Annotated in this window: 58 protein-coding genes, 1 pseudogene and 1 riboswitch (1 of these 60 only partly in view); of the genes and pseudogenes, 12 read left to right on the forward strand and 47 right to left on the reverse strand. The window is 70.4% G+C overall.

The window, feature by feature from the left end:
* A protein-coding gene (locus WH85_RS18530; RefSeq protein ID WP_045743158.1) for a hypothetical protein crosses the window boundary here: on the forward strand, positions 1–162 show its 3' portion. It extends 144 nt beyond the left edge of the window; the window shows 162 of its 306 coding nt (coding positions 145–306); its start codon lies off the left edge, out of view; the stop codon is at positions 160–162.
* Here the strand turns inward: WH85_RS18530 and WH85_RS18535 are convergent, their stop codons facing one another.
* Positions 163–381 carry a hypothetical protein gene (locus WH85_RS18535; RefSeq protein ID WP_045743159.1) on the reverse strand — a complete coding sequence of 73 codons (219 nt, stop codon included), beginning with the start codon at positions 379–381 and terminating at the stop codon, positions 163–165. It lies immediately after the preceding gene.
* A gap of 73 nt (positions 382–454) precedes the next feature.
* On the opposite strand from WH85_RS18535, the gene WH85_RS18540 reads away from it, so the two are divergent.
* Both WH85_RS18540 and WH85_RS18545 read left to right on the forward strand, forming a co-directional pair.
* Entirely contained in the window at positions 455–892 is a 438-nt protein-coding gene (locus WH85_RS18540) for a MarR family winged helix-turn-helix transcriptional regulator (RefSeq protein WP_045743160.1), read from the forward strand.
* A 24-nt stretch (positions 893–916) separates the two neighbouring features.
* Positions 917–1,534 (forward strand): isochorismatase family protein, encoded by a 618-nt coding sequence (locus tag WH85_RS18545; protein ID WP_045743161.1) that lies wholly within the window; start codon positions 917–919, stop codon positions 1,532–1,534.
* A gap of 89 nt (positions 1,535–1,623) precedes the next feature.
* Here WH85_RS18545 and pheT read toward each other — a convergent pair whose 3' ends face one another.
* The 9 genes from pheT to WH85_RS18590 form a co-directional block, all read right to left on the reverse strand.
* Positions 1,624–4,101, reverse strand: coding sequence for a phenylalanine--tRNA ligase subunit beta (gene pheT, locus WH85_RS18550; protein WP_045743162.1), 2,478 nt, complete (start codon positions 4,099–4,101; stop codon positions 1,624–1,626).
* 4 nt (positions 4,102–4,105) lie between these two features.
* On the reverse strand, positions 4,106–5,167 hold the full coding sequence (locus tag WH85_RS18555) for a phenylalanine--tRNA ligase subunit alpha (RefSeq protein ID WP_045743163.1): 1,062 nt from the start codon (positions 5,165–5,167) through the stop codon (positions 4,106–4,108).
* A gap of 167 nt (positions 5,168–5,334) precedes the next feature.
* Positions 5,335–6,108 (reverse strand): TrmH family RNA methyltransferase, encoded by a 774-nt coding sequence (locus tag WH85_RS18560; protein ID WP_045743164.1) that lies wholly within the window; start codon positions 6,106–6,108, stop codon positions 5,335–5,337.
* Between the two features lie 73 nt (positions 6,109–6,181).
* On the reverse strand, positions 6,182–6,574 hold the full coding sequence (gene rplT, locus WH85_RS18565; RefSeq protein ID WP_045743165.1) for a 50S ribosomal protein L20: 393 nt from the start codon (positions 6,572–6,574) through the stop codon (positions 6,182–6,184).
* 38 nt (positions 6,575–6,612) lie between these two features.
* Positions 6,613–6,807: a 50S ribosomal protein L35 gene (rpmI, locus tag WH85_RS18570; protein WP_014446292.1), complete on the reverse strand. Its 195-nt coding sequence runs from the start codon at positions 6,805–6,807 to the stop codon at positions 6,613–6,615.
* A 55-nt stretch (positions 6,808–6,862) separates the two neighbouring features.
* The gene (gene infC, locus WH85_RS18575; protein WP_045743166.1) at positions 6,863–7,489 is read right to left on the reverse strand and encodes a translation initiation factor IF-3; all 627 of its coding nucleotides are present in this window, start codon (positions 7,487–7,489) and stop codon (positions 6,863–6,865) included.
* Between the two features lie 351 nt (positions 7,490–7,840).
* Positions 7,841–8,287, reverse strand: coding sequence for a PH domain-containing protein (locus WH85_RS18580; protein ID WP_045743167.1), 447 nt, complete (start codon positions 8,285–8,287; stop codon positions 7,841–7,843).
* Positions 8,287–9,129: an ATP phosphoribosyltransferase gene (hisG, locus tag WH85_RS18585; protein WP_045743168.1), complete on the reverse strand. Its 843-nt coding sequence runs from the start codon at positions 9,127–9,129 to the stop codon at positions 8,287–8,289. Before hisG ends, WH85_RS18580 begins: the two co-directional genes overlap by 1 nt.
* Positions 9,130–9,170: 41 nt before the next feature.
* On the reverse strand, positions 9,171–9,434 hold the full coding sequence (locus WH85_RS18590) for a phosphoribosyl-ATP diphosphatase (protein WP_045743169.1): 264 nt from the start codon (positions 9,432–9,434) through the stop codon (positions 9,171–9,173).
* Positions 9,435–9,513: 79 nt separating this feature from the next.
* Here WH85_RS18590 and WH85_RS18595 point away from each other — a divergent pair, with 79 nt between their 5' ends.
* Genes WH85_RS18595 through WH85_RS18605 form a run of 3 tightly spaced genes read left to right on the forward strand, consistent with a single transcriptional unit; the run spans position 9,514 to position 11,965 of the window.
* Positions 9,514–10,389: an ABC transporter substrate-binding protein gene (locus tag WH85_RS18595; RefSeq protein WP_045743170.1), complete on the forward strand. Its 876-nt coding sequence runs from the start codon at positions 9,514–9,516 to the stop codon at positions 10,387–10,389.
* Positions 10,386–11,225 carry an amino acid ABC transporter permease gene (locus WH85_RS18600; protein WP_045743171.1) on the forward strand — a complete coding sequence of 280 codons (840 nt, stop codon included), beginning with the start codon at positions 10,386–10,388 and terminating at the stop codon, positions 11,223–11,225. Before WH85_RS18595 ends, WH85_RS18600 begins: the two co-directional genes overlap by 4 nt.
* A complete protein-coding gene (locus tag WH85_RS18605) occupies positions 11,225–11,965 on the forward strand; it encodes an amino acid ABC transporter ATP-binding protein (RefSeq protein WP_045743172.1) in 741 nt (246 codons plus the stop codon). The genes WH85_RS18600 and WH85_RS18605 overlap by 1 nt, the downstream gene beginning before the upstream one ends.
* A 214-nt stretch (positions 11,966–12,179) precedes the next feature.
* Here the strand turns inward: WH85_RS18605 and ribH are convergent, their stop codons facing one another.
* The 4 genes and pseudogenes from ribH to ribD all read right to left on the reverse strand — a co-directional run bounded on the left by ribH (position 12,180) and on the right by ribD (position 14,979).
* Positions 12,180–12,656 (reverse strand): 6,7-dimethyl-8-ribityllumazine synthase, encoded by a 477-nt coding sequence (gene ribH, locus WH85_RS18610; RefSeq protein WP_045743173.1) that lies wholly within the window; start codon positions 12,654–12,656, stop codon positions 12,180–12,182.
* Between the two features lie 75 nt (positions 12,657–12,731).
* Positions 12,732–13,322: pseudogene (gene ribB, locus WH85_RS18615) on the reverse strand (3,4-dihydroxy-2-butanone-4-phosphate synthase); the annotation flags it as partial.
* Entirely contained in the window at positions 13,315–13,914 is a 600-nt protein-coding gene (locus WH85_RS18620) for a riboflavin synthase (RefSeq protein ID WP_045743174.1), read from the reverse strand. The pseudogene ribB and the gene WH85_RS18620, both read right to left, overlap by 8 nt.
* Positions 13,915–14,979, reverse strand: coding sequence for a bifunctional diaminohydroxyphosphoribosylaminopyrimidine deaminase/5-amino-6-(5-phosphoribosylamino)uracil reductase RibD (ribD, locus tag WH85_RS18625; protein ID WP_045743175.1), 1,065 nt, complete (start codon positions 14,977–14,979; stop codon positions 13,915–13,917). It abuts the gene before it with no gap.
* A 125-nt stretch (positions 14,980–15,104) separates the two neighbouring features.
* Positions 15,105–15,284: riboswitch (FMN riboswitch) on the reverse strand.
* 136 nt (positions 15,285–15,420) lie between these two features.
* Here ribD and WH85_RS18630 point away from each other — a divergent pair.
* Positions 15,421–15,993, forward strand: coding sequence for a TetR/AcrR family transcriptional regulator (locus WH85_RS18630; RefSeq protein WP_045743176.1), 573 nt, complete (start codon positions 15,421–15,423; stop codon positions 15,991–15,993).
* Positions 15,994–16,081: 88 nt separating this feature from the next.
* Positions 16,082–16,774: a lysophospholipid acyltransferase family protein gene (locus WH85_RS18635; RefSeq protein WP_045743177.1), complete on the forward strand. Its 693-nt coding sequence runs from the start codon at positions 16,082–16,084 to the stop codon at positions 16,772–16,774.
* Positions 16,775–17,120: 346 nt separating this feature from the next.
* Here WH85_RS18635 and WH85_RS18640 read toward each other — a convergent pair whose 3' ends face one another.
* Together WH85_RS18640 and rpe are read right to left on the reverse strand one after the other, a co-directional pair.
* A complete protein-coding gene (locus tag WH85_RS18640; RefSeq protein ID WP_045743178.1) occupies positions 17,121–18,137 on the reverse strand; it encodes a GGDEF domain-containing response regulator in 1,017 nt (338 codons plus the stop codon).
* A 72-nt stretch (positions 18,138–18,209) separates the two neighbouring features.
* Entirely contained in the window at positions 18,210–18,887 is a 678-nt protein-coding gene (gene rpe / locus WH85_RS18645) for a ribulose-phosphate 3-epimerase (RefSeq protein ID WP_045743179.1), read from the reverse strand.
* A gap of 7 nt (positions 18,888–18,894) precedes the next feature.
* On the opposite strand from rpe, the gene WH85_RS52985 reads away from it, so the two are divergent.
* Positions 18,895–19,062 carry a hypothetical protein gene (locus tag WH85_RS52985; RefSeq protein ID WP_245673996.1) on the forward strand — a complete coding sequence of 56 codons (168 nt, stop codon included), beginning with the start codon at positions 18,895–18,897 and terminating at the stop codon, positions 19,060–19,062.
* Between the two features lie 41 nt (positions 19,063–19,103).
* On the opposite strand, the gene WH85_RS18650 is transcribed toward WH85_RS52985, so the two are convergent.
* The 4 genes from WH85_RS18650 to WH85_RS18665 all read right to left on the reverse strand — a co-directional run bounded on the left by WH85_RS18650 (position 19,104) and on the right by WH85_RS18665 (position 24,101).
* Positions 19,104–20,573 carry an RsmB/NOP family class I SAM-dependent RNA methyltransferase gene (locus WH85_RS18650; RefSeq protein WP_083449086.1) on the reverse strand — a complete coding sequence of 490 codons (1,470 nt, stop codon included), beginning with the start codon at positions 20,571–20,573 and terminating at the stop codon, positions 19,104–19,106.
* Positions 20,574–20,643: 70 nt separating this feature from the next.
* Positions 20,644–21,570, reverse strand: a complete 927-nt coding sequence (fmt, locus tag WH85_RS18655) for a methionyl-tRNA formyltransferase (protein WP_045743221.1) — start codon at positions 21,568–21,570, stop codon at positions 20,644–20,646.
* Between the two features lie 4 nt (positions 21,571–21,574).
* Positions 21,575–22,132 (reverse strand): peptide deformylase, encoded by a 558-nt coding sequence (gene def / locus WH85_RS18660; protein ID WP_045743180.1) that lies wholly within the window; start codon positions 22,130–22,132, stop codon positions 21,575–21,577.
* Positions 22,133–22,190: 58 nt separating this feature from the next.
* Complete coding sequence (locus WH85_RS18665) at positions 22,191–24,101, reverse strand: primosomal protein N' (protein WP_045743181.1); 1,911 nt, start codon at positions 24,099–24,101, stop codon at positions 22,191–22,193.
* A gap of 185 nt (positions 24,102–24,286) precedes the next feature.
* Between WH85_RS18665 and WH85_RS18670 the strand changes: the two genes are divergently transcribed.
* A complete protein-coding gene (locus WH85_RS18670) occupies positions 24,287–24,751 on the forward strand; it encodes a hypothetical protein (RefSeq protein WP_045743182.1) in 465 nt (154 codons plus the stop codon).
* Here WH85_RS18670 and WH85_RS18675 read toward each other — a convergent pair.
* The 3 genes from WH85_RS18675 to coaBC form a co-directional block, all read right to left on the reverse strand.
* The gene (locus WH85_RS18675; protein ID WP_045743222.1) at positions 24,711–25,277 is read right to left on the reverse strand and encodes a histidine phosphatase family protein; all 567 of its coding nucleotides are present in this window, start codon (positions 25,275–25,277) and stop codon (positions 24,711–24,713) included. The two genes, WH85_RS18670 and WH85_RS18675, sit on opposite strands and share 41 nt — an antisense overlap.
* Before the next feature lie 151 nt (positions 25,278–25,428).
* Entirely contained in the window at positions 25,429–26,619 is a 1,191-nt protein-coding gene (gene metK, locus WH85_RS18680) for a methionine adenosyltransferase (RefSeq protein WP_045743183.1), read from the reverse strand.
* 45 nt (positions 26,620–26,664) lie between these two features.
* Entirely contained in the window at positions 26,665–27,882 is a 1,218-nt protein-coding gene (coaBC, locus tag WH85_RS18685; protein ID WP_045743184.1) for a bifunctional phosphopantothenoylcysteine decarboxylase/phosphopantothenate--cysteine ligase CoaBC, read from the reverse strand.
* A gap of 174 nt (positions 27,883–28,056) precedes the next feature.
* On the opposite strand from coaBC, the gene WH85_RS50475 reads away from it, so the two are divergent.
* Complete coding sequence (locus tag WH85_RS50475) at positions 28,057–28,350, forward strand: hypothetical protein (protein WP_157411076.1); 294 nt, start codon at positions 28,057–28,059, stop codon at positions 28,348–28,350.
* A gap of 44 nt (positions 28,351–28,394) precedes the next feature.
* On the opposite strand, the gene rpoZ is transcribed toward WH85_RS50475, so the two are convergent.
* The 11 genes from rpoZ to pyrR all read right to left on the reverse strand — a co-directional run bounded on the left by rpoZ (position 28,395) and on the right by pyrR (position 40,169).
* A complete protein-coding gene (gene rpoZ / locus WH85_RS18690) occupies positions 28,395–28,658 on the reverse strand; it encodes a DNA-directed RNA polymerase subunit omega (RefSeq protein WP_015623990.1) in 264 nt (87 codons plus the stop codon).
* Between the two features lie 13 nt (positions 28,659–28,671).
* Positions 28,672–29,280: a guanylate kinase gene (gene gmk, locus WH85_RS18695; RefSeq protein WP_045743223.1), complete on the reverse strand. Its 609-nt coding sequence runs from the start codon at positions 29,278–29,280 to the stop codon at positions 28,672–28,674.
* 32 nt (positions 29,281–29,312) lie between these two features.
* On the reverse strand, positions 29,313–29,630 hold the full coding sequence (gene mihF, locus WH85_RS18700; protein ID WP_043528493.1) for an integration host factor, actinobacterial type: 318 nt from the start codon (positions 29,628–29,630) through the stop codon (positions 29,313–29,315).
* Between the two features lie 181 nt (positions 29,631–29,811).
* Positions 29,812–30,642, reverse strand: a complete 831-nt coding sequence (pyrF, locus tag WH85_RS18705) for an orotidine-5'-phosphate decarboxylase (protein ID WP_045743185.1) — start codon at positions 30,640–30,642, stop codon at positions 29,812–29,814.
* A gap of 26 nt (positions 30,643–30,668) precedes the next feature.
* Positions 30,669–31,943 (reverse strand): adenosylmethionine--8-amino-7-oxononanoate transaminase, encoded by a 1,275-nt coding sequence (locus WH85_RS18710; protein ID WP_045743186.1) that lies wholly within the window; start codon positions 31,941–31,943, stop codon positions 30,669–30,671.
* On the reverse strand, positions 31,940–32,977 hold the full coding sequence (locus WH85_RS18715) for a quinone-dependent dihydroorotate dehydrogenase (protein WP_045743187.1): 1,038 nt from the start codon (positions 32,975–32,977) through the stop codon (positions 31,940–31,942). Before WH85_RS18715 ends, WH85_RS18710 begins: the two co-directional genes overlap by 4 nt.
* A 23-nt stretch (positions 32,978–33,000) precedes the next feature.
* Complete coding sequence (carB, locus tag WH85_RS18720; RefSeq protein WP_045743188.1) at positions 33,001–36,315, reverse strand: carbamoyl-phosphate synthase large subunit; 3,315 nt, start codon at positions 36,313–36,315, stop codon at positions 33,001–33,003.
* 5 nt (positions 36,316–36,320) lie between these two features.
* Positions 36,321–37,427 carry a glutamine-hydrolyzing carbamoyl-phosphate synthase small subunit gene (gene carA / locus WH85_RS18725; RefSeq protein WP_045743189.1) on the reverse strand — a complete coding sequence of 369 codons (1,107 nt, stop codon included), beginning with the start codon at positions 37,425–37,427 and terminating at the stop codon, positions 36,321–36,323.
* Positions 37,424–38,692, reverse strand: coding sequence for a dihydroorotase (locus WH85_RS18730; protein WP_045743190.1), 1,269 nt, complete (start codon positions 38,690–38,692; stop codon positions 37,424–37,426). The genes carA and WH85_RS18730 overlap by 4 nt, the downstream gene beginning before the upstream one ends.
* Complete coding sequence (locus WH85_RS18735) at positions 38,689–39,612, reverse strand: aspartate carbamoyltransferase catalytic subunit (RefSeq protein WP_045743191.1); 924 nt, start codon at positions 39,610–39,612, stop codon at positions 38,689–38,691. Before WH85_RS18735 ends, WH85_RS18730 begins: the two co-directional genes overlap by 4 nt.
* Positions 39,609–40,169 (reverse strand): bifunctional pyr operon transcriptional regulator/uracil phosphoribosyltransferase PyrR, encoded by a 561-nt coding sequence (gene pyrR / locus WH85_RS18740; protein ID WP_045743192.1) that lies wholly within the window; start codon positions 40,167–40,169, stop codon positions 39,609–39,611. The genes WH85_RS18735 and pyrR overlap by 4 nt, the downstream gene beginning before the upstream one ends.
* A 312-nt stretch (positions 40,170–40,481) precedes the next feature.
* Between pyrR and bldD the strand changes: the two genes are divergently transcribed.
* Positions 40,482–40,970 (forward strand): transcriptional regulator BldD, encoded by a 489-nt coding sequence (gene bldD, locus WH85_RS18745; RefSeq protein ID WP_014446326.1) that lies wholly within the window; start codon positions 40,482–40,484, stop codon positions 40,968–40,970.
* Between the two features lie 334 nt (positions 40,971–41,304).
* Here bldD and nusB read toward each other — a convergent pair whose 3' ends face one another.
* From nusB to WH85_RS18810, 13 genes are all read right to left on the reverse strand, one after another.
* Complete coding sequence (gene nusB / locus WH85_RS18750; protein ID WP_045743193.1) at positions 41,305–41,739, reverse strand: transcription antitermination factor NusB; 435 nt, start codon at positions 41,737–41,739, stop codon at positions 41,305–41,307.
* Entirely contained in the window at positions 41,739–42,296 is a 558-nt protein-coding gene (efp, locus tag WH85_RS18755; protein ID WP_045743194.1) for an elongation factor P, read from the reverse strand. The genes nusB and efp overlap by 1 nt, the downstream gene beginning before the upstream one ends.
* 75 nt (positions 42,297–42,371) lie before the next feature.
* On the reverse strand, positions 42,372–42,791 hold the full coding sequence (gene aroQ / locus WH85_RS18760; protein WP_045743195.1) for a type II 3-dehydroquinate dehydratase: 420 nt from the start codon (positions 42,789–42,791) through the stop codon (positions 42,372–42,374).
* Between the two features lie 37 nt (positions 42,792–42,828).
* The gene (gene aroB, locus WH85_RS18765) at positions 42,829–43,893 is read right to left on the reverse strand and encodes a 3-dehydroquinate synthase (protein ID WP_045743196.1); all 1,065 of its coding nucleotides are present in this window, start codon (positions 43,891–43,893) and stop codon (positions 42,829–42,831) included.
* Between the two features lie 149 nt (positions 43,894–44,042).
* Entirely contained in the window at positions 44,043–44,546 is a 504-nt protein-coding gene (locus tag WH85_RS18770; protein WP_045743197.1) for a shikimate kinase, read from the reverse strand.
* Complete coding sequence (gene aroC / locus WH85_RS18775; RefSeq protein ID WP_045743198.1) at positions 44,546–45,724, reverse strand: chorismate synthase; 1,179 nt, start codon at positions 45,722–45,724, stop codon at positions 44,546–44,548. Before aroC ends, WH85_RS18770 begins: the two co-directional genes overlap by 1 nt.
* A 201-nt stretch (positions 45,725–45,925) precedes the next feature.
* Positions 45,926–46,831: a shikimate dehydrogenase gene (locus tag WH85_RS18780; protein ID WP_083449087.1), complete on the reverse strand. Its 906-nt coding sequence runs from the start codon at positions 46,829–46,831 to the stop codon at positions 45,926–45,928.
* Positions 46,832–46,872: 41 nt separating this feature from the next.
* Positions 46,873–48,054, reverse strand: a complete 1,182-nt coding sequence (gene mltG / locus WH85_RS18785) for an endolytic transglycosylase MltG (RefSeq protein ID WP_045743200.1) — start codon at positions 48,052–48,054, stop codon at positions 46,873–46,875.
* A gap of 320 nt (positions 48,055–48,374) precedes the next feature.
* Entirely contained in the window at positions 48,375–49,451 is a 1,077-nt protein-coding gene (gene mltG / locus WH85_RS18790; RefSeq protein ID WP_425394652.1) for an endolytic transglycosylase MltG, read from the reverse strand.
* A gap of 105 nt (positions 49,452–49,556) precedes the next feature.
* Positions 49,557–50,018, reverse strand: a complete 462-nt coding sequence (ruvX, locus tag WH85_RS18795; RefSeq protein WP_045743224.1) for a Holliday junction resolvase RuvX — start codon at positions 50,016–50,018, stop codon at positions 49,557–49,559.
* Between the two features lie 88 nt (positions 50,019–50,106).
* Entirely contained in the window at positions 50,107–52,791 is a 2,685-nt protein-coding gene (gene alaS / locus WH85_RS18800; protein ID WP_045743202.1) for an alanine--tRNA ligase, read from the reverse strand.
* Positions 52,788–53,078: a hypothetical protein gene (locus WH85_RS18805; RefSeq protein ID WP_045743203.1), complete on the reverse strand. Its 291-nt coding sequence runs from the start codon at positions 53,076–53,078 to the stop codon at positions 52,788–52,790. The genes alaS and WH85_RS18805 overlap by 4 nt, the downstream gene beginning before the upstream one ends.
* A 17-nt stretch (positions 53,079–53,095) precedes the next feature.
* Positions 53,096–53,545: a DUF948 domain-containing protein gene (locus tag WH85_RS18810; RefSeq protein ID WP_045743204.1), complete on the reverse strand. Its 450-nt coding sequence runs from the start codon at positions 53,543–53,545 to the stop codon at positions 53,096–53,098.
* Positions 53,546–56,372 lie beyond the last annotated feature (2,827 nt).

Here is a 56,372-nt window from a genome sequence, read left to right on the forward strand (position 1 = left end):
TTCGCCGTGGAGCCGCATCGGGTGGAGGGCCTGCGGGAACGGCTCGACGCGGCGATGGCCGGCGGCGCGTGGACGCTGGTCGAGTCGGGGTGCACCCGGGTCACGACCGAGGAACGCCCGGCCGCCCGAGCTCTCCTGGCCGCCAGACCTGACTGTCTCTGATCAGTCCTCGGCGTCGCGCAGGCGTGCGCGGTTGCGGGCGACCCCGATCAGGTAGCCGACGCAGACGACCACCATCACGGCCGCGACCGCCGCCCACGACCAGCGGGTGAAGGCGTCGTCGGCCCGGATCGCGCGGACGACGCTGAGCACGGCGATGACCAGTGGGCCCGCCACCGTCAGATCGTTGATGGTCAGGTCACGCAGAATTCGGCCGAACATGCCCCGACCCTAGCCGACCCTTTCCTTCAGGCTGGACTGTTCAGTTTTACCTGAAGAATCTAAGGTAGGGATCATGACGGAGATCCCCGCGTCGGCGGCGCGTGCCGCCGGTGAGACCCGGGTCGTGTTCAGCCGGATCTGGCGGCGGCTGCGGGAGGCCACCGGCATCGGCAGTTTCACGCCTTCGCAGATGGCGGTGCTCAGCCGCCTCGACCGCGGCGGCCCGGCCACGATGAGTTCGCTGGCCGCGGCCGAACGGGTCCGCCCGCAGTCCATGTCCGCCACCCTCGCGGTGATCGAACAACACGGCCTGATCAAGCGGGAGCCCGACCCGGCCGACGGACGGCGGCAGATCGTCTCGCTCACCGGCACCGGAGAGCAGGCCATCCTCGGGTGGCGGCGGCAGCGGGAGGAGTGGCTGGTCAGCGCGTTGACCGAGCACTACACCGAGGCGGAACGCCAGAAGATCCTCGAGGCGATGGCGCTGCTCGACCGGCTCTCCGATCTCTGAACCGCTCTATCGAAAGGCCGCACCATGCCTGTCTCCACCATCGACCCGAGGACCGCGCTGGTGGTCGTCGACGTTCAGCGCCGGATCCTCGCCGCGCCGCTCGCCCCACACTCCGCGGCCGACGTGGTGGCCCGCAGCATCGCGCTGGCCGAGGCGTTCCGCAGCCGCGGACTTCCGGTGATCCTGCTGCGTGACGTCGCCTCGCCGCAGGACGCCACCTCGACCCGCATCGACGCCCGCCGCCCCGCACCCGCCCCGGCCGACGCCACGACGGCAACACCGGCCCCGGCCCCGGCGAAAGTGTCCCCGGAGGTGAGAGCGGGCGAACTACTCGTCGAAGGCCTGGCCACCGACGACGATCTGGTGATCGACAAGCACACCTGGGGCGGCTTCCACGGCACCGGCCTCGACCTGCGCCTGCGTCGCCGCGGCATCACCCAGGTCGTGCTCACCGGCGTGGCCACCAGCCTCGGCGTGGAGTCGACGGCGCGGGCCGCCCACGAGCACGGCTATCACGTCACGCTCGCCGTCGACGCCCTCACCGACATCGACCCCGAGGCGCACCGCAACAGCGTCGAACGGATCTTCCCGAAGATGGCCGAATCCGCCACCACCGCCGAACTGATCGCCCTGCTTCCCTGACACCAGGACGTACGACGAGACACCAGGGCATACAGACGGAAAGCGCGTGGTGACCCGAGTCGGGTCACCACGCGCTTTCCGTGAAGGGATCAGGCCCCGCGGAGGGTCGCCCCGAATCGGGACGCGGTGACGGCCACAGCCGCGTCACGGGCCGCGATGGTCTCCTCGGACGTGAGGGTCCGGTCCGGCGCGCGGAACGTCAGCTTGTACGCCAGCGACCGCTTGCCCTCGCCGACCTGCGCCGACTCGTACACGTCGAAGAGCGCGACCGACTCCAGCAGCGGTCCCGCACCCTCGGCGAGAGCCGCCTGGACCTCGCCGGCCGGGACCGTCGTGTCCAGGATCAGCGCCACGTCGAGCAGCGCCGGCGGGAATGTGGAGATCGTCGGCGCGTAGACGACCGGGGCGTCCGGGAGGGCGTCCAGGTCGAGTTCGACGGCCGAGGTGCGTTTCGGCAGGTCGAACGCCGCCAGCACGGCCGGGTGAAGCTCACCCGCGTGGCCCACGACCGTGCCGTCGACGGTGATCGCCGCGCACCGGCCGGGGTGCCACGGCGCGTTCTCCGCAGCGCGTACCCCGACGGTGTTCGCGGGAACGCCCGCCGCGGCAAGCGTGATGCGCGCCGCCTCGATCGCGTCGGCCCAGGTGGCCGGGCGTCCGGCACCCCACCAGCCGGCGGGCTCCGCGTCGCCGGCGAGGACCGCGGCGAGGTGCCACGGCTGGGCGGGGACGACCGCGTTCGCGGCCGCCCACTCCTCGTCGGTGGGACGGCGGTCGACACCCAGGAGCGGCGGCGCGGCGGCCGCCGGGCCGGGCTGGAACACCGTGCCGACCTCGTAGAGCGCCACGTCGCGGTGACCGCGGCCGAGGTTGCGCTTGAGGGTGCCGAGCAGCGTGGCGAGCAGGCTCGTCCGGAGCTGAGGCTCCTCCTCGGAGAGCGGGTTGCTGAGCCGCACCGCGTTGCGCCGCGCGTCGTCGGCGGGCAGGCCGAGGGCGTCGGCACTCCCGGCGGCGGCGAACGGGTACGACAGGACCTCGACGTATCCGTTCTCGGCGAGCGCCCGGCCCACCGACCGGCGCCGCTTCTGCGCCGGGGTGAGGCCGCTGCTGCTCCGGGCCCGGGGCAGCTTGCTGGGGATGTCGTTGTATCCGCCGAGACGTGCCACCTCTTCGACCAGGTCGATCGGGGCGAGCAGGTCGGGACGCCAGCTCGGCGGCACGACGGTCAGCGTCTCCTCGCCGGTGACCTCGGCCCCGACCTGGTTCAGCAGCTCGATGACCCGGGTGACCGGGTACACCACTCCGGTGATCTCGGTCGGGAGGGCTGCGGGCAGCGTGATCGGCGTGGGCGGCACGACGTTGTCGATGTCGAGCACACCCGGGTCGACGGTGCCGCCGGCGTGCGTGGTGAGGATCTCGACGGCACGCTCCAGCGCGACCAGCGCCAGCTGCGGGTCGACACCACGTTCCCACCGCTTGGCGGCCTCGCTGAACAGCTTGTGGCGGCGGGCGGTGCGCCCGACCATCACCGCGTCCCAGTGGGCGGCCTCGAGGAGCACGTCGACCGTGCCCTCCTGCCATTCACTGGTCTGGCCGCCCATGACGGCGGCGAGCGAGATCGGACCGGTCTCGTCGCAGATCACCATGTCCTCGGCGTCGAGTACGCGCGCGACGCCGTCCAGGGTGGTCAGTTTCTCGCCGGCCCGGGCCCGCCGGACGACCAGGCCGCCGTTGAGGCGGTCGACGTCGAAGACGTGCATCGGCTGGCCGAGTTCGAGCATCAGGTAGTTGGTGATGTCGACGGGCAGCGAGATGGCCCGGATGCCGGCCGCGATCAGGCGGCGCTGCATCCACGCGGGGGACGTGGCGGACGGGTCGATGCCGCGGACCACGCGGGCGGCGAACCGGTCACAGCCGACGATGTCCTGGATCTCCACGTCGTAAGGCGACTCGCCCCCGGAAGCGGCGGCCCCGAGACCCGGGTCCGTGAACGGGACACCGAAGTACCCGGCCAGCTCCCGCGCGATCCCGCGGACGCTCATCTCGTAACCCCGGTCCGGGGTGATCTCGACCTCGATCAGCACCTCGTCGAGCCCGACGACCGGACGGGCGTCCACACCGGGCACGGTCGCGTCCGACGGCGTCAGCACGATGATGCCGTCGTGGTCGCCGGAGAGACCCAGCTCGGCGGCCGAACAGATCATGCCGTGCGAGTTGCGCCCGTACGTCTTCCGCGCGCCGATCTTGAAACCGCCGGGCAGCTCGCCGCCGGGCAGGATCACCACGACGAGGTCGCCCTCGGCGAAGTTCCGCGCCCCGCAGACGATCTCCTGCGGCTTCTCGTTGCCCACGTCGACCGTGCAGAACCGGATCGGCTTCTTGAAGCCGGTCAGCTCCTCGATCGTCAGCACCCGGCCGACGACCAGGTCACCGGTGACGGTGGCGGCCTGGTCGACGATCCCCTCGACCTCCATGCCGAGCTCGGTCAGCGCGGTGTCGAGCTCCGAAGCGGTGACCCCGGCGGGCAGCTCGACGTACTCGCGCAGCCACGACAGTGACGTCTTCATCGCTTCAGGACTCCATTCCGAAGTTCGTGGTGAACCGCACGTCGCCCTCGACCATGTCGTGCATGTCGGAGACGCCGTTGCGGAACATCAGGGTCCGCTCGACGCCCATGCCGAACGCGAAACCCGAGTAGCGGTCCGGGTCGATGCCGCAGGCGGTCAGCACCCGGGGGTTGACCATGCCGCAGCCGCCCCACTCGACCCAGCGCGGGCCGTCGCGGTGCTCGGCGAACCAGACGTCGAACTCGGCGGACGGCTCGGTGAACGGGAAGTAGTGCGGACGCCAGCGGGTCCGCGCGTCCGGCCCGAACAGCGACCGGGCCAGGTGGTCCAGGGTGCCGCGCAGGTGGGCCATCGTGATGCCCTCGTCGATGACCAGGCCCTCGATCTGGTGGAAGACCGGGCTGTGCGTGGCGTCCAGCTCGTCGGTCCGGTAGACCCGGCCCGGGCTGACCACGTAGATCGGGGGCTGCCGGTCGAGCATGGTGCGCACCTGGCCGGGCGACGTGTGGGTCCGCATCACCAGGCCGGGCAGGTCCACGAAGAACGTGTCGCTGGCGCCGCGCACCGGGTTGTCCGGTCCGATGTTGAGCGCGTCGAAGTTGGCCCACTCCAGCTCCAGCTGGGGACCGTCGATGATGTCGTAGCCCATGCCGACGAAGATGTCGCCCATGTGCTCCATCAGCGTGGTCAGCGGGTGCCGGGCGCCCCGCGGGCGGCGGGTCCACGGCAGGGTGACGTCGACGCGTTCCTCGACCAGCACGCGGGCGGCACGGTCGGCCGTGAGCTCCGCGAGCCGGGCGTCGTAGGCACCCTGAACCGCCTGGCGGGCGATGTTGACGCGCTTGCCGGCGTCGGATTTCGCGGCCGGCGGCAGCGAGCCGATCTCGCGGCGGGCCAGCGACACCGGCGAGCGGTCGCCGAGGTGCGCGGGCTTCAGCGCGGCGAGCGCGTCGAGGTCGGCGGCGGCGGCGAACGCCTTCTCCGCCTCGGCGACAGCGCCCTCCAACGACGAAGGGTCGAGCAGGGCTGCCTGCTTCGGGTCGTACGGATCGTTGCGGTAGGACATGGTAGGGCGAACTCCCTCACACCGGATGAGCCATCGGGCAGTGTACGGAGGCACGGCTGAGCCGCAGCCCGCCGGTCAGGGCAGTCAGCGCAGGAGAGTGTCAGATCCGGCGCCCGCGACCAGCGGGCCACATAAACTTCCGATCCGACATGCGGCCCAGCATACCGTCAGCGTTGGGCGCGGGCCGAGGCATAAAGACAGACAGCAGCCGCCGCCGCGAGATTGAGGCTCTCCGCCTCGCCGTAGATCGGCACCCGGACCCGGCGGTCCGCCGCGGACAGCACCGACGCCGGCAACCCGTGCGCCTCGGACCCGAACAGCCACGCGGTCGGGGACGCCAGCAGCCCGCCGTCGAGCAGCGAGTCCACATCGTCGTCACCGGTGCCGCTGGTGGCCAGCACCTGAAGGCCGGAGTCCTGCAGCAGGTCGAGCACGCTCAACGGGGAACGCACGACGTCCACGTGGAACAACGAGCCGGCGGAGGCGCGTACACACTTGCCGTTGTACGGGTCGACGGCGTCCCCGGCGAAGATCACCGCACCGGCGCCCGCCGCGTCGGCAGTGCGCAGGACGGTGCCGGCGTTGCCCGGGTCACGGATCTCGGCGACCACCGCGACCAGGCGCGGCTTCTTGGCCAGCGCCTCGGCGATCGGCACGTCGACCTGCTCGCAGAGCGCCACCAGGCCCTGCGGCGCGACGGTCTCGGCCAGCGCGGCCAGCGCCTCCTCGGTGACCGGGGAGACCTCCGGGGCCTGCGCGGCCAGCTCGGCGTACCGGTCCAGGGCGGGGCCCGTGCCGAACAGCTCCAGCACGACTCCGGCGGCCAGCGCTTCGCGCACGGCCTGCGGGCCTTCGGCCAGGAAACGGCCGCTCTGGTCACGGTCCCGGCGACGTTGCAGGCGCCGGGCGGAGACGATTCTGGGGGTACGGGGTGTGAACATGCGCTCCGACCTAAAGGCAGGAGGCGCCTCCCGTATCACCGGGAGACGCCTCACAAACGTGCTACGCGATAGTTCAGGCAGCCTGCGCGGCAGCGCCGCCGGTGCCCTCGGCCGCGACGGCCGCACGCGCGATCTCGACGATGCCCGCGAACGCGGTGGCGTCGTTGACCGCCAGGTCAGCCAGGATCTTCCGGTCGACCTCGACGCCCGCCAGCTTCAGACCCTGGATCAGACGGTTGTAGGTCATACCGTTGGCCCGGGAGGCCGCGTTGATACGCGTGATCCACAGCTGGCGGAAGTCGCCCTTGCGGTCACGACGGTCCCGGTACGAGTACTGCATCGAGTGCAGCACCTGCTCCTTGGCCTTGCGGTACAGCCGGGAACGCTGACCGCGGTAACCGCTCGCGGTCTCGAGCAGCGTGCGGCGCTTCTTCTGGGCGTTTACCGCCCGCTTGACGCGTGCCATTTCTAGTTACTCCTTAAGGGGAACGAGTCTGGCGCGCGTCAGCGGCCCAGAAGCTTATTCACTCGCTTGGTGTCGGCCTTGGCCACGGTGACCGTTCCGGTCATCCGGCGGGTAACCCGGGAAGACTTGTGCTCCAGCAGGTGACGCTTGCCGGCCTGCTCGGTGACGAGCTTTCCCTTGCCGGTGACCTTCACCCGCTTACCCATGCCGGTGTGGCTCTTCATCTTCGGCACTTGACGCCTCTTTCTGGTCTTTCCCCGCGACCGGGGGGACGCGGGGAAAAGCTGACTACTCTGCGGTGGTTTCGACGACCTCGGCGGCCGCCGGCTCCGTCTCGACGGCGTCGCCCTCGACATCGCCCTCGCGCGGCTCACGCGGCGGACGTGCGTTGGCGGCGATCGTGGCGGCCGCGGCGGCCTTGGTGGCCCGGTGCGGAGCCAGCACCATGATCATGTTTCGGCCGTCCTGCTTCGGACTGGCCTCGACGAAGCCCAGTTCCGAGATCTCCTCGCTGAGCCGGCGCAGGAGCCGGAAACCCAGCTCCGGGCGGCTCTGCTCACGACCGCGGAACATGATCGTCACCTTGACCTTGTCGCCCGCCTTGAGGAACCGCACCACGTGACCCTTCTTGGTCGCGTAGTCGTGCGGGTCGATCTTCGGCCGCAGCTTCATTTCCTTGATGACGGTCTGCTGCTGGTTGCGCCGAGCTTCGCGGGCCTTGAGTGCGCTCTCGTACTTGAACTTGCCGAAGTCCATGAGCTTGCACACCGGCGGCCGCGCCATCGGAGCAACCTCGACCAGGTCCAGGTCGACGTCCGCAGCCAGTTGGAGAGCGCGCTCGAGCGGCACGATGCCGACCTGCTCACCCTCCGGACCGACCAGGCGGACCTCACGAGCCCGGATCTGTTCGTTCACGCGTGGTTCGACGCTGATGGGGCCTCCTCAGAACGTTGTTCTCCGCCGTCACGAACCGGTCGTGCGGCGGTGCCAATGGCGGTCGGCCCCGAGTGTCCCGCCGAGGCGGGACGCCGGGAAAGCAGAAGGCCCCGCGTGCGGCTGACGGAAATCAGCGCATGCCGGGGCCCGCTCGACCGGTCATCGGCGTCCTGGAGGACGCGCACCCGGACAGGATCATTCCCGTCGGGTTGACCGGACCCGGCCATAGTCAATGACTCGGGTGGGAACCTGCGGGCTCCTCTTTCGCGCCCCCGCTCGGCTCTCGGCGAAGAGAGTAAGCGGGAGACGTGGTCGACTACCGTGAGTCTATCAGGCGGTTGTCGCGTCGGCGTGCAGGGCCCGCAGCGCGCGGACCCCGTCCACCGCGTAGTCCTTGTCGACCGCCTGCAGAGCGTGCACCGGCACCTGATCGTCGTTGAGCAGTTCGAGGTGCGCCCACGCCGAGTTCCGGTCGAACCGGACCGCGGCCACCACGTTCCACGGCAGGTCGTACCCGCCGATCACGTTGCGCACGTGTACGCCCTCGGCGTCCGCGGCCACCCGCGGCCGGCAGAACGCCAGCACACCCAGGCCGATCAGGATCCCGACGCCGATCATCGCGAGCTGGTCGCCGCGCTGGAACGTGGCCTGCGAGTTCTCGAAGCCGGCGTTACCGGTCAGCCCGAAGCTGAGCACGGTGAACAGGATGACCACCGCGGCGGCCATCGGGCCGGCCACCCAGCGGATCTTCTTCGGTCGGTAGATCACAGAGGTCATCACAGCCTGCAGTTCGCGATGTCGGTGACGAGGATGGCACGGGCGCCGAGTTCGTAGAGCTCGTCCATGATGCGGTGTACGTCGGCGCGCTGCACCATGGCCTGCACCGCGACCCAGCCCTCACGGTGCAGCGGGGACACGGTCGGTGACTCGATACCCGGGGTCAGGCCGGTGGCCTGCTCCAGCAGGTCGGCACGGACGTCGTACGCGAGCATCACGAAGCTGCGGGCGACGAGCACCCCCTGCAGCCGGCGCAGCAGCTGCGACGCCCCGGCCGGTGGCTCCGCGTCGCGGCCGATCAGGATCGCCGACGACTGCATGATCGGTTCGCCGAGCGTGACCAGGCCGGCCTGGCGCAGTGTCGCCCCGGTCTCCACCACGTCGGCGATCAGGTCGGCGACGCCCAGGCGGACCGCGTTCTCCACCGCGCCGTCCAGGCGTACCACGTCCGCCTTGAGGTCGTGCTCGGCCAGATAACTCCCGACCACCCCGGGGTACGCCGTGGCGATCCGCTTGCCACCGATCTCGTCCGCGCTGGTGAGCGTGCCCGCGGGCACCGCCCACCGGAACGTCGCCCGGCCGAAGTTCAGGTCGAGCAGCTCGGTGGCCGTGACCCGGGAGTCGACGAGCAGGTCCCGGCCGGTGATGCCGAGATCCAGATCACCCGAGCCGACGTACGTCGCGATGTCCTTCGGCCGCAGGTAGAAGAACTCGACGTTGTTGCCCTCGTCACGGCAGAGCAGATCCTTGGGGTCGGTCCGCTGGCGGTAACCGGCGTCCCGCAACATCTGTGAAGCCGGTGCGGACAGGGTCCCCTTGTTCGGAATGGCGATGCGCAGCATTGACGTGCTCCTTCGAATCTGACGGACGGATCGGGGTCACGTCAGAGATGTCGGTAGACGTCCTTGAGCTCGAGCCCGGTCGCGATCATCAGGACCTGGGCCTGGTAGAGCAGCTGAGAGATCTCCTCGGCGGCGCGTTCGGGGCCTTCGTGCTCGGCCGCCATCCACGACTCGGCCGCCTCTTCGACGACCTTCTTGCCGATGAAGTGGACACCGCGCTGCAGCGCCTCCACGGTGCCCGAACCGGGTGTCTGCTCGGCCGCTTTGCTTTGCAACTCGGCAAACAGTTCTTCGAACGTCTTCACGGGACACGATTCTTGCAGCTCATCACGTCTTGACCACGAACGGCCCCAGCCCGTGGGACAGTCTTCTAAGCTGCCCGGCATGGTCAGCCGATTCACCCCCGTGGCCGTCGGCGGCGCAGCGCTCCTGCTCGCCACCGTCACGGCATGTTCCCCCGTGGAAGAGGAGAGCGCCACCACCAGCGCCTCCGCATCGTCCTCCGCCGCCGCCTGCGCGCCCGGCACGCTCGCCACCCTGACGACGGGCAAGCTCACGATCGGCACCGACACGCCCGCCTACGAGCCATGGTTCAAGAACAACAAACCGGACAGCGGTGAGGGGTTCGAATCCGCCGTGGCCTACCAGATCGCCGAGCGCCTCGGATACGCGAAGACCGACGTGGTGTGGGCGTCGGTGACGTTCACCAACGCCATCGCGCCGGGACCCAAGCCGTTCGACATCGACATCAACCAGGTCTCGATCACCGATGAGCGCCGGAAAGCGGTCGACTTCTCCTCGCCGTACTACCTGGCCCGGCAGACCGTGATCACCGTCAAGGGCTCGAAGATCGAGAACGCGAAGTCGATCGCCGACCTGCAGAAGGCCAAGCTGGGCGCCCAGGTCGGCACCACGAGCTACCAGGCGATCACCGACCTGATCAAGCCGGCCACCGGCGCCTCGGTGTTCAACAACAACGACGACGCCAAGGCCGCCCTGGTCAACGGCACCGTCGACGGCATCGTGGTCGACCTGCCGACGGCGTTCTACATGACCGGCGCCGAGCTCGACAACGGCATCATCATCGGCCAGCTGCCCCAGGTCGGCGTCCCCGAGCAGTTCGGCGTCCTCCTCGACAAGGGCTCCTCGCTGACCGGATGTGTCAGCCAGGCCGTCGACCAGCTGCGCCAGGACGGCACCCTCGCGGTGCTCGAGAAGACCTGGCTGGCCGACAGCGCGGGAGCGCCCGAACTCTCGTGAAGCACAAACCCAGCACCCGGCAACTCGAGCGGATCGCCTACCGGCGACGGCAGGCGATCCGCTCGGTTCTGCTCGCGGCCGTGTCCACCGCGGTCGTCGGCACACTGCTCGCCGTCGGCGTCACCGGCGCACCCGGCTGGGACCGGGTCAAGCAGTCGTTCTTCGATCTCGACGTGGCACAGCGCCACCTCCCGGCGATCCTCGACGGCCTCTGGCTCAACCTGAAGCTGCTGGTCTTCTGCGCGGCGGCGGCGCTCTCCCTGGGCCTGCTGATCGCCGTGCTGCGGACACTGCGCGGGCCGGTGTTCTTCCCCGTCCGCGCCATCGCCACCGGATACACGTACTCGTTCCGCGGTCTGCCGCTGATCATCGTGATCTACCTGTACGCGTTCGGCATCCCCGGGCTGCGCCTGCAGGGCACCCCGGACGTGCTGGTCCTCGGCGGCGCCGCGATCGTCGTCACCTACGGGGCGTACCTCGCCGAGGTGTTCCGGGCCGGCATCGAGTCGGTGCATCCGAGCCAGATCGCCGCCGCCCGGTCCCTGGGCCTGAGCTACCGCCAGGCGATGCGGCACGTGGTCCTGCCCCAGGCGGTCCGCCGGGTCGCCCCGCCGCTGCTCAACGACACCGTGGCGCTGCAGAAGGACGTCGGCCTCATCTCGCTGGCCGGTCCCATCGACGCGATCCGGGCGGCCCAGATCGGTGTCGCCGAGGACGCCAACTTCACCCCGTACATCGTCGCCGGGGTGCTCTTCGTCCTGCTCGCCCTGCCCCTGATCGGCGTCACCGACTGGGTGACACTGCGGGCGGCCCGCCGCCAGAACGCGGGGTCCTGATGCTTCTCTCCTGCACCGACGTCCGGAAGGTGTTCGGCGACCACGTCATCCTCGACGGCCTCAGCCTGGACGTCGCCGAGCACGAGGTGATCGCGCTGATCGGCGCCTCCGGTTCGGGCAAGTCGACGCTGCTGCGCTGCGTCAACCTGCTCACCGACATCGACGACGGCGCGATCCTGCTGGACGGCACCGAGATCACCGACCCGCGGGCCGACCCGGACAAGGTACGCCAGAAGATCGGACTGGTCTTCCAGTCGTACAACCTGTTCCCGCACATGACGGTGCTGGACAACATCACGCTGGCGCCGATCCGGGTGCACAAGCGGCCGGCCGCCGAGGCGAAGGACCAGGCGATGACCTGGCTGGAGCGGGTCGGGCTGGCGGCCAAGGCGGGCGCGTACCCGGACCGGCTCTCCGGCGGCCAGCAGCAGCGGGTCGCGATCGTCCGGGCCCTGGTCAACAACCCGCGGCTGCTGCTGCTCGACGAGGTCACCTCGGCGCTCGACCCGGAGCTGGTCGGCGAGGTGCTGACCATGATCCGTGAGCTCAAGGGCGAGGGCATGACGATGGTGCTGGCCACCCACGAGATGGGGTTCGCCAAGCAGGTCGCCGACCGGGTGGCGTTCCTGGACGCGGGCCGGGTGCTCGAACAGGGACCGCCGGAGCAGGTGCTCGGCGATCCCCTGGAGGCGCGGACCCGTCAGTTCCTGGGCCGGATCATCGAGGCCGGCCGCCTCTAGAAACACCGGTGTGTTGATTTAGGGCGCGCAGCACGCCACAAACCAACACACCCCGCCCGCTGTGTTGATTTCGGGCGCGCAGCACGCCACAAACCAACACACCCCGCCCGCTGTGTTGATTTCGGGCGCGCAGCGCGCCGCAAATCAACACACCCCCGCCCGCGTGTTGATTTAGGGCGCGCAGCACGCCCTAAATCAACACAGCGGTGTGGGGTCACGCCTTCTGCACCTCGCGGATGGCGAGCACCGCGTCGAGCACGGCCACCGTGCACTGCCAGCCCTTGTCCTCGATCGAGTCCTCCAGGCCCGCCCGGTCGCGGGCCTGGCCCAGGCTGTGCACGGTGAGCACGCCGTGGGCCACCGGTTTCTGCTCGTCGAGCGCCACCCGGATCAGGCCCTCGGTGACGGCGTCACACACGTACTCGAAATGCTGTGTCTCGCCCTTGATCACAACGCCGAGCGCAACCACCGCGTCGCACTTCTTGGCGAGCGCCTGCGCGACGATGGGCAGTTCCACCGAGCCGGCCACCCGCACGGTGAGCACGTTCGCGACGCCGCACGCCTTCGCGGCCTCCTCGGCCCGGCTGATCATGTGGTCGACGAGATCGTTGTGCCACCGGGACCCGACGATGCCGAGTTTCAGCCCGGATCCGTCGACGGTCTCCATGTGCGGGTCACCAAAGCCGGCCATATAAGTCCCCCTTCATCATTATCTTCCCGCCTCAACCGGCTGTTTTCCCCACAAAACCCCAAAACGCTCGTGGAGGTAGACGACCAGTTCGGCGATGCTGATCAGCACCAGGCCGTGCTCCGCCGCGAACCGCTCCAGGTCGGGCAGGCGCTGCATGGTGCCGTCGTCGTTGACCATCTCGCAGAGCACCCCCGCCGGCCGGCACCCGGCGAGCACCGCCAGGTCGATCGCCGCCTCGGTGTGCCCGGGCCGGCTCAGCACGCCGCCCTGCTTCGCCCGCAGCGGCACCACGTGCCCCGGACGCGACAGATCGTCCGGGCGGGTGTCCGCCGACGCCAGCAGGCGGATGGTGTGCGCCCGGTCGGCGGCCGAGATGCCGGTGCTCACCCCGGCGGCGGCGTCGACGGTCACCGCGTACGCCGTCCCCCGCTTGTCCTGGTTGGTGCGGAACATCGGGGGCAGGTCCAGCCGGTCCGCCTCGGCCTCCGGCAGCGGCACGCAGATGTAACCCGACGTGTACCGGACCATGAACGCCACCAGCTCCGGCGTGGCGTGCTCGGCCGCGAAGATCAGATCGCCCTCGTTCTCGCGGTCCTCGTCGTCGACCACGATCACCGCCTGACCGTTCCCGATCGCGGCAATCGCGCGTTCCACCCGCTCAGACATCCCGGCTCCCCAGCATCTTCTCGACGTACTTGGCGATCACGTCGACCTCGAGGTTGACCGGATCACCGGCCGATTTGGAACCCAGCACGGTGTGCTTCGACGTGGCCGGGATCAGACCCACCGAGAAGGTGTCGGCGGTGACCGCCATGACCGTCAGCGACACCCCGTCGACGGTGATCGAACCCTTCTCCACGACGTATCTGGCCAGCTCGGCGGGGAGCGAGAAGGTCACCACCTCCCACTTGTCGGCCGGCTCACGGCCGATCACGGTCGCCACCCCGTCGACGTGCCCCTGCACCAGGTGACCGCCGAGACGGCTGCCCAGCGCGGCGGCCCGCTCCAGGTTGACGGTGCCGCCGACGGCCAGCGCGGCCAGCGACGAACGCCGCAGCGTCTCGCCCATCACGTCCGCGGTGAACACGCCGTCCACGTTGTCGATCACGGTCAGACAGACGCCGTTGACGGCGATCGAGTCGCCGTCGCGGGCGTCCGACGTGACCAGCGGACCGCGGACGGCGATGACCGCCGAGTCCTCGCTGCCCTCGGTGAGACGGACGACCTCACCCAGTTCCTCGACGATGCCGGTGAACATTCAGATCTCCCCTTGTCGGAGCTCGTGGCGGAGCGTGGCGGTGAAGCGCAGGTCGCCGCCGATCTGCGCGATGTCGGTGAATTCCAGGACGGCCGCGTCGGCGATGGCACCGATCCCGGCGTCCTGCAGGGCGGCGCGGCCGGCCCCCAGCAGCTTCGGCGCGACATAACCGACCACCCGGTCGATCAGTCCGGCCTCCAGGAAGCCGCCCGCGAGCGTGGGGCCGCCCTCCAGGAGGACGTTGCGCACCCCGCGCGCATACAGCTCGGTGAGCATCACACTCAGATCGACACGACCCTGCGGGCCTGCGCCGGTCGCCTCCGCGGTGACGATCCAGGTGGGTGCCGCGGCATCCCGCACGCGGGCTTTCTCCGGGGTACGCCTCCGTGAGTCCACCACCACGCGCAGAGGCTGTTTGATCGCCAGCGTGCCGTCCCGCAGATCCCGCACGGTCAGCTGCGGATCGTCGGCGAGCACGGTGCCGACCCCGGCGACGATCGCGTCCACGGTGCTGCGCAGCACATGCACGTCGGCGCGCGACGCGGGCGACGAGATCCACTGACTGGAACCGTCCGCGGCGGCCGAACGACCGTCGAGTGTGGCGGCGAACTTCCAGGTCACGTAGGGGCGGCCCCGGCGTACCGCGGTCAGCCAGGCGATGTTGCCGGCCTCCGCGGCGGCCCGGTGCAGACCGGACTCCACCTCGACACCGGCGGACCGCAGCGTGCTCGCGCCGCCCGCGGCCATCGGCGTCGGATCGTCGACGGCGACGACCACCCGGCGGACGCCCGCGGCGATCAGCGCGTGCGAACACGGGCCGGTGCGCCCGGTGTGGTCGCACGGCTCCAGCGTGACGACGCAGGTTCCGCCCCGGGCCCGCTCACCGGCCTGCGCCAGCGCCACGATCTCGGCGTGCGGGCCGCCGGCGTACACATGGAAGCCCTCACCGACCACTTCGCCGCCGGGGTCGAGCAGCAGGCAGCCGACCACGGGGTTGGGACTGGTGGTGCCGAGACCCTTGGCGGCCAGCGCGACAGCGCGGCGCATCGCCTCGTCCTCGGTCATCGTGTTCCTCTCGCGCGGATCGATCACGCGCGAGAGAGCAGGGGAGGGCCGGGAGATCGGACATGAGGGTACGCTTCGCGCACCCCCGGCCGGCGTGGCCCACGAGGGCACGCCGATCCGACTCCGCGCGCTGTCTCCCATCCGGACTGTCTGATCGTGCGGTCATGCCGCTCGATCAACCGTCGGCCCCGGAGTCTCACCAGGTCCACCGGTCCGTCATGGTCGACGTCCGGGTCGCGGGCTTACCAGTGCCGGAGCACCGGATCACCGCCGGTTCGGAATTTCACCGAGTCCCGCCAGCGCGTGGTGGGTCATCCCCGAGTGTTGCACGCCGTCACGGTTTTGCCACCCACCGGGCGAGCTACCTCACAGCGGGCTTGCCGGTGGACACTCACGAGCTCGGGGTAGACAGTGTCAATCGGAGCCTGGTAGACACTGTCTATGGACGTCGACCTGGGACTACGCGACCGACTGGTACGGGCCGGGGTCGAACTGCTTCGATCCGAGGGACCGACCGCCCTCACGCTGCGCGAGATCGCCCGGCGGGCCGGGGTCTCCCACGGCGCGCCACGGCGGCACTTCCCCACCCACCTGTCGCTGCTGTCGGCCATCGCCGCCGCCGGATTCACCTCCCTGGCGCAGCGGTGTGATGCGGCGCTGTCCGGGCCGGAGGCGGACACCCGTCGCCGGCTCGCACTGCTGGCCGGGGTCTACCTGGACTTCGCGGCGTCCGAACGCGGCATGTTCGAGCTGATGTTCCGCCACGACCTGCTGGAGAGCGGGCACCTGGGATTGCGGTACACCAGCCTTCCGCTGTTCCGGCTGCTGACGACCCTGATCGCCGAGACCCGGGCCACCCCGGCGCCGGAGGTGACGGCGGCGGCACTCTGGTCGGCGCTGCACGGGCTGGCGCAGTTGCGGGCATGGGGCAGTCTTCGACTGGTCACCGGATCCGACGACATCGGCCCGACCCTGGACGCCATCCTGACCGCCCATCTCGGACCAGCCACCTGATCCCGCCCGCCTCCGGTGGCGGGACCACCACACCGGCCCAGTCCCCCTCGCACCCCGGCAGCGTCACCGCCCACCCCGGAGTACTCACGTGACCAGCAGCGCAAGCCGGCTCGCTCCCGGCGCCCCGCCCCTCTACGCCCTGACCGACCGCACACTCGGTGCCCTGCTCCGCACGGTCTGGCGTCCCACCGTGACCGGCCTCGAACACCTTCCGGCCGGAGGGGCGATCCTCTGCCCCAACCACCTGTCCGTCGGCGACCAACTGTTCCTCGCCATCTGCATACCGCGACACATCACGTTCTGGGCCAAGGCGGAGTATTTCCGCGCCACCGGCCTGCGGGGCGCCCTCACCCGGCGGGTCGTCACCGGGATGGGCGCGATCCCGGTCGAACGCGGCGGCGGACGGGCGGTGCTGTCGGCGTTCGACGCGGCGGTCCCGCTGCTGCGGGGTGGCAGCCTGGTGGCGGTCTTCCCGGAGGGCACCCGATCCCCGGACGGGCGGCTCTACCGGGGACGGACCGGAGCGGTCCGGCTGGCGGCACAGGCCGGCGTGCCGGTGGTCCCGGTCGGCATCACCGGTACGGGCGACGCCACGGCCCGCGACATCCTCGCCCCGAGCCGCCGGCCCGTCACGATCACTGTCGGTCCGGCGCTGCCGGGGGCGGCTACCGCCGACGATCCGGTCACGGTACGTGCCGTCACTGACGAACTGCTGGCGGCCATCCAGTCGCTGACCCATCAGGAGTACGTTCCGACATATGCGCCGCCTCGCGCCCCCTGAGCCTCGGGGCCGCTTCCGGATATCGCCCGCTCACCGCGCCCGTGCTGACATTCCGGCCGACGGGCGCGGCTGCGGCTGCGGCTGCGGCTGACAGGCGCGGGTGCGGCTGACAGGCGCGGGTGCGGCTGACGGGCGCGGGTGCGGCTGACAGGCGCGGCTGCGGCTGACAGGCGCGGCTGCGGCTGACAGGCGCGGGCGCGGCTGCGGCTGACGGGCGCGGTGACGTTCGGATGTGCGGGTTCGGGTCGGGTGGTTCGGCACAGAATCTGGAGTTTTACTGCCTAACGACGGCAAACGGGCGTTTCAGGCGTACAAGAAGAAGGAAGAGGGAGGGAGACGACCGCCCTCACCCGAACGGGGTCTCCTCCGCCTCGCTGCGCCTCCGGTCGATGGCGACGTAGGACCCGGGCTGGGATTTCGCCACCTTCTTCATCTCGGAGGCGACGCCGATCACCACACGGGGATCGGCGAAACGGCGGCCGTCGGCGGTCGCCTGGGCGACGCCGATCGAGAGGGTGACCAGGGCGGCCTTCTGCTTGTTGCCGCGGCGGTCGGGCACCTCGATGTAGCCGCGCTGGGCGTCCCGCGGCTCGTAGAGACGGTCCGCCGCCAGCTCGTAGTCGGTGACCATCCGCTTGGTCAGCGGCAGCACCTGGTCGGGCTGGCAGATGAAGACGAAGTCGTCGCCGCCGATGTGGCCGAGGAAGATCGACGGTTTGCCGGTCTGCTGGGCGGCCCGTTGCAGGCTGCGGGCGAGGGCGATGATGAAGTCGTCGCCGCGGTCGAAGCCGTAGACGTCGTTGACGCTCTTGAAGCGGTCGATGTCGATGTAGCCGACCGAGAAGTCGGAGCCGTTCCGGATCCGGTCGCCGATCTCGCGGCGCACCCGGGCGTTGCCGGGCAGGCCGGTCAGCGGCGACACCTCACGGGTCTCCTTGTTGCGGCGCAGCGTGGTGGTGACCCGGGCCATCAGTTCGGCGGTGTCGAACGGTTTGACCAGGTAGTCGTCGGCGCCCGTGGTGAGGCCGTAGACCTTGTCCACGGTGAGACTCTTCGCCGTCAGCATGATCACCGGGGTGGTGGAGGTGAGCGGCTCCGCGCGCATCCGGCTGATCAACTCGACGCCGTCCATGCGCGGCATCATCCAGTCGATGATGGCCAGGTCGGGCCGTTGCGTCTCCATGATGTCGAGCGCCTCGACGCCGTCCCGGGCGCGGACCACCGCGAAGCCCAGCACCTTCAGGTTGAACTCCACGAAGGCGGCGATGTCCTGATCGTCGTCGACCACCAGGATGAGCGAGGGGCCCTCCTCGGGATCGAGCTCCGCATCGATGGTCTCGGGTCGCGACTCAGCCGTGCTCATCGCACCTTCCTGCTCGTCCGGTTCGTGCTCGTCCGGGGTATTGAGCCTAGATAATGGTCCCCCGGACGGCTGTCACGCCAGTCCCATCTTGGCGGCCGCGAGTCCCCGCAGCTTACGGATGGCCTCGGCGGGGTCGGCGGCGCCGTAGACCGCGGTGCCGGCCACGAACGCGTCGGCGCCCGCCTCGGCGGCCTGCTCGATGGTATTGGCCGCGATGCCGCCGTCCACCTCGATGCGGACCTCGAGCTCGTTGACGTCGACGCGGCGGCGCACGTCACGCACCTTCTGCAGCATCTCCGGGAGGAACGACTGACCGCCGAAACCCGCCTTGATCGTCATGATCAGGACGGTGTCCAGATAGGGCAGCAACTCCAGGTACGGCTCGACGGGGGTGTCCCGGTCGATCGCCAGACCGGCCTTAGCACCCGCCGCCCGCAGGTCCTTGGCCAGGGCCACCGGGTCGTCGCAGGCCTCCGCGTGGAAGGTCACGTTGTATGCCCCGGCCTCGGCGTAGCCCGGCGCCCACCGCTGCGGATCGTTGATCATCAGGTGGACGTCGAACGGGATCGTGGTCGCCTTGCGCAGACTCTGCACGATCGGCAGGCCCAGCGTCAGGTTGGGCACGAAGTGGTTGTCCATGACGTCGACGTGCACCCAGTCGGCAGAGCCCTCGATGGCGTGCACCTCCTCCGCGAGGCGGGAGAAGTCCGAGGCGAGGATGCTGGGCGCGATGATCGGCGACGGTTTCACGCCTGCAGTGTATGACCTGCTGGTCAAGCCGCCGCCCGCGGTCACGGCGACCGAGGCCCGGTGCGGCCGGCCGGGCACCCCGGTGGTGGCGGTCCGGGGCGAACCCGGGCAGGGCCGGATCAGCTCCTCACCGGCGGCCGGCATGGTGGGGCGGGTCACCGCCAGGTCACCATGAAGGGGGCCGGTTCGCCCCGGCCCCCTCGTCCTGATCGCCGATCAGCTGGTGCGGCGCAGCACCGCCAGGAACATCGCGTCCGTGCCGTGCTTGTGCGGCCAGAGCTGCACCGTCGGGCCCGGGCCCAGGTGCGGCATGCCCGGCGGCAGCAGCGGGCGGGCGTCCACGAAGTCGACCTCGACGCCGCTGCGCCGGGCGCCCTCGCTGACCGTGACCTGCGTCTCCACCATGTGCGGGGAGCAGGTCACGTAGGCCACCACGCCACCTGGTCGTACCGCCCGCAGCGCCGCGACCAGCAGCTCACGCTGCAGTTTCGTCAGCGGCGGCAGGTCGGCGGGCTGGCGGCGCCAGCGCGACTCCGGACGGCGCCGCAACGAACCCAGACCGGTGCACGGGGCGTCCACCAGCACCCGGTCGAACCCCTCCTCGGGCAGGTCCGGGTCCCGGCCGACGGACCGGCCGTCCATCGGCAGCACGGTCACCGGCATGCCCTCGGTGGCCTGGTCGACCAGGCGGGCCCGGTGCTCGGCCACCTCGACCGCGGTCACCTCGGCGCCCCGGCCGGCCGCGATCGCACCGATCAGACCGGTCTTGCCGCCCGGCCCGGCGCACAGGTCGAGCCAGCGGTTGTCCTGCCCCTCCACCGGCGCGGCCAGCAGCGCGGCGGCGACCAGCTGGGAACCCTCGTCCTGGACGTGCGCCTGACCGTTCCGGATGGCCGCCAGGTTTCGCGGCGCACCACCGTTGAGGTAGACCGCGTACGGCGAGAACGCGCCCGGGACGCCGCCCGCCTCGTCGGCCAGCTCGATCGCGTCGGACCGGCCGGGACGCGCGCACAGGTGCACGGCCGGCGGCTGGTTGTCCTCGATCAGCAGCCGGGCGGTGTCCTCCAGGTCGCCACCGAGCGCCTCGGCGAACGACCGGACGATCCACTGCGGGTGATTGTGGATCACCGCGAGGTTCGCGATCGGGTCGGCCTGGTAGTCCGGGGCGATCCGTTCCAGCCACGCCTCATGGGTGGTCTCGGAGATCGTGCGCATCACCGCGTTGGCGAACCCGGCCGCGCCCGGCGCCACCGAGCGGACCAGGTCCACGGTCTGGTTGACGGCGGCGTGCACCGGCACCCGGGTGTGCAGCAGTTGGTACGCCCCGAGGCGCAGCGCGTCCCGGGCCGGCGGGTCGATCCGGGCGACGTCCCGCCCGGCCGCCTCGGCGATGATCAGGTCCAGCGTGCCGACGGCCCGCAGGGTCCCGTAGGTCAGCTCGGTCGCGAACGCCGCGTCCCGCCCGTGCAGACCCAGACCGTCCAGGATCTCGGAGAGGACCAGGTTCGCGTACGCGTCGTCGCGGTTCACCGCCGCGATCGCCTCGTACGCGGCCTGCCGTGCCGGATCGGACGGCGGCCGCCCGCTGCGGGGTGCCCGGCCGCTGCGGTCGTCGCGGGAGTGTCCCGGACCCGCGGGCCGGCTCGGCCGCCCGCCGTGCGGCCGTGAGGCCCTGTGCTCGGTCACGACGACTTCTCCCCAGTTTCGATGCGCACGCCGAACGGCGTCACGACGGTGTCTCCCCAGTTCGGCACGCTCACGACAGTCGCTCCCCGGCCTCGATGCGCATGCCGCGCGCCCAGTCCGTGGCCGACATCGGCTTCTTGCCGGCGGCCCGGACCTCGCCCAGGCTCACCGGCGTGGTGGCCGTGCCCACCAGCACCTGCTTGCGCTCCACCAGCAGCTCACCCGGCTGCAGGTGCGGCGCGTTGGCGATCGGGCGCACCGGCCCGAGCTTGAGACGCTCGTCGCGCAGGGTGGTCCACGCCCCGGGCGCCGGCGTGCAGGCCCGGATCCGGCGGTCCACCGCGAACGCCGGGTCGTCCCAGCGGATTCGGGCGTCCTCGACGGTCAGCTTCGGCGCGAAGGTGACGCCGTCGGCCGGCTGCGTGTGCGCCCGGGCGGTGCCCGCCTCGATCGCGTCGAGGACCGCGACGAGCAGTCCGGCCCCCTCGACGGCGAGACGCTCCAGCAGGTTGCCGGACGTGTCGGTGAACCGGATCTGGTCGGTCAGGGTGCCGTAGACCGGTCCGGTGTCCAGGCCCGCCTCCAGCTCGAAGACGCTGGCGCCGGTCACCTCGTCACCGTGCAGGACGGCGTGCTGGACCGGAGCCGCGCCACGCCACGCGGGCAGCAGCGAGAAGTGCAGGTTCACCCAGCCGTGCTTGGGGATCTCCAGCGCGGTGGGCGGGACGAGAGCGCCGTACGCCACCACCGGCACGCAGTCCGGCGCGAGCTCGCGCAGGCGTTCCTGGAAGGCGGGGTCCCGCGGTTTCTCCGGGGTGAGCACCTCGATGCCGCGCTCGTCGGCCCACGCCCCGGCGGGCGAGCGGACCAGGCGGCGGCCGCGGCCGGCGGGGGCGTCCGGGCGGGTGACGACGGCGAGCAGTTCGTGCCCGGAGGCGGCGATGGCGTCCAGGCTGGGAATGGCGACGGCCGGTGTGCCGGCGAAGATCAGGCGCATCGGGTCACCGCCCCACACCGAAGATGCCGCGCCCGTGCGGGCTCTCCTTGATAGTGGGCGGTCGGCCCGCGTCGTACCAGTCTGCGGAGCGGATCTGCTTCATCGCGTCCTTGCGTGCGGCGGCGTCCAGCCGGTCCAGGAAGAGCACCCCGTCGAGGTGATCGGTCTCGTGCTGCACACAGCGGGCCATCAGGCCGGTGCCGACCAACTGGATCGGGTCGCCGTGCTCGGTGAAGCCGTTGGCCACCACGTTCTGCCGGCGCTTGGTGTCGATGTAGATCCCGGGGATGGAGAGACAGCCCTCGGGACCGTCCTGCTCCTCCTCGTCGGGGAAGGAGAGCACCGGGTTGACGATGTGACCGACCACGTCGTCGACGTCGAACGTGAACACGCGCAGACCGACGCCGAGCTGGGGTGCGGCCAGGCCGGCACCGCCCTCGTCGAGCATCGTCTCGGTCAGGTCCTTGACCAGATTGCGCAGTTCCTTGTCGAAATCGACCACGGTGTCGGCCGGCGAGCGCAGCACCGGGTCGCCGAAGAGGCGGATGGACTGGACGGTCACGCGGAGAGACTCCTCAATCTGATGGGCAGCACCCGCCCAGTCTACGGACCGGCTCAGCTCAGAAGAGGTCGGCCGGATCGACCTGAACACGCACCGTCACAGCGGCCTTCCGGGCGCTGCGCATCGCGGCGGCCTCGTGCAGCGCGTGTGCCAGGCCGGCGGCCCGGGACCGGGACACCCGCAGCAGCATGCGCTCCTGGTCCTTGTCGGCCGGCACCGGGCCCAGCACCTCGACGTCGTCGTCCAGGCGGGCCTGGGCCAGCAGCTCGGCCACCGCCGTCGCGGGCCCGGTCACGCTGGCCATCCGGGCCGCCGGCGGGAAGCCCAGCTCGCGGCGTTCGGCCAGCTCGCGGGCGGCGAACCAGCCCGGATCCCAGCGCAGCAGCGCCTGGACCGGCACCAGCGAACCGTCCGCGACCACCACCACCCGCCCGCCCGCCGGGGCGGACCGGGCCAGCGCCGACGCGTTCAGCCAGCGGCGCATCGCCTCCTCGGCGGCCCGCAGGTCGGACCGGCTCAGCAGTGCCCAGGTGTCGAGCAGCAGCACCGCGCCGTAGCCGCCACCCTCGGCAACCGGCTCGGCACCGGGAGTGGCGACCACCACAGTCGCCTCGGCCGGCACCGTGTCCAAGATCTCGTCGCGGCCGGAGGTGCGCACCGGCACTCCCGGGAACGCCCGGCCGAGTTCCTCCGCCGTGCGCCGGGCGCCGGTCACCGAGGCGCGCAACCGTCGTTCGCCACAGGCCGGACAGGAGTACGCCGCGGCGGCCCGCCCGCACCAGTGGCAGGTCGGCACGTCCCGGGCGCCCTGCAGGCCGAGCGACCCGGAACAGTGCGGACAGCGGGCCGGCGTGCGGCACTCGGCGCACGCCACCGCGGGCAGGTATCCCCGGCGCGGCACCTGCACCAGCACCGGGGTGCCGGCCGCCAGCGCCTGCCGTGCGGTCTCCCAGCACAGACTGGGCAGCCGGGCGATCGCCGCCCCGGGGTCGCGGGCCAGCTGCGGGTCGTCGCCGGTCGGTGCGATCATCGGCGACCGGCGCCGCAGCGTCACCCGGTCGGCGACGATCTCCTTGGCCCACCCGGTCTCCAGCAGCAGCTGGCCCTCGCCGGTCCGGGCGAACCCGCCCACCAGCGCGGCGCACCCGGCCAGCTGGGCCCGGGTGAGCAGCACGTCACGGGCGTGCGGGTAGGGCGATCGGGGCTCGGCGTGCACGTCGTCGCCGTCGTCCCAGATCACCACCAGGCCGACGTCGGCGACCGGCGCGAACATGGCCGCCCGGGTGCCCGCCACGACCGGCACCCGGTGCCGGCCGGCGGCCAGGAACCGCCGGTAACGCTCGGCGGGCCCGAGAGCCGCGTTCAGCGCGACGTGCCGGCCGGCACCGAGGACGGCGAGCAGCGCACGGTCCACCCGGTCCAGGTCCCGGGCGTCGGCGACGACGATCACCACGCCCCGCCCGCCCCGGACGGTGGCGGCGGCGGCCTCGGCGATCCGGGCCGGCCAGTCCTCCCCCGGCGTCGCGCTCCAGACCGCCCGGGCCGGGCGCCCCTCGTGCAGGGCTCGTAGATAGGCGGCGCCGGTCGGATAGCCGCTCCACCCGCTGTCCGACGGCTCCGGCATCTCCGGAACGTCGATGTCGGAAACCGGCTGCGCCTCGGCCCGGGCGTGCCGCGGTGGCACCGCCAGGCGCAACACGTCGGACAGGTTGCCGGCATAACGGTCGGCCACCGCCCGAGCCAGCCGGACGATCTCCGGGTCGAGCACCCGCTCGGCGGAGACCACCTTCTCCAGGAAGGCCAGCTTGCCCTCGTGCTCGGACCGCTCCACCCGCTCCAGCAGGAACCCGTTCACCAACTGGCCGGCGAACCGCACCTTGACCCGGACGCCGGGCTGCGCGGCCTCGTCGTCCCCCGAGGCGACCCGATAGTCGAAAAGCCGGTCGAGGTGGGCCAGCGACACGTCCACACACACCCGTGCGACGGGTAACCGATCCGCCGGTTCCCGTTCCGCCCGTGCACCCTTGCCCGCCATCGCCGACCATTCTGCCGGTATCCCCGACAACGCCGACAAGATCATCCACAGGACGGTGGCCCGGCCGCTCCGCAACCCTGTAATCCTGGACGCATGCTGGTCGAGGACACGTGATCGGGGTGACCCGGCGACTCACCCCGATCAAGGAGCTGCCCGAGGCCGCGCGCCCGCTGGCCGGGGCCGATCACGCGGTGACGTCGGCGCTGGCGTACACGGATCCGGATGAACTTCGAAAGATCGCCCTGTGGGCCGCCGACCTGGCGCTGACGCTCTCCGGCACCCGCAGCCTGCCCTGGGTGGACACCACGATGACCGCCCTGTACCGGGGCCACCCGGCGCCCACCGGCCAGGATCCGCGCGCCGGGCGGTTCCTCACCACACCGGAACAGTTCTGGGCGGCCCGGGTCCTGGAGGGCGCGGCGGACCCGGACCCGCTCACCGCCGCCTACCTCACCCTCGGGCACGCCGGCCACGCGCCCGGCGCGGACCTGGAATGGGTGATGGGCCTCGCACCCGGGCTCTTCCCCACCCTGGCGGCGTCGGTCAGTGGACCAGGCAGCTCACCGTCTCGGTCCGCAGGTTGATCTCGATGATGTCCGGGAAGCGCAGACCCTCCCAGAAACTCGCCGGGTCCGGATCCAGCTGATAGCGGCTGGCCATCCACACCGTGGGCGCCAGGCCGTGCGTCCCGATCACCAGCGTCCGCCCCTGCGCCGCGGCGGCCTCCGCGTGCCGCAGCACCGCCGCGTCGAACCGGGCGATCACCTCGTCCCGCGGCTCCCAGCCGTCGGGGCTCTGCCCGGCCGCATAGGCGCGGGCCGCCGCGTGGTACTCCTGCTCGTCGGCGAACCACACGTCCGGCCGGTGCACCTCGGCCAGCCCCGCGTCGGTGGCCACCCGCTGCGCCCCGGCGATCTCCTGCATCGTCTGGGCGGCCTTCGGCTCGGTGCTCGCCACGTAGTAGGCGGGATGACTGACGTGCAGCCTCAGCAACCGGGCCGCCACCCGGCTGTCCCACGCCAGCGACCAGCGGTCCGCCGGCACACCCGGATCGATCGCCGGCATCGCGTGCCGGACCAGGATCAGCCGTTCACCTTGGACAGCCGTCATCGCGACAGAGTAACCGCCCACACCACCGAAGACGCTCATGCGAACAATCACGCATCAGGAACGCTCCCGGATCACTGAAGATCAAGAAACCCCGATGGGCGACGAAAAGCCGGCGCCGCGCTTGCGCGTGACGCCGGCTGTGAAGCGAGGGTCAGGAAGCGGCGCTCTTCAGGTCCGCGGCCCGGTCGGTGCTCTCCCAGCGCAGGTCCGGCAGCTCCCGGCCGAAGTGACCGTAGGCCGCCGTCTGCTGGTAGATCGGGCGCAGCAGGTCCAGGTCCCGGATGATCGCGGCGGGCCGCAGGTCGAAGACCTCCTTGATGGCCTTCTCGATCCGCTCGACCGGCACGTTCTCGGTGCCGAAGGTTTCCACGAACAGCGACACCGGGTGCGCCTTGCCGATCGCGTAGGCGACCTGCGTCTCACACCGCTCGGCCAGGCCGGCCGCCACCACGTTCTTGGCGACCCAGCGCATCGCGTACGCCGCCGAACGGTCGACCTTGGACGGGTCCTTGCCGGAGAACGCGCCGCCACCGTGCCGGGCGTACCCGCCGTACGTGTCGACGATGATCTTGCGACCGGTCAGGCCGGCGTCGCCCATCGGGCCACCGATCTCGAAACGACCGGTCGGGTTCACCAGCAGGCGGTAGCCCTCGGTGTCCAGGCCGAGGCCCTCCAGCTCCGGCGCGATCACGTGCTCGCGGATGTCCGGGGTGAGCAGCGACTCCAGCGAGATGTCCGCGGCGTGCTGCGACGACACCACGACGGTGTCGAGGCGGACGGGACGCAGTCCGTCGTACTCGATGGTGACCTGGGTCTTGCCGTCCGGGCGCAGGTAGGGGATCGTGCCGTCCTTGCGGGCGGTGGACAGCCGGCGGGCCAGGCGGTGCGCGAGAGCGATCGGCAGCGGCATCAGCTCGGGCGTCTCCGAGCAGGCGAAGCCGAACATCATGCCCTGGTCGCCGGCGCCCTGCTGGTCCAGGATGTGCTCCGAGTCACCCTCACGCAGCTCGAGGGCGCTGTCGACGCCCTGCGCGATGTCCGGCGACTGCGAGCCGATCGAGACGCTGACGCCGCAGGAGAGGCCGTCGAAGCCCTTCTTGGACGAGTCGTACCCGATGCCCAGGATCGTGTCGCGCACGATCTTGGGGATGTCGGCGTAGGCCTGCGTGGTGACCTCACCCGCCACGTGCACCTGGCCGGTGGTGATCAGGGTCTCCACCGCGACGCGGCTGCGCGGGTCCTGCGCGAGCAGGGCGTCGAGAATCCCGTCGCTGATCTGGTCAGCGATCTTGTCCGGGTGGCCTTCCGTGACCGACTCGGAGGTGAACAGGCGGCGTGCCACGGTGCTCCTCAGATTTGTCGAATACAACGTAACGCGGAAGTGTAGTCAGCTCCGCGGGGCTGGACGGACCTGGGCCTCCAGGCGTACCGCGACGTGGTCAAAAATCCTATCCGCCACATCATCTTTAGGGAGTTCGCCGAATTTCGACGTACTCCCGTCGTCGCCCAGCAGGGTGACGGTGTTGCGATCCTGACCGAATACCAGATCCGGACCCACCTCGTTAACGACGATCAGGTCCGCACGTTTCTTCACCAGCTTGGCACGCGCGTGCTCAAGGGCGTCCTGAGTCTCGGCAGCGAACGCCACCAGCACCTGCCCAGGACGCTTCGAAGCACCCAGTTCCGCCGCGATGTCCGGGTTGGTGACCAGGGCGATCGGCTCCGGCAGCCCACCCTCGGTCTTCTTGATCTTCTGCTCGGCGACGTAGGCCGGCCGGAAGTCGGCGGGAGCGGCAGCCATCACCACCACGTCCGCCGAGGCCGCCGCCCCGACCGTGGCCACCCGCAGCTCCTCGGTCGTGCCGACGCGCACCAGGTCGGCGCCGGCCGGGTCGGGAAGCGACACGTTCGCCGCGATCAACGTCACCCTCGCGCCGCGGGCGAGCGCCGCACGGGCCAGGGCGTACCCCTGCTTCCCGGACGAACGGTTCCCCAGGAAACGCACCGGATCGAGCGGTTCCCGGGTGCCACCGGCGGTCACCACGACATGCCGGCCCGCCAGATCAAGATCAAGACCGTTGCGGAGTACGCGCAGCGCGTACCCGAAGATGGCCTGCGGGTCCGGAAGCCGGCCCTTGCCGGTGTCCTTACCGGTGAGACGGCCGACCGCGGGCTCGATGACGTGCATGCCGCGCTCGCGCAGAATCGCCACGTTGGCCCGGGTGGCGGGGTTCTCCCACATCTCGGTATGCATCGCCGGCGCGAACACCACCGGGCAGGTCGCCGTCAGCAGCGTGTTGGTGAGCAGATCGTCGGCGAGCCCGTGCGCCGCCCGGGCCAGCACGTCGGCCGTCGCCGGCGCCACCACGACCAGCTCCGCCTCACGGCCGATCCGCACGTGCGGCACCTCGTGCACGTCCTGGAACACCTCGGTGGCGACCGGCCGCCCGCTGAGCGCCGCCCAGGTCGGCTCCCCCACGAACCTCAGCGCCGACGCCGTGGGCACCACCCGGACGCCGTGCCCCGACTCGGTGAACAACCGCAGCAGCTCACACGCCTTGTAGGCGGCGATGCCCCCGCAGACTCCCAGCACGATCTCGCTCACGTCACCGCTCCACAGTCCGCGTCACCATCGAAGTATCCCGCCCTGCCCGGCGCCCCGCCCACCGTCGTCCAACCGTCCGCCCGCACACACACGTCGGGTGCTAGCTGACCCAACCCAGCTAGCACCCGACGCAGCTCCCACCCGCGTGTAGCACCCGACGCAGCTTCCACCCGTGTGTTGATTTTTGGCGCGCTGCGCGCCCAAAAACAACACACCCCCGGCACCGTGGTGACTTCGGGCGCGCAGCGCGCCCAAAAACAACACACCCCCCGCACCGTGATGACTTTCGGCGCGCTGCGCGCCCAAAAACAACACACCCCCCGCACCGTGATGACTTCGGGCGCGCTGCGCGCCCAAAAACAACACACCCCCCGCACCGTGATGACTTTCGGCGCGCAGCGCGCCCAAAAAAAACACACCGTGGGGGCAGGGGCGGACATGCGAAGTGCCTCCGTTCACGAAGCGTGAAACGGAGGCACTCGACAAGCTTCAGGCACGAACGGCCCCGTCGATCACGGGTTGTCGGTGGCCTCGGCGGTCAGCAGGCCGGCGTTGATCTCGCGCATGGCGATCGAGAGCGGCTTCTCCTGCGGCGTCGTCTCGACGAGCGGGCCGACGTATTCCAGGAGGCCCTCACCGAGCTGGCTGTAGTAAGCGTTCACCTGGCGGGCGCGCTTGGCCGCGAAGATCACCAGCGAGTACTTCGACGAGGTCTTGTCGAGCAGCTCGTCGATCGGCGGATTGGTGATGCCTTCGGGGTTCGCGATGGTTCCCACTGTGTCTGGATCCTTAATGCTCGTGAGCCGACTGCGCTTGGGCAAGATCTAAGTCTGATGAACCGAGCAAGCCTACCAGCTCATCGGCGGCCCGTTCGACGAAGTCGTTCACGACGGTGACGTCGAACTCCGCCTCGGCGGCCAGTTCCTCGTCCGCGTGTGCCAGGCGGCGGGCGATCGTCTCCTCGTCGTCGGTGCCCCGGCCGATCAGTCGGCGCTTGAGCTCCTCGACGCTAGGTGGGGCCAGGAAGACCAGTTGGGCTCCCGGCATCGCCGCGCGGACCTGCCGCGCGCCCTGCAAGTCGATCTTCAGTAGGACGGGGCGGCCCTGATAGAGCCATCCCTCGACCTGTGCCCGGGGCGTCCCGTAGAGGTTGCCCGCGAACTCGGCCCATTCCAGCAACTGGTCACCGTCGATCAGGCGCTGGAACTCGGACCGGGTGACGAAGTGGTAGTGCTCTCCGTCGGTCTCGTAGTCCCGCATCTTGCGCGTCGTCACCGACACGGACAGCCTGATCCAAGGCGAGCGCGCCCGGATCAGCTCGATCACGCTGTCCTTTCCGACCCCGGAGGGGCCGGAAAGGACGGTGAGGCGGGCTGCCGGGCGCGCGTCGTCATCCATGCTCACGGCTCATTCCTACACGAGCCGGTGAGTCAGTTCGCAGCGAACTCCCCCAGGAGGGCCTTGCGCTGCTGGTCGCCGAGACCCCGGAGCCGGCGGCTCTCGGCGATCTTCAGCTTCTCCATGATCTGCGTCGCGCGGATCTTGCCGATGCCCGGCAGCGCCTGAAGCACGGCCGAGACCTTCAGCTTGCCGACGACCTCGTCGCCCTCCGCGCGCTCCAGCACGGCGGCGAGGGTGGTCTTGCCGGACTTGAGCTGTTCCTTCAGCTCAGCCCGAGCCTTGCGAACTTCCGCGGCCTTCTCCAGCGCAGCTTGGCGCTGTTCGGGGCTCAGTGACGGGAGCGGCACCAGTTCTCCTCAGGTCCCTTACGCGGCGGTAGCAATACCGGCGCTTTGTGAAACGTGGTGTGCCAGGGAACCAAAGGGGCATGTGGTTCCCGGCGCCGGGAAAACTAGCGGTCAACGGCGCATTCGGCAACGTGGGGGTACCCCTGCACGGCCCACCTCAGACGCTGGTAAGCAGGCTGTTTCATCCGAGAGCAGCGCGACAGTCGTCGAGAACGCGGCTCGTCGCGGCCCGAAGTTCGGTGATCGACGGGCCGGCGGAGAGAACTTCGCGTGAGTACGACGGCAACACGTTGTGCAGGCTCTCGCCGAAGACCGCGCGCAGGTCGGCAGGGGTCGCGCCCTGTGCGCCGAGTCCCGGCGCAAGCAACGGGCCGTTAACATTCGCGAGATCATGTCCGGTCTCCCCGATCGTCGCTCCGACGACGAGCCCGAGACTTCCGAGCGGCGTCGCACCCGCGTTGACCTGCGCAATCTCGTCGATCACCGTTTGCGCGACGGTCGCGCCGGACGGCGTGACGGCGTGCTGGACGGCCGGCCCCTCGGGGTTGGAGGTCAACGCCAGGACGAAGACTCCGGCCCCGTTGGCGGCCGCGAGATCGAAGGCCGGCCGCAGAGAACCGACTCCGAGATAAGGACTCACAGTAATCGCGTCAGAGCACAGCGTGCTTGCCGGATCGAGATACGCGGAGGCGTACGCGGCCATCGTCGAGCCGATGTCGCCCCGCTTCACGTCGAGAAGGACAAGAGCTCCGGCTTCTCGGGACTGTCGGATAGTTGACTCAAGAACAGCGATGCCACGTGACCCAAATCTCTCAAAAAACGCGGACTGCGGCTTCAGAACAGCCACCCGATCGGCCAGCGCCTCGACCACCGTTAGGGCGAAGCGTTCCAGGCCGGCGATGTCGTCCGAGAGGCCCCAGCGCGCCAGCAGAGAAGCGTGCGGATCGATGCCCACACAGAGCGGTCCACGCTTCGCCACGGCCGCGTGGAGGCGTTCCCCAAAGGTCTCCATGGTTCTGTCCCCCCAATGGGTAGATGTCAGGCCGCCACCGCCACCGCGGCACGGATGCCGGCGGTGATCCGGGCGATGTCGTCGTCGGCCGCCACGTACGGCGGCATGGTGTAGATCAGGTTCCGGAACGGGCGCAGCCAGACGCCCTCGGCCACGGCCGCCGCGGTGGCCCGCGGAAGATCCACGTCGTGGTCCATCTGGATCACGCCGATCGCGCCCAGGACGCGGACGTCGGCGACTCCTCGCGCCCCGCGCAGCGGCTCCAGGCCGTCCCGCAACGAGCCTTCGATGCGGGGTACGTCCGAACGCCACCCCCCGTCCGCCAGGAGGCCGAGCGAGGCGTTCGCCACCGCACAGGCCAACGGGTTGCCCATGAAGGTCGGCCCGTGCGCCAGGCCGCCCCCCTCGCCCGCGGAGACCGCCTCGGCGACCTCGGTGGTGCACAGGGTGGCCGCCAGGGTCAGGTATCCCCCGGTGAGCGCCTTCCCGAGGCACATGATGTCCGGGCTGACACCGGCGTGCTCCGCCGCGAAGAGCTCCCCGGTCCGGCCGAACCCCGTGGCGATCTCGTCGAAGATCAGGAAGATGCCGTGGGCGGCGGTCGCCTCCCGCAGCACCCGCAGGTACTCCGGATCGTGGAAGCGCATCCCGCCGGCACCCTGCACCACCGGTTCGACGATCACCGCGGCCAGTTCGTCCGCGTGCTCCTCGATCATGGCGGTCAGGGCGGCGGCGTACTCCGGCTCGTACCCCGCAGGAGGCGGAGCCGCGAAGACCTGGACCGGAAGAACCCCGGTCCAGAGGGCATGCATGCCGCCCTCGGGGTCGCAGACACTCATCGGGTGGAAGGTGTCGCCGTGGTAGCCGCCGCGCCAGGTGGCGAGCCGCCGCCGGCCGGGCAGGCCCCGCGCCCGCTGGGCCTGCAGCGCCATCTTGACCGCCACCTCCACGCCGACCGAGCCGGAGTCGCAGAGGAACACGTGCGCAAGTCCCGGCGGCGTGATCTCCACCAGGGTGCGGGCCAGCGTGATCGCCGGTTCGTGGGTGAGCCCGCCGAACATCACGTGGCTCATCCGTCCCGCCTGATCGGTCAGCGCCGCGTCCAGCACCGGGTGGCGGTACCCGTGGATCGCCGCCCACCAGGACGACATCCCGTCGACCACCTCCCGGCCGCCGGACAGCCGCAGGCGCACCCCCTCGGCACTCTCCACCAGGTAGGGCTCGCTGCGCCCCGGCATCGGCCCGTACGGGTGCCAGACGTGGGCGCGGTCGAGCGCGAGCAGATCGCGCCCGGCGGTCATCGGTTCCGGGGAGCCCGGTGCGACCGGATCGGGCGGGCGCCGCGGGCGACCGCCCGGACCAGGTCCGGCCCGCGGTAGATGAACCCGCTGTAGAGCTGCACCAGCGAGGCTCCGGCGTCGAGCATCCGGGCCGCGTCGTCGACCGCCATGATCCCGCCGACCCCGATGATCGGCAGCTTGCCGCCGGTCTCGTCGTGCACGAACTTGACCACCTCGCGGGCCCGCTCGGTCAGCGGCTTGCCGGACAGGCCACCGGCCTCACCGGCCAGCTCCTGGTCCGTCTCGGCCAGACCGTCACGGCCCAGCGTGGTGTTGGTGGCGATCAGGCCGGCCGCGCCGTGCGACAGGCAGACCTCCAGCAGCTCGGCGATGGCCGGCTCGGTCAGGTCCGGGGCGATCTTCACCAGCACCGGCACCGGGCCGGTCAGCGCCTTCAGCAGCCCCGCCAGCGCGTCCTTGTCCTGCAGGGTGCGCAGGCCGGGCGTGTTGGGCGAGGAGACGTTCACCGCGATGTAGTCGGCGTACGGGTGCAGCAGCCGGTAGGACGTCAGGTAGTCCTCGACGGCGTCCTCCAGCGGCGTCACCTTGGACTTGCCGAGCGAGACACCCAGCGGCACCGGCAGCGGCCCCACCTCGGCCAGCCGCTCGGCCAGTGCCGCCGCGCCCTCGTTGTTGAAGCCCATCCGGTTGATGATCGCTTCGCTCTCCCGGAGCCGGAACAGCCGCGGGCGCTCGTTGCCCGGCTGCGGCTTCGCGGTGACCGTGCCGACCTCGACGAACCCGAAGCCGAGCGCCGGCCAGGCCGAGAGCGCGATCCCGTTCTTGTCCATCCCGGCGGCCAGGCCGACCCGGTTCGGGAAGCGGACGCCGAAGACGTCCACCGGGGCGGAGAACGCGTACCGGCTGCGCATCGCGGCCAGCGCCGGCGCGGGCAGCGCGGCGAGGCGCTTCAGCGTCCACTCGTGGGCGTGCTCGGCGTCCCCGCCGCCCAGCCGGAACAGGACCGGCCGGGCGACGTTCGCGAAGAGATTCAAGGGAGTGGGCCTTTCCGTTGGTGCTAGTTGGTGCCCCGGAGGGTCGCGTGCAGCTCCTGCAACGGGCGGACACTCATGTCGCCGTTGCGGAGGGCCTCGATGCCCATCACCGCGGCGGACGCGCCGGGCACGGTGGTGACGCTCGGGACGTCCGCGGTGACGGCGGCGCTGCGGATCTCGTACCCGTCGAGACGGGCGCTGGCACCGGAGCCCTGCGGGGTGTTGATGATCAGCGAGATCTCGCCGGCCAGGATCAGCTCGACGGCGTTGCGCTGTCCCGGGTTCTCGTAGTGCTTCGGGACGATCTCGCACTCGATGCCGTACCGGCGCAGGACCTCGCCGGTGCCGGCCGTGGTGACGATGGTGAAGCCCAGGTCGGCGAGCCGCTTCACCGGGAAGACCATCGCGCGCTTGTCCCGGTTGGCCACCGAGACGAAGACCTTGCCGCTGGTGGGCAGCGAGCCGTACGCCGCCGCCTGCGACTTGGCGAACGCCTGACCGAAGCCGGCGTCGATGCCCATCACCTCGCCGGTCGACTTCATCTCCGGGCTGAGCAGGTTGTCCACGCTCTTGCCGGCCGGGGTGCGGAACCGCTTGAACGGCAGCACCGCCTCCTTGACCGCGATCGGCGCGCCCTCGGGCACCACGCCGCCGTCACCGGTGGGCAGCAGGAGGCCCTCGGCGCGCAGGTCGGCGATGGTCGCCCCGAGCATGATCCGGGCGGCCGCCTTGGCGAGCGGGACGGCCGTGGCCTTGGAGACGAACGGGACCGTCCGCGAGGCGCGCGGGTTGGCCTCCAGCACGTAGAGCGTCTCGTCCTTGAGCGCGTACTGGACGTTCATCAGGCCGCGCACGCCGATGCCCCGGGCCAGCGCCTCGGTGTACCGGCGGACCTCGGCGATGTGGGATGCGGCCAGGGTGATCGGCGGCAGCGTGCAGGCCGAGTCGCCGGAGTGGATGCCGGCCTCCTCGATGTGTTCCATCACGCCGCCGAGGTAGACCTCGCCGTCGGCGTCGCAGAGCGCGTCCACGTCGATCTCGATGGCGTCGTCCAGGAACCGGTCGACGAGCACCGGGTGGTCCGGGGAGATCTCGGTGGCCCGGTCGATGTAGTCCCGCAGCGTCGGCTCGTCGTAGACGATCTCCATGCCGCGGCCGCCGAGCACGTACGACGGGCGGACCAGCACCGGGTAGCCGATGTTGTCGGCGATCGCCTTGGCCTCGGCGAACGAGACGGCGGTGCCGTGGTCCGGCGAGCGCAGGCCGTTCTCGTTCAGCAGGGCGCCGAACAGTCCGCGGTCCTCGGCCAGGTCGATCGACTCGGGCGAGGTGCCGACGATCGGCACACCCGCGGCCTTGAGCCGGTTCGCCAGGCCCAGCGGGGTCTGGCCGCCGAGCTGCACGATCACGCCGATCACGCCGGGGCCGCCGGCCGCCTTGCCGGAGCTGTCCTCGGCGTGGAACACCTCGAGGACGTCCTCGAAGGTGAGCGGTTCGAAGTAGAGCCGGTCCGCGGTGTCGTAGTCGGTGGAGACCGTCTCCGGGTTGCAGTTGATCATCACGGTCTCGTAGTCGGCGCCGCGGAGTGCCATCACCGCGTGCACGCACGAGTAGTCGAACTCGATGCCCTGCCCGATCCGGTTCGGCCCGGAGCCCAGGATGAGCACCTTCGGCCGGTCGCTCGGCGCCACCTCGGTCTCCTCGTCGTACGACGAGTAGTGGTACGGGGTGTCCGCCTGGAACTCGGCCGCGCAGGTGTCCACGGTCTTGTAGACCGGGCGGACCCCGAGGCGGTGGCGCAGCGCGCGGATGCCGTCCTCGCCGGCCAGCTCGGGCCGCAGCGTCGCGAGCTGGCGGTCGGACAGGCCGGACCGCTTCGCCCGGCGCAGCAGCTCCTCGTCCAGGACCGGCGCGGCCAGGATCTCGGCGCGCAGGTCGATCAGCGCCTGGATCTCGTCCAGGAACCACGGGTCGATCCGGCCGCTGGCCTCGTGCACCTGCTCGACGGTCGCGCCGAGCCGCAGCGCCGCCTCGACCGTGTAGAGCCGGCCGTCGTGCGGGGTCCGCAGCGCCTCGAGCGCCTCGTCGACGTCGGTGAAGGTCGGTGCGGTCCAGAAACCGGCGGCCTTGGTCTCCATCGAGCGCATCGCCTTGTTCAGCGCCTCGGCGAAGTTGCGGCCCAGGCTCATCGCCTCGCCGACCGACTTCATCGTGGTGGTGAGTTCCTTGTCCGCGCCGGGGAACTTCTCGAACGCGAACCGCGGGATCTTGACGACCACGTAGTCGAGGGCCGGCTCGAAGGCGGCCGGGGTCTTCAGCGTGATGTCGTTGGGGATCTCGTCCAGGGTGTAGCCGATGGCCAGCTTCGCGGCGATCTTCGCGATCGGGAAGCCGGTGGCCTTCGACGCCAGCGCCGAGGAGCGGGAGACCCGCGGGTTCATCTCGATCACGATCATCCGGCCGTCGTCCGGGTTGATCGCGAACTGGATGTTGCAGCCGCCGGTGTCCACGCCGACCTCGCGGAGCACCGCGATGCCCAGGTCACGCAGCTTTTGATACTCCCGGTCGGTGAGCGTCATGGCCGGGGCCACGGTCACGCTGTCACCGGTGTGCACGCCCATCGGGTCGATGTTCTCGATCGAGCAGACGACCACGACGTTGTCGTGCTTGTCGCGCATCAGCTCGAGCTCGTACTCCTTCCAGCCGAGCACGCTCTCCTCGATGAGCACCTCGGTCACCGGGGAGGCGGCGAGGCCGGAGCCGGCGATGCGCTCCAGGTCCTCGTCGGTGTGCGCCATGCCGGAGCCCAGGCCGCCCATGGTGAACGACGGGCGGACGACGACCGGCAGGCCGATCTCGGCGACGGTCGCGCGGACCTCGTCCATCGAGTGGCAGACCCGCGAGCGCGGCGTCTCACCGCCCGCGAGGGCCACGATGTCCTTGAAGAGCTGACGGTCCTCGCCCTTGCGGATCGCGTCGACGTTCGCGCCGATCAGCTCGACGCCGTACTTCTCCAGGACACCGTTCTCGTGCAGGGCGATCGCGGTGTTCAGCGCGGTCTGGCCACCCAGGGTCGGCAGGATCGCGTCCGGGCGTTCCTTGGCGATGACCAGCTCGACGAACTCCGGGGTGATCGGCTCGACGTAGGTGGCGTCGGCGAACTCCGGGTCGGTCATGATCGTGGCCGGGTTGGAGTTGACCAGCGACACCCGGATGCCCTCGGCCCGCAGGACCTGGCAGGCCTGGGTGCCGGAGTAGTCGAACTCGCAGGCCTGGCCGATGACGATCGGACCGGAACCGATCACCATGATGTGCTTGAGATCTTCACGCTTCGGCATGAGCGTCAGCCCTTCTTTTCCACGAGCTCGACGAACCTGTCGAACAGGTAGTCGGCGTCGTGCGGGCCGGCGGCGGCCTCGGGGTGGTACTGGACGGTGAAGGCGGGCACCTCGATGCCGCGCAGGCCCTCGACCACGTCGTCGTTGAGGCAGACGTGCGAGACCTCGACACCGCCGAAGTCGGTGTCGATCACGGTGTTCAGCGGCGCGTCGACCGCGAAACCGTGGTTGTGGCTGGTCACCTCGACCTTGCCGGTGGTCTTGTCGAGCACCGGCTGGTTGATGCCGCGGTGGCCGTACCCCAGCTTGTAGGTGCCGAAGCCGAGCGCGCGGCCGAGGATCTGGCTGCCGAAGCAGATGCCGAACAGCGGCACCTCACGGCGCATCACCTCACGGGCCAGCGCGACCGGGCCGTCGGCGGTCGCCGGGTCACCCGGGCCGGGCGAGAAGAACACCGCGTCCGGGCTGACCGCGAGCAGGTCCTCGATCGACGAGGAGGCCGGGAAGATGTGCGTGGTGACGCCGCGGGCGGCGAGCCGGCGCGACACGTTGCGCTTGATGCCCAGGTCCAGCGCGGCGACCGTGTACCGGTGCTCGCCCTCGGCCTCGACGGTGTACCGCGACGCGGTGGTGACCTGTGCGGACAGGTCCGCGCCGAGCATCTCCGGCTGGTTTCGCACCTTCGCCAGCAGCGACTGCGGGTCCAGGTCGACCGACGAGACGCCGACCCGCTGAGCGCCGCGTTCGCGCAGGTGGCGGGTGAGCGCGCGGGTGTCGACACCGCTGATCCCGACGATGCCCTCGGTCGCCAGACGCTCGCCCAGGTCGCCCCGCGAACGCCAGTTGGAGGGCCGGCGGGCCGGGTCGCGGACGACGTAGCCGGCGACCCAGATCCGGTCCGACTCGTCGTCCTCGTCGTTGACGCCGGTGTTGCCGATCTGCGGCGCGGTCTGCACCACGACCTGCTTGTGGAACGACGGGTCGGTCAGTGTCTCCTGGTATCCGGTCATGCCGGTGGTGAACACCGCCTCGCCGAACGTCTCCCCGACAGCGCCGTAGGCGGAACCGTGAAATGTGCGCCCGTCTTCGAGCACCAGAATCGCCTTGGTCACTTGACTGCCTTTCCGTCCAGAACCGTGGCCTCGCCCCGCAGGAAGGTCGCGACGATGCGACCCGGCAGCGTGGTGCCGGCATACGGCGTGTTGCGGCTGCGGCTCGCCAGTCCGGCCGGGTCGACGACCCAGCTCACCGACGGGTCCACCAGCGTCAGGTTGGCCGGGGTGCCGGCCTTCGTCAGGTCACCGCCGTGCCCGTCCAGCCCGGCGATGCGGGCCGGCGCGACGGACATCCGGTCGGCGATCAGGTCCCAGTCCTCCCCGAACACACTGAGCACGATCGGCAGCGCGGTCTCCAGGCCCAGCATGCCGGGCCGGGCGTACGCCCACTCGCATTCCTTGTCCTGGACCGCGTGCGGCGCGTGGTCGGTGGCCACCACGTCGATGACCCCGTCCCGCAGTGCCTGGCGGAGGGCTTCGACGTCCTTGCGCGTACGCAACGGCGGGTTGACCTTGAAGACCGGGTCGTAGCCGGCCGCGAGCTCGTCGGTGAGCAGGAGGTGGTGGGGGGTGACCTCGGCGGTCACGCGTACGCCACGCGCCTTGGCCTGGCGCAGCACCTCGACCGAACCGGCGGTGGACACGTGGCAGACGTGCAGGCGGCTGCCGACGTGCTCGGCCAGCAGCACGTCCCGGGCGATGATCGCCTCCTCGGCGACCGCGGGCCAGCCGGTCAGGCCGAGGCGGGTGCTGACCTCGCCCTCGTGCATCTGCGCGCCCTCGGTGAGCCGGGGCTCCTCGGCGTGCTGGGCGATGACACCGTCGAACGCCTTCACGTATTCGAGCGCGCGGCGCATCAGTTTCGGGTCGGCGACGCAGAAGCCGTCGTCGGAGAAGATCCGCACGTTCGCCGCGGAGCTGGCCATCGCGCCGAGCTCGGCCATCTGCTTGCCGGCCAGCCCGACGGTGACCGCGCCGATCGGCTGCACGTCGACCAGTCCGGCCTCGCGGCCGAGTCGCCAGACCTGCTCGACCACGCCGGCGGTGTCGGCGACCGGCGAGGTGTTCGCCATCGCGCAGACCGCGGTGTATCCGCCGAGGGCGGCGGCCCGGGAGCCGGTCTCCACCGTCTCGGCGTCCTCGCGGCCGGGTTCGCGCAGGTGGGTGTGCACGTCGACCAGGCCGGGCAGCGCCACGAGACCGGTCGCGTCGATCACTTCGGCGCCTTCGACCGGTTTGTCGGAGATGACGCCTTCATGAATAAAAAGATCAGCCGGCGCGGCGCCGAGAATCGAGACGCCCTTGAGCAGGTACGCCATCACTTGCCTCCCAGGAGCAGGTAGAGGACGGCCATCCGGACGCTGACGCCGTTGGCGACCTGTTCGACGATCGTGGAACGGGGCGAGTCGGCCACCTCGGGCGCGATCTCCATCCCGCGGTTCATGGGCCCGGGGTGCATGACGATCGCGTGTTCCGGCATCTTGCGGAGCCGAGCGACGTCGAGGCCGTAGCGACGGCTGTACTCACGGGCCGACGGGAAGTACGAGTCCTGCATCCGCTCGGACTGCACGCGCAGCATCATCACCACGTCGCTGTCCGGAACGACCGCGTCCAGGTCGTAGCTGACCTGCGTCTTCTCCGACAGGGCGGCGGCCACGTCCAGGGGGATCAGCGTCGGCGGGCCGACCAGGGTGACCTGCGCGCCGAGCGTGGTGAGCAGCAGGACGTTCGAGCGGGCGACCCGGCTGTGCAGCACGTCCCCGACGATGGCGACCCGCAGGCCGTCGAGACGGCCCATCCGCGAGCGCATCGTGTACGCGTCGAGCAGCGCCTGCGTCGGGTGCTCGTGGGTGCCGTCGCCGGCGTTGACCACCGAGCCGTCCACCCATTCGGCCAGCCGGTGCGGGGCGCCACTGGCCGGGTGCCGGATCACCACGGCGTCGGCGCCCATGGCCTGCAGCGTCAGCGCGGTGTCCTTGAGGCTCTCACCTTTTGAGACACTCGACCCTTTAGCGGAGAAATTGATCACATCCGCGGAGAGGCGCTTGGCGGCCGCCTCGAACGAGATGCGGGTACGCGTGGAGTCCTCGTAGAAGAGGTTCACCACTGTCCGGCCGCGCAGGGCCGGGAGCTTCTTGACCTCGCGGCCACCGGTCAGCGATGCCATCTCACCGGCCGTGTCCAGGATCAACGTGGCGTCGGCGGCATCCAGATCGGCGGCCGAGCGCAGGTGCCGGATCACGAGAGGCCCCCGATCAGCCGGACCTCGTCGCTGCCGTCGACCTCGGTGAGGGTGACCTTGACGCTCTCGGCGAGTGCCGTCGGAATGTTCTTACCGACGTAGTCGGCCCGGATCGGCAGCTGCCGGTGTCCGCGATCGACCAGCACCGCGAGCTGCACCGAACTCGGCCGGCCGATGTCGTTGAGTGCGTCCAGGGCGGCCCGCACGGAGCGTCCGGAGAACAGCACGTCGTCGACCAGGATGACCCGCAGCCCGTCGATGCCCCCGGGCGGCAGCTCGGTCTTGCCGAGCGCGCGGGTGGCACGCATCCGCAGGTCGTCGCGGTACAGCGTGATGTCCAGCGATCCCACCGGCACGTCGACGCCCTCGAAGGCGTGAATCCGGGCGGCGAGCCGGTGCGCGAGCGGGACACCGCGGGTGGGGATGCCGAGAAGCACGGTGCCGGTGGCGCCGGAGGTCTTCTCGAGGATCTGATGAGCGATGCGATCGACGACCCTGTGCAGGTCGGACCCCTCTAAAATGATCTTGCTAGGCGCGTCTGCGCGTGGCTGTGCCACGGCGGACCTCCTTCCCCGCCTCACGGGACGGGTCGTTAAAGGACGTCTGGTCGGGCCCACCCCGGAAACGGGCGACCCGATGGCTGACGCTACGTTACCAGTGGACGCAGCGTTGATTATGGTGACGTGCCTGACTGGAGCAGTCCGGACAATTCCTCGCGACTAGGGATACAGCCGGTTACTTTGGTGCGGCCCGTGCGACTCATCGGTAACCAACACTTGACCGGCGGTCGCAAACTCCGTACCGTCACGCAGCGTAGCGATCCGTGAGGAAAGAACCCTCCGGGCCAGCACAGCACTGGGAGTGTCCGTATGCCGTCTGAGTACGCCAAGTCGCTGGGCGCTCGCCTGCGCTCCATCCGCCAGCAGCAGGGCCTGTCCCTGCAGGGCGTCGAAGAGAAGTCCAACGGCCGCTGGAAAGCAGTGGTCGTGGGCTCGTACGAGCGCGGCGACCGTGCCGTGACCGTCTCGCGCCTGGCCGAGCTGGCCGACTTCTACCGCGTCCCCGTCTCCGAGCTGCTGCCCGACGGCAGTGGCATCCGCCTGGAGGCGACCAACAAGATCGTCCTGGATCTCGAGAAGCTCTACGACACCACCGGCGAGGACCTCGCATACGTGGCTCGTTACGCGCGAGCCATCCAGCAGCAGCGCGGTGACTACAACGGCCGGGTCCTCTCGATCCGCGCCGACGATCTGCGCGCGCTCGCCATCGTGTACGACATCTCGCCGTCCGGCCTCATCGAGCGCCTGACCGAGCAGGGCGTCCTGGTGGCCGACCCCCGGGCGTTCTTCGCCAGCTGAGCACCGTCACCCGAGCCCGCGTCGCGCTGCGACGCGGGCTTTCGTGTGTCCATCAGCCGGTAACCACTTCGATAAGTTACTGACCGGTTTTCTTTGATCGTGTGGACTTCCGACGCCGGACCACCACGAAACTCACAACAACGCGCAGGATCGGCAATCATCGTCGTCTTATCGGCCTCAGACGGCCGTGTGCCGCTTTTCGGCCCCCGACGGTAACCTCGGTCACCCTCCGCGCACCCGCTTCTCCAGGAGCCCTCCTGCGAGCGATCTTGGAAAAGGCCAGACATCAAGAACGGCCCGGACTCCAAGAGTCCGGGCCGTCGTGAAGCACTTGTCACCGCGTGGCGAACGCCGCGATCCGGTCCAGCAGACCGTTCAGGAAACGCGGACTGTCATCCGTCGACATCTCCTTCGCCAGCTCGACCGCCTCGGTGATCGCCACCGGGTCGTCGACCTCCGGCACGAACAACAGTTCGTAGACCGCGATCCGGGCGAGGTTCCGATCCACCGCCGGCATCCGGTCGATCGTCCAGCCCTCCGCGTAACTCGCGATCAGCTCATCGATCCGGTTCAGATGCTGAGCGACCCCCTCGATCAGGGTGATCGCATAAGCGAGATGCTCGGGGTGCGGCTTCGCAATCCGATCCAGGTAGGTGACCAGAACCTGACTCGGCGGCAGATCACGCAGGTCGGCCTCGAAGAGGACGTCGAGTGCTCGCTTACGCGCCTTGCGACGCGCGAGCCGTTCCTTCTTGGGACCTTCCGCCATCAGCTGCGGCCGAGGTAGCGGCCGTCGCGGGTGTCGACCTTGATCTTCTCGCCGGTGGTGATGAAGAGCGGGACCTGAACGGTCGCGCCGGTCTCGATGGTCGCCGGCTTGGTGCCGCCGGTCGAACGGTCACCCTGCAGACCCGGCTCGGTGTAGGTGACCTCGAGGAACACGCTGGTCGGCAGCTCGATGTAGAGCGGCACACCCTCGTGCGTGGCGACCGTGGCCTCCGCCTCGGGCAGCAGGTAGTTGGCGTTCTCCCCGACGGTGCCGCCGGAGACCGGAATCTGGTCGAACGTGTCCAGATCCATGAAGATGAAGTCTTCGCCGTCTTTGTACAGGTATTGCATCGTGCGCTTGTCCACGGTCGCCGTCTCGACCTTGGTGCCGGCGTTGAACGTCTTGTCGACGACCTTGCCGGACAGGACATGCTTCAGCGTCGTGCGCACGAAGGCCGGACCCTTACCGGGCTTGACGTGCTGGAACTCCACGACGGTCCACAGCTCTCCGTCGAGATTGAGAACCAGGCCGTTCTTCAGGTCGTTGGTGGAAGCCATGTCCTGCCTTGGTTTTGATGCGTATCGGTGACCGAACGAGTCTACCGGCGTGAACCCCTCCGGAGCGAACCGGGTCTACCTGGCGATGTGCTCCAGCGCCAACCGGTAACCGTCGAAGCCCAGGCCGGCGATCACGCCGGTGGCCACCGCGGAGATCACCGATCGATGCCGGAACTCCTCCCGGGCGTGCACGTTCGAGATGTGCACCTCCACCAGTTTGCCCCGCAACATCGCGCAGGCATCCCGAACCGCATAGTTGTAGTGCGTCCAGGCGCCCGGATTGAGCACCACGTCGGCGCCCTCGTCGGCGGCCTGGTAGAGCCACTCGAGCATCTCGTGCTCGGCGTTCGTCTGCCGCACCTCGACCGTGACACCCAGGTCGTCGGCGACGGTCTGGCACAGGTCGGCGAGGTCCTGGTACGTCGCCGAGCCGTACACCCCCGGCTCCCGCAGGCCCAGCCGGCCCAGGTTCGGCCCGTTCAGCACGTAGATCATCGCGCCACCGCCGTTTCCGGCCCACTCGCCACACGGGTCATCGCGCCACCGCCGCGTACGCCCGCTTCAACAGCTCCTCGTCCGGCCCGGCCAGGATGCCCGGCTTCGCCAGGCCGTCCAGGACCACGAACCGCAAGGTCGCCGCCCGCGCCTTCTTGTCGACGCGCATCGCGGGCAGGAGATCGGTCCAGGCTTCTTCCGGGTACGCCGTGGGCAGCCCCAACGACTCCAGCACCGTCCGATGCCGGTCCGCCGTGGCGTCGTCCAGCCGTCCGGTGAGCCGGCCCAGCTCCGCGGCGAAGATCAACCCGACCGCGATCGCGTTGCCGTGCCGCCACGTGTACTTCTCGCGGCGCTCGATCGCGTGACCCAGCGTGTGCCCGTAGTTCAGGATCTCCCGCAGCCCGGACTCCTCGAGGTCGACACCGACCACGTCCGCCTTCACCTGGATCTTGCGGACGACCAGCTCACGCAGCACGTCCGACCGTGGGTCCAGGGCCTGCGCGGGATCCGCCTCGATCAGCTCCAGGATCCGCGGGTCGGCGATGAACCCGCCCTTGGCCACCTCGGCCATTCCCGCCGCGATGTCCTGCGCCGGCAGCGTGTCCAGGGCGTCCAGGTCGCAGATCACCCCGGCCGGCGGGTGGAACGCACCGACCAGGTTCTTGCCCGCGCCGATGTTCACCGCGGTCTTGCCGCCGACCGCGGCGTCGACCATGCCCGCCACCGACGTCGACACCGGCACCCAGCGCACCCCGCGCAGCCAGGCCGCCGCGACGTAACCGGCCAGGTCGGTGGTGGCCCCACCGCCGACACCGACCACCACATCGGTACGCGTGAAACCGGCCTCGCCCAGCGCATCCCAGCAGCGGGCCGCCACCTCGACGGTCTTGCCCGCCTCGGCGTCCGGCACCTCGATCGGCACCACCGTCGCCACCCCGGCCGCGTCGGCGACGGCTCGCGCCCGATCCCGCAGCGTCGGCGGATGGATCACCGCCACCCGGGCCGCGCCGTCGATCATCTCGGGCAGTTCGCCCGCCAGCCCACGCCCGACGACCACCTCGTAAGGCCGGTCGCCCGTCACCGGAATCCGCGTCACCACGGCCGTACCCTATCCGCGCCTTTCCGTCCCCGGTGTCCCACCCGCCGCGGGTTCCACCTCGTGGATCGCTTGAAAAGGGTCCGTCAGGCCGTGAGGAGGCCCGGCGGCCGTCCCCACACGGATGCGACCGACTCCTCGTCCTGCGGCAATCAGGAGCGGAGCAGGGCTGCCACCTCGGGAGCGATCTCCTCGGGAGCCCGGCCGTCGGTCGGGATCACGTGGGTCGCCACCTCCAGGTACAGCGGGCGCCTCTGCTCCAGCAGGTGCTTGAGTGTCGCCCGCGGGTTCAGGGCCAGCAACGGACGGCCCGCTCCCAGCCCCACCCGCTTGAGCGCGTCCGTCAGCTCCACCGACAGGTAGACGACCGTCTGGTCGGCGAGGAGTTTGCGCGTACCCTCGTCGAGGATCGCTCCGCCGCCCAGCGCGAGCACGCCCTCGAAGGTCTCCAGGCAGCTTGCCACGGTGGTCCGCTCGCGGGCGCGGAACGCCGCCTCGCCGTCCTCGACGAAGATCTCCGGGATGGGCTTGCCCACCTCGGCCTCGATGATCAGGTCGGTGTCGGCGAAGGGGACGCCGAGGATCTGGGCCACCGACTGGCCGACGGTCGTCTTGCCGGCGCCCATCACGCCGACCAGGACGGCGACCGGGGCCATCAGCGGAAGACCAGGTTCGACAGGTAGGAGTCGAGGTTGCGGCGGATCTCGGCGACCGAGTCGCCGCCGAACTTCTCGGTGGCGGCTTCGGCGAGGACCAGGGCGACCATCGCCTCGGCGACGACGGCGCCGGCCGGGACCGCGCAGACGTCGGAACGCTGGTTGATCGCGGTGGTGGCCTCACCGGTGGTGATGTCGACGGTCTGCAGGGCCCGGTTCAGCGAGGAGATCGGCTTGAGGGCGGCGCGGACGCGCAGCGGCTCGCCGTTGGTGATGCCGCCTTCCAGGCCGCCGGCCCGGTCGGTGATGCGCTTGACGCCGTCGGGGCCGGGGACGATCTCGTCGTGGGCGACCGAGCCGCGCGAGCGGGCCTGGGTGAAGCCGTCGCCGATCTCGACGCCCTTGACCGACTGGATGGACATCAGGGCGGTCGCCAGGCGGGCGTCGAGCTTGCGGTCCCACTGGACGTGCGAGCCGAGGCCGGGCGGGACCTGGTAGGCGAGGACCTCGACGATGCCGCCGAGGGTGTCGGCGTCCTTCTTCGCGGCGTCGACCTCGGCGACCATGCGGGCGCTGGCCTCCGGGTCGAGGCAGCGCAGCGGGTCGGCGTCGATGCGGTCGAAGTCGTCGGGTGTGGGGACCAGGCCGGTCTTGGCGGCCACCGAACCGAGTTCGATGACGTGCGAGACGATCTCGATGCCGAGTGCCTGGCGGATCAGCTGTTTGGCGACGACGCCGACGGCGACGCGGGCCGCGGTCTCCCGGGCACTGGCGCGCTCCAGGATCGGGCGGGCGTCGGTGTGGCCGTATTTCTGCATGCCGGCCAGATCGGCGTGACCGGGGCGGGGCCGGGTCAGCGGCGCGTTGCGCGACTGGGCGGCGAGGAGTTCCGGGTCGACCGGGTCGGCGGCCATCACCGTCTGCCACTTGGGCCATTCGGTGTTGCCGACGCGGATGGCGACCGGGCTGCCGAGGGTGCGGCCGTGCCGGACGCCACCGATGATCTCGATTTCGTCCTGCTCGAACTTCATCCGGGCGCCACGACCGTAGCCGAGACGACGGCGCACGAGATCACGGGTGATGTCCTCGCTCGTCACCTCGATCCCGGCGGGAACGCCTTCCATCAGCGCGACGAGCGCCGGTCCGTGAGATTCACCTGCGGTTAGCCAGCGCAACACGCGCCCAGTCTCCCACGCCCCGCCGGCCTCCCGGCATACGGTCACCCTCGTCCCGCCCAGCGGACCATTCATCGGGTACGAGCTACCGGCGTCCCGGAGCTACCAGCGCGGCCTCTCACCGCGGTGCGAGGCCGTGACGCGGCTCCGGCAGCGTGGTGACTTCAGCAGCGGCACGCCGGAAGTCACCACGCCCGGGGTTCCTCAGTCGATGAACTGGGTGCGCTTGCGGACGGCCTCGTCGAGGGCGGTCCGCATCGCCTCCTGCGGCGCCGAGCGTACCCCGGTGAACTGCTCGAACTGGCTGAGCGCCTGGGCGATCAACAGGTCGAGCCCGGACACGACCGACACGCCCGACTTCATCGCCGACGCCGCCAGTGCGGTCGGCCACGGGTCGTAGAGCGCGTCGAACAGCACCGACCCCGGCCGCCACTTGATCTTGTCGGCGAGTTCGTCGGAGGCACCCTTGGGCACGGTGGCCACGACCGCGTCGGCGTCGAAGGCCGGCACGGCGTCGGCCCAGTTCACGCCCTCGAAGCCGAGGTTCAGCGTGGCGGCGACCTTGGCCAGTTCCAGGCGGGCGTCGGGCCGCCGGGTCACCACGGTCACGCTCTCCGCGCCGAGGTCGGCCGCGGCCGCGATGGCTGCCCGGGCGGTGCCGCCGCCGCCCAGAATGGTGATCTTCGGGGGTTCCTCGGTGGACGCCTTGGCGGCGTGCCGGCCGACGCTGATGCCCAGGCCGGCCTCCCGCAGCACGTGCACCATGCCCGGGATGTCGGTGTTGTCGGCGTGCCATGTCCCGTCGGGCTGGCGGACCAGCGTGTTGGCGACACCGGCGGCGACCGCGGCGGGCGTCGCCTGGGTGGCCACTCGCAGGGCCACTTCCTTGAGCGGCATGGTGAGCGACAAACCGGCCCATTCCGGTCCGAGACCCGCCACCAGGTCGGGAAGCTCGGACTCGGCGCACTCGATCGCCTCGTACGTCCATCCGGAGAGCCCGCTCGCGGCGAACCCGGCTTGGTGGATCACCGGGGACAGCGAGTGGGCGATCGGCTTACCGCACACCGCGGCCTTACGGCCGGAAGTCGGATTCTCGTCTTGGCTCTGCACGCGCTCACTCTACGGAATGGGAAATCGGGACCAACCGACTGTCACTCGTTGCAGAGAGGTACGCCGTTGGCACAGGCCTTGACGACATTCCGGTTGTGTTCCTCGTTGGTGACCGCGAATGCGGACCGTCCGCTCTTGTCGATGGCGACGAAGAACAACCAGGGTCCCGGGGTCGGCTTGAGCGCTCCCTGCAGCGCCGCCCGGCCAGGGTTGTTGATCGGCCCGACCGGCAGCCCGACCTTGTTCTCGGTGTTGTACGGGTTCTTCGGGTCGGTCATCTCGGCGGTGGTGAGCTTGCCGGAGTGCTTGCCGTCCTTGCCGTTCAGTTGCAGCCAGTAGTTCGTCGTCACGTCGAACTGGAGCGGGATCTTCTCCTTGTACGCCCGGTTGTACGCGACCCGGGAGATCTTGGGCAGGTCGCCCGCGATGCCGGCCTCGGCCTGGGACAGCGACGCCGTGATCAGCGCCTCGTACGGCGAGATCGAAAGGTTCTTCTGCGCATCATCCGCGAATCCGAGCTCACCGGTCACGGTGAGGAAGTGCTCGATCATGGTGCTCAGGATCTGCGGAGCGGTCGCCTTGGGGTCGAACTCGTAGGTGTCCGGGAAGAGGAAACCCTCGAGGCTCTTGGCCACCGGCCTGCCGTCGGTCCGTTTGAACCACCAGTCCGGGACGCCCAGGCCCTCCGGGTCCTTCGCCGCCTCCTGAAAGTCGGCCACCGGGATTCCGGTCGTCTTGGCCAGCATGGCGTAGACCTGTTTGGCGGTCCAGCCCTCCGGGATCGTCACGCCCTTGCTCACCCGGGCCGCCGGGTCGAGCATCAGGGACAGGGCCGCCGCGCCGGACATCTGGCTGCGCAGGTTGAAGGTGCCGGACTGGATGTTCTTGCTCTTCGGCTCGGCCTCGGCCGCGTCCAGGAACGCCTTGGTGCTCTTGATGACGTCCGCCTCGACCAGCACGTTGCCGATCTCGGTGAGCGACGCGCTCTTGGGGATGGACACCTCGACCACGCCGGTGCCGGGACCGCTGTAGTCCGCGGCGACGAAGAAGCTCTTGACCTTGGTGTATCCGAAGTAGACGCCGCCACCCAGCGACGCGAGCAGCAGGAAGGTCATCACGAACGCCACAGCGGTGCGGCCGCGCCCCTTGTCGTTCCGGCGCGCCCGCCCGGCTCTTCCCTGCTCGGCATCCTCTTCGAACGCCACATCCAGTTCGTCGATCATGTCGTTCGCCTCCGCTGTACGCCGGCCGGCTCCGAAGACCCCTCTGGGATGCCCCGATAACCGCGGTCGACACCCTCCCGTCAGCCAGGACGTTCTCCTGGCACTGACGGGCACCATACCCACATCGATGCCCCACCGCCCACCCCTGCCACCGGTTGCTTACACGGCGGTAACCGACAGTGGGGGCGTTCGGCGCGGAGCACTGTGCCTAACGCAGCGCCTCCGGACACGAAACGCGGCGGCCGCCGGGAGAAAAATCTCCCGGCGGCCGCCGTTTCGTCGCTTTCATCCACCAGTCGGCAGACGCTCTCCACCACCGGTCAGCAGATGGGGATGCCGTTCTTGCAGGCGATCTTGATGTTCGCCTCGTGTTCGGCGAACGTCTTCCCATACGCCGTCTTGCCCTTGTCGTCGATCGTCACGAAGAAGAAGTAGGGGCTCTTCTTCGGGTTCATCGCGCCACGCAGAGCCACGTCACCGGGGTTGCTGATCGGGGTGATCGACATGCCGGGGACGTTGTACCGGTACGGGTTGTTCTCGCCGTGCATCTCGGAGATGGTCAGCTTCTCCGAGGACTTGCCCTCCTTGCCGTTCAGCCGCAGCCAGTAGTTGACCGTGCTGTCGAGCTGCAGGCAGTTGCAGGGGAAGTCACCGGTGTAGACCCGGTTGTACAGCACCCGGGCGATCGGGCCCATGTCCTCGGCGAGAAGGCCCTCCACCTGCGCGATGGACGCGGCGACCAGCGCCTCGTACGGCGAGATGTTGAGCTTCTCCTGCACCGTGTCGACGAACTTGATCTTTTCCATCTCGTTCAGGAAGTTCTTGATGAAGATCTTGAGGATGCTCTCGGCCGTGGCGTCCTTGGGAATCTCGTACGTCGCCGGGTAGAGGAAGCCCTCGATCGACGTCTTGTCGACCTTGATGCCGTCCTTGCGCTTGAACCACTCGGCCGGCATGCCCAGCCCGGCGGGGTCCTTGGCGGCCTTCACGAAATCCGCCCGGTCGATCCCGGTCGCCTCGGCCAGCTTGTCGAACACCTGCATGGACGTCCACCCCTCGGGGATGGTCACCGTGCTGACGTTCTTGTTCTTCAGGTCGAGCAGCATCAGGAGAGCGTCGCTCGCCTTCATCTGCTTCTTGAGCTTGTACTCCCCGACCTGGATCTTCTGGCTGTCGGCGTTGTCCTTGGCCGCGCTCACGAACGCCTTCGCGCTCTCCACCACGCCCGCCTCGTACAGCGTGTTCGCGATGGCCGTGGCGCTGTCGCCCTCCTTGACCTCGACGATCGCCTCACCCGAACCGGGCCCGGCGTAATCGGCGCCGCCGAAGAAGCCCTTCACCTTGTCGTAGCCGTACCAGGCGCCACCACCGAGAGCACCGAAGAGCACCAGAACCATGAAGAAAGCCAGAAAGGTCCTGCCGCCCCCCTGCTTCTTACGATGTCGCCATCGCCCGGGGTCCTCGTTGTCCTCGAATTTGAGGTCCTGCTGCTCGTCGATCAATTAGCTCTGCCTCCGCTGCGCGTTGAGCCAACTCTGCAGAATCTCGACAGCCGCCGCCTGATCCACCACGGCACGCTGTCGCCGGCCCTTGACGCCCCGCTCGGACAGCCTGCGGCTGGCGACGACGGTGGACATGCGCTCGTCGGTCAGCACGACCGGCAACGGGGCGACCAGCTCACTGAGCCGGTCAGCATACGCACGGACGTGGCCGGCCGCCACGCCCTCGCGCCCGTTGAGCGCCACCGGAAGACCGACCACGAACTCGACCGCCTCGTGCTCGGCCGCCAGCCGGATCAGTTCCGTCATGTCCGTCGGCGTGCCGTCCGCGGCGGTCTCCCGGTCACGGGGCACGGTCATCACCGGACTGGCCAGGATGCCGTCGGGATCGCACTTGGCGACCCCGACACGCACCTGGCCCACGTCCACGCCGAGGCGAACGCCCCGAACGAAGGTCTGCGTCACGCCTTCATCCTGCACAGCTGCAACACGCGCCTCCAAGTCCGATCAAGCTTTGGTGCGAAGAGTAGCCACCGATCGGCCGGAGCCGCTATCAGCTCGCTTCGATGATCGCCTTCTCGATCGCGCCCAAGAGCTTAGCGGCATCCCCGGCGGGCACGCCGCCACCCTGAGCAAGGTCCGCATTGCCCCCGCCACGACCCGAGAGAGCCGCCTTGACCAGGTCGGACGCCGCCAGGCCACGCTCACGCGCCGCACTGTTGATCGCCACGATGAGTGACGCCTTGCCATTGGCACGCGCCGTCACCGCCACCACAGCAGGGCGTGATCCATCGATCTTGCCGCGGATCTCCTGCGCCAGGGTCCGGACGTCGTTGCCGCCGGCACCCTCCGGCGCCTCGGTCCCGACATACGCCACGCCGCCCAGATCCTTCGCCTGCTCGGCGAGCGTCGCCGCGCCGCCCAGCACCATCTGCGCCCGGAGCTTCTCCAGCTCCTTCTCCGCGTCGCGCAGCGCCGTGACGGTCTGCTCGACCCGGTCCGGTACCTGATCCACCGGAACCTTCAGCAGCTCCGCCAGACGCGACACCAGGTCACGTTCCCGGGCCAGGTAGCGGAACGCCTCGATGCCGGTGACCGCCTCGACACGACGCTGCCCGGCACCCACCGACGACTCGCCGGTGATCGCCAACGTGCCGATCTGCGCCGACCGGTCGACGTGGGTGCCACCGCACAGCTCACGGGAGAACGGGCCACCGATCTCGACCACCCGGACCGTGTCGTCGTACGTCTCGCCGAACAGCGCGATCGCACCCAGCTCCTTGGCCTCGCCCAGCGTCATCAGCTTCGCGCTGACCGGCAGGTCGGAACGGATCGCCCGGTTGGAGACCTCCTCGATCTCGCTGCGGGTCACCGGCGACAGACCGCCACGCCACGCGAAGTCCAGACGCAGATAACCCGGCCGGTTGTACGAACCCGACTGCAGCGCGGTGGGGCCGAGCACCTCACGCAGCGCCGCGTGGATCACGTGCGTGCCGGAGTGCGCCTGACGCGCACCGACCCGCCACTCGTGGTCGACCTGGGCGTGCACGCCGTCGTCGACCGCCAGCTCACCCTCGAGCACCCGCACCTTGTGCGCGACCAGGCCCTTGACCGGACGCTGCACGTCGATCACCTCGGCCTTCGCGCCCGGCGCGACGATCGTGCCCGCGTCCGGCGCCTGACCACCCGACTCCGCGTAGAACGGGGTCTTGTCCAGGAACACCGTGACGATCTCACCGGACGCGGCCGTGGTGACCGGACCCTGCTCGCCGAGGATGCCCAGCACCCGCGAATCGGTCTCCAGCGTCTGGTACGCCAGCCAGTCGGTCGGCCCGTGCGCGTCCAGCACCGTCCGGAACACCGACAGGTCCGCGTGGCCGGTCTTGCGCGCCTTCGCGTCCGCCTTGGCCCGCGACCGCTGGTCGGCCATCAGCGCCCGGAAACCGTCCTCGTCGACCTTCAGGCCCTGCTCGGCCGCGATCTCCAGGGTCAGGTCGATCGGGAAGCCGTACGTGTCGTGCAGCTGGAACGCCTTGTCGCCGGCCAGCTTCGCGCCGCCCGCCTTCTTGGTGTCACTGATCGCGGTGTCCAGGATCGTGGTGCCCGCCTTCAGCGTCGAGCGGAAGGTGTCCTCCTCCGCATACGCCTGGTCGGAGATCCGCGCGAAGTCGGTCGCCAGCTCCGGGTACGACGGGGACATGCAGTCCCGCGCGATCGGCAGCAGGATCGGCAGCGCCGGGTCCTGCCAGCCGAGCAGCCGGATCGCCCGGATCGCCCGGCGCATGATCCGGCGCAACACGTAGCCGCGTCCCTCGTTGGACGGGGTGACGCCGTCGCCGATCAGCATCAGCGCGGTCCGCACGTGGTCGGCGATCACCCGCAGGCGTACGTCGTCGGGGTGCGACTCGCCGGCCACCTGACCCGAGTTCGCGCCGTACTTCTTGCCGGTGAGCTCCGCCGCGCGGGCCAGCACCGGGTGCACCTCGTCGATCTCGTAGAGGTTGTCGACACCCTGCAGGATCGACGCGATGCGCTCCAGGCCCATGCCGGTGTCGATGTTCTGCTTCGGCAGGTCACCGACGATGGTGAAGTCTTCCTTGCTGCGCACGTCGGTGATCTCGTACTGCATGAAGACCAGGTTCCAGAACTCCATGAACCGGTCCTCGTCGACCTCCGGGCCGCCGTCCTTGCCGTAGGCCGGACCACGGTCGTAGAAGAGCTCCGAGCACGGGCCGGCCGGGCCGGGGATGCCCATCGACCAGTAGTTGTCCTTCTTGCCGCGGCGCACGATCCGCTCGAGCGGCACGCCCTGCGCCTTCCACAGCTCGAACGCCTCGTCGTCGTCGTGGTAGACGGTCGGCCAGATCCGCTCCGGGTCGAGACCGTAGCCGCCCTCGTCGACCGACTTCGTCGACAGCTCCCAGGCGAGCTTGATCGCGCCTTCCTTGAAGTAGTCCCCGAACGAGAAGTTGCCGTTCATCTGGAAGAACGTGCCGTGCCGGCTGGTCTTGCCGACCTCGTCGATGTCCGGCGTCCGGATGCACTTCTGCACGCTCGCCGCCCGCGCGTACGGCGGGGTGCGCTGTCCCAGGAAGAACGGCACGAACTGCACCATGCCGGCGTTGATGAACAGCAGGTTCGGGTCTTCGATGGCGGGCAGCGGGGCACTCGGGACCACCGTGTGCCCGTTCGCCTCGAAATGCGCCAGGAAGCGCCGCTTGATCTCCGCCGTCTTCATCGATGTCCCTCCTGCGAGCCGTATCCCGCGTCCTCGCGGAGATCGGCGAATTTGTCCTCATACAGCTCCCCCGCGGCGAACGCCTGGTGGATCTGCTGTTCCCGCTCGGCCATGCCTTCGCGGACGTCTTCCACGAAGCTACGCACCGACTCGACGAGGCCGCCAGCGGATTCCGACAGCGACGTGGCGATGCCGGTCGGAGTGAACTCCTCGGCCTTGCGGGTCAGCTTGTGCACGATGAGGGCACCGACGGCCAGACCGGCGCCGAGCCAGAGCAGACGCTTCATGACTATCTCCCTAGCGGCTAGCGGGCGGCCTTGCGGCGCTGCTTGATGGCGGCGCGAACCTCGCGCTCGTCCTCGGCGGACCGGCGGGCGGCCGACGCCTTACGCAGGCCGTACCCGAACGAGGCCACCTTGACCAGCGGGTTGGCGGCGGCGGCGGACACCACGGTCACCAGGTTGGCGACGTTGGCCGTCACGTTCTGGGCGTGCTCGGTCATCGTGTCGACCTTGGCGAGCTGCACGTTGACGCCGTCCAAAGAGACCTGAACCTGACCGAGCGCGGTGTTCACATTCTCCACCGTGGTGTTCACGTTGCCGAGCAGCGGCCCGGTGCGGTCCACCGTGTCGTTGATCGCACGGGTCGCGGCGTCGATCGTGCGGCCCAGCTTCAGGATCGGGACAGCGAGCACGAGGACGAGCATCAGGAAGGCGCCCGCCGCGATCAGACCTGCGATTTCTCCGGCATGCATGTGGCGCGTCTCCTCTGGTGGTGGTCACGGGTTCGGCGGGACATCGTGGGAGACCCTACCGTCCGTGACCACCGGTCGCCTCACGACGCCTCGGGTGTCGGCTCCAAGAGGGGATCGTCCAGGTCGACCACCGGCTCCGGGGTCTCCCCGACCGGCCCGGGAGTGGTCTCGGTCTGGCCGCGGGTGTCGCCGATCGCGTTCTGCACCTTGATGCTGACCGTCGATCCGACGCACGACGCCGGATCGGCCGCCGCCTCGGCCTGCGCCTGCGCCTCCTCGTCGGTGGTCGAAGGGATGGCGTCCGCCGCGATCTGGTCGACGGCGCAGCCCGGCAGGCTCACGAACAGGTCCAGGTTGAGCTCGTCACGTTTCCAGCAGCTGTAGGTGCCGTCCTCGGCGCGGATCGGCGTCTCCGGGCACTCGGCGACCTTCCACTGCGTCCACCCGGCCTTCTTGAGCGCCGTCGTCCACGCCTCCGAGGTCTCCTGGAACGGCTTCTCGGACGCGGTCACCCGTTCGCGGAACCGGCACTCCATGAAACACCAGTCGTTGCCGTTGCGCCGGTCCTCGGTCTCCGCGGCGGCCCACGACGGCACGTTCAGCTCATCGAGTGACGCGAAGACCGGGTCGCTGCTCATCGCCCGGATCCCGAAGAACATCGGCAGCACCAACAGGACGACCACGGCCACCGAGGACAACGTGATCACCCGCAGGCGCCGCTGGGTGCGCAGCTTGCGGCGTAGTTCGGCACCGGCACCCCGCAGACCACCGGCGGCCTCGGCGTCCTCCTCGTCCCCGGCACCGGACGTCCCGGCCGGGAGGGCGAGCGCGGTCCGGGCGGCGGGCAGGGCCGGACGGCCACCCACGCGAGCTGCCGCGACGGCCTCACCGCCGGCACTCGCGCCGGGTGCGTCGTCATCCTCATGCCGGGGTACGCCCGGAGCACCGTCCCGTGCACCGGCCGGAGCCCGGGAGCCGTCACCCGGTCCGGCAGGGCTCCCGCCGGGAACCCGTGCGGCACCCGCGGCGTCGTCCGGTCCCGGCACAGCCCGTCCGGGCACGACCGCACCGGCACGGGCCGCCTTGACGACCGCGCCGCCACGGGCGGGTCCACCAGCCGGGCCGGAACCGGGCACCGAAGCGCCACCTCGGGCAGGTCCGTCCGGTCCGGAACCGGGCACGGAGGCGCCACCGCGGGCGGTCCCATCCGGTCCGGAGCCCGGCACGGACGCGCCGCCTCGGGCGGGTCCACCGTCCGGGCCGCCCGCCGCGCGTCCGGGCACGACAGCCCCACCACGCGCCGGACTGCTGTCCGGGCCGGAACCGGGCACCGAAGCGCCACCACGGGCGACTCCACCGTCCGGGCCGTCGTCGGCGCCCATCCGGCCGTGCACGATCGCGCCGCCACGCGCCGGTCCACCGTCCGGGCCGCCCGCCGCACGTCCGGGCACGACAGCCCCACCACGCGCGGAACCGTCCTCAGCGCCCGCTCCGGGCCGACCGGGCACCGCGGCACCACCGCGCACGGGGGCAGCGCCACCACGCGCGGAACCGTCCTCAGCGCCCGCTCCGGGCCGACCGGGAACCGCGGCACCGCCACGGGCCGGACCATCGTCACCGTTCGCTCCGGGCCGTCCCGGGACCACGGCGCCACCACGTGCGGCCGCACCCGGTCGTCCACTCTCCGAGGCAGGCCGGCCGGGCACCGCGGCGCCGCCACGGGCCGGGCCGTCCCCAGCACCGGCACCGGGCACGGCGGCGTCCGGGCGCGCCGGGGCCACCGCCGCGGACCTGGCCGTGCCGGTGTCCGGGCGCGCGGGCTTCCCCCCGGCTGCTCCGGAAGTGCCGGCGTCCGGTCGTCCCGGTGCCACCACGGCGGCGGCTCCGGCCGTACCGGCCGGGTCCGGCGGGTCGTCGTCCGATGAGCCGCCTTCGTGCCAGCCTTCGTCGGAATCGCCGGCGTCGTCACGGGCCCGGCGACGGCCCCCGGGCGGTCCGGACGGCATGCTGCGGTCCGGGCCGATCTGACTCTGGCCGCCCTGCTGCAGACCCGGCGGGAGACCGCCCTGGTGCAGCGCGCCCGGGTTGACACCCGGATTCGGTCCGCCCTGGTAGGGCCCGTTCTGCTGTGGGCCGTTCTGCGGCCCCGGCCCACGGCGGGGCGCACCGGGACGCTGGATCACGCCGGAGGTGCTGTCCGCCATCGCGCCGGCCCGTCCGGGCAGCGCCGGGGTACGGGCACCCTCACGACCGGGCACGACCGGCGGGACCGCGGCCGCGGCACGCACCGGGCGGCCGTCGCCGGGCCCGATCCGCCGCGGACCGGTCACCCCGGAACCACTGGCCGGGTCGACGACACCGCTGTTCGGCTCGTCGGCCTCCTCCGCGGCACGGCGGGCAGCCCGGGTACGCGGCTCACCGGGCCGGACCAGGTCGTGCGCCCCGGTGTGCGACCCCGGGCGGACGATGCCGTGCGCGCCGGTGTGCGAACCGGGACGGACCAGACCGTAGGAACCGGTGTCGGACCGCGGCGCCCCGTCGTCCGGAGCACCGTGCCGGCCGGATCGCTGCTCGCCGGGACCCTGGCCCCAGCCGCCATCGCTGTCGGGCCCGGCATGACCACCCCGGGCGATCCGGCCGTGGCGTCCGGTCGACTCCTCGCCGGCCTGCGGGTAGCCGCCGGCCGAACCCTGCTGCTCATCGTCGTCGGGCCGCGCGCGGCGACCACGGCGGGACCGCTCTTCCGGGGCGCCGTACTGGCCACGGGGGCCGCCGGGCAACGGGCCCGACTGGTTGACCTCGTCGTACCCGGGCATCGGCCCGGACT

Source organism: Actinoplanes rectilineatus, from assembly GCF_000962825.1.
GTDB classification, from domain to species: Bacteria; Actinomycetota; Actinomycetes; order Mycobacteriales; family Micromonosporaceae; genus Actinoplanes; species Actinoplanes rectilineatus.

Coding starts and splice junctions, on each gene's coding strand:
- mltG (WP_425394652.1), bottom strand. CDS start 49,451: ATGGTTCTGGTGCTCTTCGGTGCTCTCGGTGGTGGCGCCTGGTACGGC.
- ribH (WP_045743173.1), bottom strand. CDS start 12,656: ATGGCCGGCTTTGGTGACCCGCACATGGAGACCGTCGACGGATCCGGG.
- WH85_RS18595 (WP_045743170.1), top strand. CDS start 9,514: ATGGTCAGCCGATTCACCCCCGTGGCCGTCGGCGGCGCAGCGCTCCTG.
- WH85_RS18710 (WP_045743186.1), bottom strand. CDS start 31,943: ATGACCGCCGGGCGCGATCTGCTCGCGCTCGACCGCGCCCACGTCTGG.
- WH85_RS18580 (WP_045743167.1), bottom strand. CDS start 8,287: ATGACCTCTGTGATCTACCGACCGAAGAAGATCCGCTGGGTGGCCGGC.
- WH85_RS18545 (WP_045743161.1), top strand. CDS start 917: ATGCCTGTCTCCACCATCGACCCGAGGACCGCGCTGGTGGTCGTCGAC.
- pyrF (WP_045743185.1), bottom strand. CDS start 30,642: ATGGAGACCTTTGGGGAACGCCTCCACGCGGCCGTGGCGAAGCGTGGA.
- aroQ (WP_045743195.1), bottom strand. CDS start 42,791: ATGATCTACGTGCTGAACGGGCCGAACCTGGGCCGGCTGGGCCTGCGG.
- rplT (WP_045743165.1), bottom strand. CDS start 6,574: ATGGCACGCGTCAAGCGGGCGGTAAACGCCCAGAAGAAGCGCCGCACG.
- WH85_RS18620 (WP_045743174.1), bottom strand. CDS start 13,914: ATGTTCACCGGCATCGTCGAGGAACTGGGTGAGGTCGTCCGTCTCACC.
- WH85_RS18535 (WP_045743159.1), bottom strand. CDS start 381: ATGTTCGGCCGAATTCTGCGTGACCTGACCATCAACGATCTGACGGTG.
- WH85_RS18560 (WP_045743164.1), bottom strand. CDS start 6,108: ATGTTCACACCCCGTACCCCCAGAATCGTCTCCGCCCGGCGCCTGCAA.
- fmt (WP_045743221.1), bottom strand. CDS start 21,570: ATGCGCCTGATCTTCGCCGGCACACCGGCCGTCGCCATTCCCAGCCTG.
- ribD (WP_045743175.1), bottom strand. CDS start 14,979: ATGACCGAGGACGAGGCGATGCGCCGCGCTGTCGCGCTGGCCGCCAAG.
- gmk (WP_045743223.1), bottom strand. CDS start 29,280: ATGGATGACGACGCGCGCCCGGCAGCCCGCCTCACCGTCCTTTCCGGC.
- efp (WP_045743194.1), bottom strand. CDS start 42,296: ATGGCTTCCACCAACGACCTGAAGAACGGCCTGGTTCTCAATCTCGAC.
- WH85_RS18675 (WP_045743222.1), bottom strand. CDS start 25,277: ATGACGGCTGTCCAAGGTGAACGGCTGATCCTGGTCCGGCACGCGATG.
- WH85_RS18805 (WP_045743203.1), bottom strand. CDS start 53,078: ATGAAGCGTCTGCTCTGGCTCGGCGCCGGTCTGGCCGTCGGTGCCCTC.
- WH85_RS18540 (WP_045743160.1), top strand. CDS start 455: ATGACGGAGATCCCCGCGTCGGCGGCGCGTGCCGCCGGTGAGACCCGG.
- nusB (WP_045743193.1), bottom strand. CDS start 41,739: ATGGCGGAAGGTCCCAAGAAGGAACGGCTCGCGCGTCGCAAGGCGCGT.
- WH85_RS18810 (WP_045743204.1), bottom strand. CDS start 53,545: ATGCATGCCGGAGAAATCGCAGGTCTGATCGCGGCGGGCGCCTTCCTG.
- WH85_RS18605 (WP_045743172.1), top strand. CDS start 11,225: ATGCTTCTCTCCTGCACCGACGTCCGGAAGGTGTTCGGCGACCACGTC.
- carB (WP_045743188.1), bottom strand. CDS start 36,315: ATGCCGAAGCGTGAAGATCTCAAGCACATCATGGTGATCGGTTCCGGT.
- alaS (WP_045743202.1), bottom strand. CDS start 52,791: ATGAAGACGGCGGAGATCAAGCGGCGCTTCCTGGCGCATTTCGAGGCG.
- WH85_RS18630 (WP_045743176.1), top strand. CDS start 15,421: ATGGACGTCGACCTGGGACTACGCGACCGACTGGTACGGGCCGGGGTC.
- pheT (WP_045743162.1), bottom strand. CDS start 4,101: ATGAAGACGTCACTGTCGTGGCTGCGCGAGTACGTCGAGCTGCCCGCC.
- WH85_RS18555 (WP_045743163.1), bottom strand. CDS start 5,167: ATGTCCTACCGCAACGATCCGTACGACCCGAAGCAGGCAGCCCTGCTC.
- WH85_RS18640 (WP_045743178.1), bottom strand. CDS start 18,137: ATGAGCACGGCTGAGTCGCGACCCGAGACCATCGATGCGGAGCTCGAT.
- bldD (WP_014446326.1), top strand. CDS start 40,482: ATGCCGTCTGAGTACGCCAAGTCGCTGGGCGCTCGCCTGCGCTCCATC.
- mltG (WP_045743200.1), bottom strand. CDS start 48,054: ATGATCGACGAACTGGATGTGGCGTTCGAAGAGGATGCCGAGCAGGGA.
- hisG (WP_045743168.1), bottom strand. CDS start 9,129: ATGCTGCGCATCGCCATTCCGAACAAGGGGACCCTGTCCGCACCGGCT.
- WH85_RS18770 (WP_045743197.1), bottom strand. CDS start 44,546: ATGGCCCCGGTCGCCGTCCTGGTCGGCGTGATGGGCGCCGGCAAGACG.